Origin of the sequence: Salmonella sp. SAL04214 (assembly GCF_046550615.1) — a bacterium.
In the GTDB taxonomy this organism is placed as follows: domain Bacteria; phylum Pseudomonadota; class Gammaproteobacteria; order Enterobacterales; family Enterobacteriaceae; genus Salmonella; species Salmonella enterica.
In genome coordinates, this window is sequence record NZ_JBGDXT010000005.1 from 284,168 (window position 1) to 337,995 (window position 53,828).

The following is a 53,828-nucleotide window of genomic DNA, read 5'->3' on the forward strand; positions in this document are numbered from 1 at the left end:
TGCTGTTTTGCATTCTGGTTTCATTTTTTTGTGAATTCTTTCACAGAATACCCTTCTTTCAATGCTTAGGCTGGCGGTAGATTTTAGATCATTAAAACGCGTTATTTGCGTTTCGCCTTAATTTATTCAAGCATTAAGGAAGATTATATGCCGCAACAAAATTATCTGGATGAACTCACGCCTGGTTTTACGCCATTACTGGCAATAAAAGAGGCTTCACGTTGTTTATTATGTCACGATGCGCCCTGTAGTCAGGCTTGCCCGGCGCAAACCGATCCGGGGAAATTTATTCGTTCTATTTACTTTCGCAATTTTAAAGGCGCAGCGGAAACTATCCGGGAAAATAACGCGCTTGGCGCTGTCTGCGCCAGAGTCTGTCCGACGGAAAAATTATGCCAGCGCGGATGTACACGTTCCGGAATAGATAAACCTATTGATATTGCACGCCTGCAACGTTTTATTACCGATTTTGAACAGCAGACTGCCATGCAGATTTATCAGCCCGGGAGTAAAACACGCGGGAAAGTCGCGATTATTGGCGCGGGTCCGGCAGGTTTGCAGGCAAGCGTGACGCTCACGCATTTAGGCTATGACGTCACCATTTACGAAAAACAGCCGCAACCCGGCGGATGGCTGCGTCACGGCATCCCGGCATTTCGTCTGCCGCAAAGCGTACTCGATCAGGAAATTGCCCGCATTGTAGAAATGGGCGTCAATATTAAATGTAATTGTGAGGTGGGCGGGTCGCTATCGCTTGCGCAACTCAAAGCCGAATATCGCGCCGTGCTGATGACCGTCGGGATGTCCTGTGGCTCTGATTTACCGTTATTTGAGCAAGCCAGTCACGTAGAGATTGCCGTTGATTTTTTACAGCGCGCCCGTCAGGCCGACGGCGATATTAGCGTTCCGCGTAGCGCATTAATTATTGGCGGCGGCGACGTAGCGATGGATGTCGCCAGTACGTTAAAAATTCTCGGCTGTCCTTCCGTCACCTGCGTGGCGCGGGAAGAATTAGCCGAATTCCCCGCCAGCGAAAAAGAATTTACCAGCACACAGGCATTAGGCGTATCGATTATTGATGGTTTTACGCCTGTCGCCGTCAGCGGAAATAAAGTGATCTTCCACCATGTACGCCACTCAGGAGAACTGACGCTGGAAGCGGAAAATATTATTTTGGCCGTGGGGCAGCACGCGCGACTGGATAACTTTGCGGAGATAAAAGCGCAGCATAATATTATCGACACGCATAATTATCAAACCGACGACCCGGCGATCTTTGCCGCTGGCGATATTGTTAAAGGTGATAAGACCGTCGTTTATGCGGTAAAAACCGGAAAAGAAGCCGCTCAGGCTATTCATCATTATTTAGAGGAGGCCTGCTCATGTTAACAAAAGATTTGTCTGTTACCTTTTGCGGCGTTAAGTTTCCCAATCCGTTTTGCCTTTCTTCTTCTCCGGTAGGCAATTGTTATGAGATGTGCGCCAAAGCCTATGATACCGGCTGGGGCGGGATCGTTTTTAAAACCATTGGTTTTTTTATTGCCAACGAAGTCTCTCCACGTTTTGACCACCTGACGAAAGAAGATACCGGTTTTATTGGTTTCAAAAACATGGAGCAAATTGCTGAGCATCCGCTGGAAGAGAATCTGGCCGCCATTCGACGGCTAAAACAGGATTATCCGGATAAGGTGCTGATTGCTTCCATCATGGGGGAAAATGAGCAGCAGTGGCAGGAACTGGCGCGTCTGGTTGAAGAAGCCGGCGCGGATATGATTGAGTGTAACTTCTCTTGCCCGCAGATGACCTCGCACGCCATGGGAAGCGATGTAGGGCAAAGCCCGGAGCTGGTTGAAAAATACTGCCGCGCCGTAAAACGCGGTTCATCTTTGCCAATGCTGGCGAAAATGACGCCGAATATTGGCGATATGTGTGAAGTCGCGCTGGCCGCCAAACGCGGCGGAGCCGACGGTATCGCCACCATCAACACCGTGAAATCCATTACTAACATCGACCTGAACCGCAAAATCGGGATGCCGGTGGTTAACGGTAAATCCAGTATCTCCGGTTATTCAGGAAAAGCGGTGAAACCCATTGCGCTGCGTTTTATCCAGCAGTTGCGAATGCACCCTGAACTGCGCGATTTCCCGATTAGCGGTATCGGCGGCATTGAAACCTGGGAAGACGCTGCCGAATTTCTGCTGCTGGGCGCGGCGACCCTACAGGTGACGACAGGCATTATGCAATACGGTTACCGCATTGTAGAAGATATGGCGAGCGGCCTCAGCCACTATCTGGCCGATCAGGGATTTGCCTCATTACAGGAGATGATCGGGCTGGCGAATGGCAATATTATCCCGGCGGAAGATCTGGATCGCAGCTATATCGTCTATCCGCGGATTAATCAGGAGAAATGCGTCGGCTGCGGACGTTGCTATATCTCCTGCTATGACGGCGGTCATCAGGCGATGGAGTGGGATGAACACAGCCGCATGCCGCATTGCAATACGGAAAAATGCGTCGGTTGTCTGCTGTGCGGTCATGTCTGCCCGGTCGCCTGTATTGATTTAGGCGAGGTCAAATTTAAAAAAGGCGAAAAAGAACACGCGTTAACGCTGTAGCTCACGGTATGAAGCCCGGCGCGCAGTTTCGCTGCGCCGGGTTATCTGATAAGCAAAGTAATAGGTCTGGATAACTACTTCTTACGCGCGTATTTCAGCGAGTCCAGCGCCACGGCGAAAATGATAATGCCGCCTTTGATAATGTACTGCCAGTACGGGTTTACCCCTATATAGGTCAGGCCATAGTTGATGACGGTAAAGATAATGACGCCGGTCACCACGCCGAAGACCGTCCCCACTCCGCCGCTAAACGATACGCCCCCGACCACGCACGCGGCAATCGCATCCAGTTCATACATAAAGCCGAGGTTGTTGGTGGCAGAACCAATACGCCCTGCTTCCAGTAAGCCGCCGAAGGCATAAAACACGCCGGAGAGCGCATAAATCATCAGCAGGTTCAGCGCCACGTTTACGCCAGAAACTTTCGCCGCCTCCGGGTTGCCGCCAATAGCAAAAATGTTTTTACCAAAACGGGTCTTATTCCACAGCACCCAGACAAACGCTACCGCAATCAGAGCGTAAAAGGTGATGTATGAGAGCCGGAAACTGCCCATCGCCACAAAGCCCTGCGCAAAGGTGGAAAAGCCGCTGTCAAAGCCGGAAATGGGCGAAGCGCCGACAAAGTCATAGTAAAGGGAGTTGATCCCATAAACGATAATCATCGTGCCAAGCGTGGTAATAAACGGCGTCACGTTCAGGTAAGCAATGATGATGCCGTTCACCAGGCCAATCACCGCGCCAATCGCGCAGACAATCAGGATGACCAGCGCAATCGGCATGGTCGCCATTTCCGGAAACACTTTGTTGGCGTTTTCCATTGATTGCAGTAATGTTGCCGCCACAACCGCCGCCAGCCCTACCTGACGCCCCGCCGACAGGTCTGTCCCCTGGGTGACGATGAGTCCCGCCACGCCCAGCGCGATAATAATACGTACCGAAGATTGCGTCAGAATATTACTTAAATTCAGCAAACTTAAAAAAGTCGGGTCCTGGAAAATAATAATCGCCAGCAACACTAAAAGAACGACGTAAATTCCGCCCTCTTTCAGCCAGGTCAAAAAGCTTTTCTTGTTTAACGCACTCATAAGGAGCCCCTGATCTTAAAGGTGCAAAGAAGCAAGACGCAAAATTTCGTTTTGCGTTGTTGTTTTAGTATCGACAATGCCGGAAACGAGACCGTTACTCATCACCAGGATACGATCGGTAATCCCTAACAGCTCCGGCATTTCAGAAGAGATAATGATGATCCCCTTGCCTTTTTTCGCCAGTTCCGCAATAAGCTGATAAATTTCAAACTTTGCGCCGACATCAATGCCGCGGGTCGGTTCGTCCAGCATTAATATTTCCGGCTGCGTTAATAGCCAGCGACCAATGATCACCTTTTGCTGATTGCCGCCGGAAAGCGAACCAATTTGCGTGCGATGCCCCGGCGTTTTTACCCGCATGGAGTCAATGACCCATTGGGTGTCGCTTTTCATCCGGGAATTATCCAATAACCCCACTTTATTTTTATAATTACGGATATTCGAAATTAATGAGTTAAATCCGATATCCAGATAGGCGTAAATTCCGGTGGAACGACGTTCTTCCGTCACCAGCGCAAAACCGTGGTTAATCGCTTCGTTCGCAGTGTGATTATTAATTTTCTTGCCATGTAAAGTGATTGTCCCGGACGACTTCTCACGAATGCCAAACAGCGTTTCGACGATATCGGTACGCTTTGCCCCAACCAGACCGGCAATGCCCAGAATTTCGCCCTTGTGCAAATCAAAGGAGACATCGCGAATGGAAGGCTGGCGCAGCGAGGTCAGGTGACGGACCTCCAGAATCACATCGCCCGGCTTATTTTCTTTATCCGGGAAGCGCTGGTTCAGGGAACGCCCGACCATCATCGCAATGATCTTATCCATATCCAGCCCTTCCAGCGGCTGGGTGGCAATCCATTGACCGTCGCGCAAAATAGTAATTTCATCGCACAATTGAAAAATTTCTTCCATTTTATGCGAGATATAAACAATTCCGCAGCCGCGTTCTTTCAGCTTGCGGATAATGGTGAACAGATGATTAACCTCTTTCTCAGTTAACGATGAGGTCGGTTCATCCATAATAACGATCTTAGCGTTATAGGAAAACGCCTTCGCAATTTCAATCATCTGCATTTGCGAAACGGATAACGTTCCCACGCGCGCGCGCGGGTCAATATCGATATCCAGCTCATCAAATATCGCTTTGGTATCCTGGTACATTTTATCCTGGTCGACAAACATACCTTTGGTGGGATAACGCCCCAGCCACATGTTATCCATGACCGAACGTTGTAATACCAGGTTTAACTCCTGGTGTACCATCGAAATCCCATTCTCCAGCGCTTCTTTCGCCGAATGGAAGTCCACTTCTTTTCCCTGAAATACAATGCTGCCGGAGTCTTTTTGATAAATACCGAAAAGACATTTTAATAATGTTGATTTGCCTGCGCCGTTTTCGCCCATTAATGCATGAATAGAGTGCGGACGAACGTTTAAGTTGACATTATCAAGCGCTTTCACGCCGGGAAATGATTTGTTAATGCCACGCATTTCCAACAAATATTCACCCGACGGCGGAGAAATCGTGCTGCCCATAATGATACCCTGTCGGCCTTTTTAATTATGACTATCCGCGCCGGATGGCAAAAGAAATACGTTATCCGGTCTGCGGCGCGTCACCCTTCCACGGTTTCAGGGCGCAACAAAATTGCGCCCACAGACGGAAAAGTTATTTTTGGGTAAATTCGCTCAGATTGTCTTTGTCCACGCCGACATAAGGCACGCGCACGATTTTGTTCTCAATCTTCCAGTTGGTGCCGTCAGCCGCGCCCATGCCTTCGGCGAGGTTTTTCGCCAGATCGAATGTCGCTTTCGCCTGATTGTTGGCGTCATTCAGTACCGTACCGGCCATCGCGCCCGATTTCACCAACGCCAGAGCTTCCGGTAACGCATCGACGCCAAAGACCGGAATCGACGATTTATTATGCGCTTTCAGCGCCTCTACCGCGCCCATCGCCATCGCATCGTTATTCGCGATAACCACTTCAATCTTGTTAGCGTTCGGGCCAGACAGCCAGGCATCCATCTTATCTTTTGCCTGCGCGGTATCCCACATGGCGGTGTCTAACGCCAGTTGCTCGGTCTGAATACCTTTAGCATTTAACTCTTTCACCACATACGTCGTACGGGCTTCAGCATCCGGGTGCCCCGGCTCGCCTTTCAGCAGAACATACTGAATTTTACCGTCTTTATTCAGATCCCAACCCTGATTCGCCTGCCAGTGTTTGGCAATCAAGTCGCCCTGAATCACACCGGATTCTTTAGAATCAGTCCCGACATAATACGCCTTGTCATAGCTGTCCAGCGCTTTGCGGGAAGGCTCTTTGTTAAAGAACACCACCGGCACATTTTGCCCGCGCGCTTTCTCAATCACCGTACCGGCGGCTGCCGGGTCGACCAGGTTAATCGCCAGAGCTTTAACCCCTTTCGCCAATAAAACGTCAATTTGATCATTCTGTTTAGATTGATCGTTTTGCGAGTCATTCATCAGTAGCTGAACATCCGGCGCGGATTTGCCATCTTTTTCAATAGCCTTACGCACCACGGACATAAAGTTATCGTCATATTTATAAATCGTCACGCCAATACGAGTATCAGCCGCGTGCGCGTGCGCGCCGAATAACAGACTTGCCATCACGGCAGAAAGGGTCAGTACCTTCTTATTCATGGTAGCTCCGGTTTTATTATGTAGGGTATAGCGTAAAAAAATGCCAGGCTGTTCAGCACGTTAACGCGTGTTACTGAACGCCGAAGCGTATTTAGAGCCTATCCCACCAGGCGTTATTGGCGCAGCCAGTTTGGACACGGACAGCGCGCAAAAACCGGAGCGTACACGTAGTACGTGAGGTTTGACTCGCTACGCTCGCCCTTCGGGCCGCCGCTAGCGGCGTTCAAAACGCTAACGCGTTTTGGCGAGCACTGCCCAGGACCAAAATGGCAAGTAAAATAGCCCTAATGGGATAAGCTCTTATTCAACTCTTTATTTTTGTCCGGTAGTCGCGGGATATTGTGATAACGGTTTTTATAAGCGAAATACCCCAGCAAAACTGACAACTAACTGTTACACATTAGTTACAGTGCGACAAACGTTGTCATCATAGCTATCACAATGTTAATAAACTGTGAATTTACTCACAGATTGAAAACGGTTACATGCGGGGCGTAATCAGTTAGTGATCAGTACCGCATTCTGTCGCCACGCCACCGAATGGCGCCGTACCAGGGTCGGCATAAAGCAGTGCGTCGCCGTGATATCCAGCGTGCCTGCGGCCCCCTGTAACGCCAGCTCGGTCGCGATTTTCGCCATAGAAGCAATAGGATAGCGCACGGTAGTCAACTGAGGATCGGTATAACGAGCAATAGGGATATCATCGAAACCGATGACAGACAGATGCAAGGGAATGGCGATGCCGTTATCTTTTAACGCCGTCAGCGCGCCCGCCGCCATGTTATCGTTATAGGCAAATACCGCCGTCAGTTGCAGATTGCGTCCCAGCAACTCAACCATTGCCGACTCGCCGCCCTGCATATCCGGCGTGCCGGTGCCAATCCAGCTCTCCGACGCAGCAACCCCCTGCTCTTGCAGCGCGTGTAACCACCCTTCTCTGCGCATCGCGTCATCTTCAATACGGTGGCTGGAGGCCAGGTAGCCGATGCGTTGATGTCCATTATTCAGCAACATTCGGGTCGCCATTCTGGCGCCGCTCACATTGTCGAGACAGACACAACGATGCGCATAACCCGGCACGATACGGTTAATCAGCACCATACCGGGGATCTGATCCATAAAGTCGCTCAGCTCGCGATCGGTTAAGGCTTTTGAGTGAACAATCAATGCGTTACAACGCTGACGGATCAAGACTTCAATCGCATGGCGCTCTTTTTCCGCCTCATGATAACTGTTGCCAATGAGAACATATTTCTGGTGCTGCTGCGCGACCAGATCTACGGCTTTCACCAGAGCGCCGAAAAAGGCATCGGAAACATCCATGACCACGACGCCGATGGTATCGCTCACCTGAGTGGCCAGCGCTTGCGCATTCGCATTTGGCCGATACCCCAGCAGGGTGACGGCCTGCATAACGGCGTCACGGGTGTCGGGACTGACCAACGCGCTGTTATTCAGTACGCGGGAAACGGTCGCTACAGACACGCCAGCCTGGCGCGCTACATCACGAATGGTGATCATATTCACTGCCCTGTTTGAGTTCAAAAATGCTCACAAATGCCCCGTTAGCAGGCGGCTATTTTGTCAGCACCCTGCCCAGGGCTGCGTGAGAAACATCACAGGGATGGAAACGGTTACAGCCATTTTGTTAATGAATGTGATCCAGATCGTTATCTGAGCGATCCTGACGCGCGCAACGTGAGTTGACGCCATAACCACTCGACCGGTCCCTGTCGCCAGAAACGTAGCCAGATGACGGAAAAGAGAAGGTTTATTGCCCATACCGGAACGACAAAGAACAAGAGTTCCAGTCGATTGAATTTCATAAATAAGCCAAACTGATAAAACAGCGTGGTACAGATGATCGTCTGCAGCAGATAATTGGTCAGCGCCATTCGCCCTACGCAGGCAATGGCAAGCGTCAGTCTGCATCGGCTAAACTGCGGCCAGAAGCCAAACATCAGCGCGGCATAGCCCAGCGTTTGCAACGGCGCGCTCAGTTCGCGCGGCGCCTGCAATAAGAAGGCGCACCAGCGGTACGCCCAGTCCAGCCGCCATTGTAAAATGACCGCAGGCAGGTTGATCATTAGCCCTAACGCCACCAGCAGAGCCCCGGTACGGCGATAGTGCCGCAGACTGTACTGACCTTTCAGCCAGCCGCTACGCATTAGCGCGGCGCCCAGCAGCATCATACCCGCCAGTTGCCAGCCATACTGCGCGCCGAGCGCCAGTAAACTATTCGACAGCATCTCTGCCCGGTTGCTGATAGCCTCCATGCCGCCATTCAGCTTCCAGTATTTTTCATACAATATTGCCGACGCATCCGGCGTCCAGGCGCGGCTGGTTTCGCTACTCGATACCACGCCCAGTAGCAGTAGCACGCCAATCCCGACCAGATAAAGGAGTATGCCGGTATAGAACAGGCTTTTTACCGAAGGCGCATCGCGTATCAGTCGCCAGCAAATTAACCCGACCAGACCGTAGGCCAGCAGAATGTCGCCGTCCCAAAAGAATAACGCATGGATAAAACCTAACAGTACCAATAGCGTCAAGCGCGACTGAATCCACTGTTTACCACGCGGAAGCAGCATTTGTAGCCCCGCGCCAAACAACAACGCAAACAGCGTAAGAAATTTAGCCTGCGCCACAATATCGAGAATCGCCCAGGACCAGGCGTCTTCGGGAACGATCGCGCCGTACCAGGCGGGATTGAGATAAGCCGCCTTCGGCAATCCAAAGGCGCTAATGTTAAGAAGCAGGATACCGAGGATAGCGACGCCACGTACAAAATCCAGCGTGACATTACGCTCCATCGTCTCCGCCTTAATCATGGATGATGGCGAACGGCACGCAGAAACTCCTGGCGCGTATTCTGGCTGGACTTAAACAATCCGCCCAGCGACGTCGTCGTCGTGGCGCTGGTTGCGTCACGAATACCGCGCGCTTTCACGCAGTAATGCACCGCATCAATCGATACCGCTACATTATTGGTGCCGAGCAAGGTTTGCAGCGCCGTCAGAATTTGTTGGGTCAAACGTTCCTGAACCTGCGGACGCTGGGCGAAGAATTGCACGATGCGGTTAATTTTCGACAGGCCGATCACGGAATCTTTGGGGATATACGCGACGGTCGCTTTGCCATCAATGGTCACGAAGTGATGTTCACAGGTGCTGGTCAGCGTGATATCGCGGACGGTGACCATTTCATCCACCTTCATTTTATTTTCAATGAGGGTAATTTTCGGGAAATTGGCATAGTCGAGGCCAGCGAAAATCTCGTCAACGTACATCTTAGCGATACGATGCGGCGTTTCCATCAGACTGTCATCGCTTAAATCGAGATTCAGCAACTGCATAATCTCAGTCATATGCCCTGCGATAAGGCTTTTTCGCGTTTCATTATCCAGTTCATCCATAGGCGGGCGCAGCGGCGTTTCCAGCCCCCGGGCAACCAGCGCGTCATGAACCAGGGCCGCTTCTTTACTGAGTGATGGCATTAATCGTGTTCTCCTGCAGGTGTGGCGCCTCTGCCCTGCATGGGGCAAAGTTTGTCAATATTGTGACAGTGTGATTATTGTGCGTGAGGTAGCGCACATAATCCAGTATTCACGCCCATAATTGTTGAAATTGTCGCTGCCTTTCATGACATCTTTTCCGGTGCGAGAATGATGGCAGGACAAAGGGCATATTTGTTAACGCAACGTTATTTAAATGATGAAGCATGTTTATGTATTACGGAAGTGAAAGTTACTCACAACGCGGTGAATAATCTGTATTATGAAGAATCTGCATACCTTATCAGGTTCACCATAAAAGGAGCCCCCGCATGGAAATGCTCGAAGAGCACCGATGTTTTGGCGGCTGGCAGCAGCGCTGGCGTCATCATGCCGCCACGCTAAACTGCGCCATGACATTCAGCATTTTTCTTCCGCCGACTCAGGATAATGAACCGCCTCCGGTACTGTACTGGTTGTCCGGGTTGACCTGCAATGATGAGAATTTTACCACCAAAGCAGGCGCGCAGCGTATCGCAGCAGAACTGGGCATTGTATTGGTGATGCCGGATACCAGTCCACGCGGTGAACAAGTCGCCGACGATAGCGGATACGATTTAGGCCACGGCGCCGGGTTTTATCTCAATGCCACACAGCCGCCCTGGGCCAGCCATTATCGCATGTACGATTACCTGCGCGATGAGCTTCCGGCGCTTATCCAGACACAGTTTAACGTCAGCGACCGTTGCGCCATCAGCGGGCACTCGATGGGCGGCCACGGCGCATTAATCATGGCGCTGAAAAATCCGGGCAAATACACCAGCGTCTCTGCTTTTGCGCCTATCGTCAACCCCAGCCGCGTGCCGTGGGGAATCAAAGCGCTTACCGCTTATCTCGGCGAAGATGAATCAGCCTGGACTGAGTGGGATAGCTGCGAATTAATGCTGGCCAGCCAGCCGCAGGACGCCATTCCTGTGCTCATCGATCAGGGCGACAGCGATCAATTCCTCGCCGATCAGCTTCAGCCCGCCGTACTGGCGGAAGCCGCGCGGCAAACCGCCTGGCCGATGACGCTACGAATCCAGCCTGGCTACGATCATAGCTATTATTTTATTGCGTCCTTCATCGAGGACCATCTGCGCTTTCATGCCCGGTATTTACGGGACGATCGTGAGACGTCACCAACATAATGAATTTTCCAGCGCCGCGCTGTAGTTCACCTCTTCCGACTGCGGCGCGGAAGATTTATTATTTAAATCCGCGGCCTGCTGGCGTACCTGAAGGCGGCCGCTGCCCTCTCCGCCTTCATAACTTTCGTGAAAATTACGCAGCTCGGATTCAAACAGCACCGCATCAAGATTATGCAACTTATCCAGCGCCCGCAGGAGAGAAATTAACGTATCAAGATTGAGCCCTCCCCCCTTCTCGATACGCTTGATGGTGGCGATGCCAACGTGCGCGCGATCGGCAAGCTGCTGCTGGGTCATCGAAAGAGACAGACGCGTCTCCTTTAAGCGGGCGCACAACGACAGGATAATCTCGTCGTTATTCATCGTATTGTATTTCACGCTGTTACCCTCTCTTGCGCGGCTGAATTTTCCCCAGCGAACCATGATACGTTTCACGGTATTTAGCGCTCATGTCTTTACCGGTCTCGTACATCGCAGCAATGATCTCATCGAGCGAGATACAGGGTTCGCTTACGCGACTCATCGCCATCGTCGCCGCGTTTATCGCTTTCACGGCAGAGATGGCGTTTCTCTCTATGCAGGGAATTTGTACCTGCCCGCCCAGCGGATCGCAGGTCAATCCCAGATGATGTTCCATGGCAATTTCAGCGGCGCTCAGCGTTTGCTCCACGGATGCGCCCATCAGTTCAGCCAGGCCCGCCGCCGCCATTGAGCACGCCACGCCGATTTCCCCCTGACAGCCAACTTCAGATCCCAGAATAGAGGCGTTTTGTTTAAACAATATCGCGATAGCGGCGGCGGTCAGGAAGAAACGGGTCAGAGCACCGGGCTCCAGCGGCGTGACAAATTTATCATACCAGCAGAGCGCTGCCGGAATGATGCCGCACGCGCCATTGGTTGGCGCGGTAACAATCTGTCCGCCGCTGGCATTTTCTTCGCTTACCGCAATCGCGAAGGCATTGACCCAGTTCAGCGCGGTTAAAAAATCGCTGGCGGAGCGATTAGCCTGTAACATCTTATGTAACGCGCAGGCGCGCCGCGGTACCTGATAGGGGCCGGGTAATACCCCCTCAGTATGCAGGCCGCGATAAACCGCCTGCTGCATCACGTCCCATATTTGCGCCAGATAATTCTGCAACGTCTGTGGCGAGTGGCGGCACAGCTCATTTTTCATCATCAGCGCCGCCACGGACAGGCCGTTACGCCGACACAGCGCCAGCAACTGCGCGGCATGACTAAATTCAAAGGGCGACACTGTACGCAAAGGAAGCGATGGCGTCAGCGGCTCGCCATGTTTGCGAACCTGTCCGGCGCCGGTCGAAAACCAGGTCTCTTCATACACCGTGAAATAATCATCTCTGGCGCGAAACGTCATGGCATAAGGATGGCCTGGATGCGCCTGGTGATTGGCGATAATCTTGACTTTTATCGTGATTCCGCCCGCGTCGGAGAGCGGGAGTTCGATTTTGTTTTCATTTTCCGCACGCTTAATCACCGCCATATACGAACGGAGATCGACATTCTCCGGCTGGCAACCCAGCAGCCCAAGATAAAGGGCGGTATCCACATTGTGGCACTTGCGGCTTAACGATAACGCGCCATACAGCTCGATTTCAATTTCCCGAATTAGCGGTAACGTCTCTTGTTCTCTGAGCAATGAAATAAAGTGACAGGCGGCGCGCATCGGCCCTACGGTACGTGAGCTGGATGGACCTATTACTATTTTGAATATATCAAGGCAACTCTCCATCGTTATATCAATCCTTTCAGTGTCATTCGCGTTCAGTAATAAATAACATCCTCGCACAGTTGGCATATCAAAAGTGATACCTTTTGTGTCTGAACTTTACCTGGTATCAAAAACAACGCTTTTTTAGCCCTTTTCTGGCTGTGATATCTGTGATAGCACGAGATTCCACGCCGCAAAAGAGCCATTATAATACCCGTAAATTAAGGGAGTTATCATATGAGCATTATTTATTTTATTACTACACAGGATATCGATACGTTTCAGAAAAAATTACAGGAAACGTTATTTAATGCCGTCACCATGCCGTTTCCGCTATTATTTGATAAACGTTATGCCGCGCTTATCAATACCGCTTATTTAAAGCTTACGCTGCCAGCGGAATGTCTGACGCCTGAATTTTATCGCTATTTACGCGAACTCTCATTGCAATGGCAGTTTGATTTTTTTATTAAGCCGCAGCCACTGCCTGCTAACGGTATTATCGCGTTTGATATGGACTCGACATTTATTGCGGAAGAAGGCGTGGATGAAATTGCCCGCGAGCTTGGCATGTCGACGCAAATCACCGCCATTACCCAACAGGCGATGGAGGGCAAGCTTGATTTTAACGCCAGTTTTACCCGACGTATCGGAATGTTGAAAGGCACACCGAAAGCAGTGCTGAACGCCGTATGCGATCGCATGACCCTTTCGCCAGGCCTGTTAACTATTCTGCCAGTCATCAAGGCCAAAGGATTTAAAACCGCGATTATCTCCGGGGGACTGGATATATTCACCCAGCGTCTAAAAGCGCGATATCAACTGGATTATGCCTTTTCGAATACGGTTGAAATACGCGATAACGTTCTGACGGATAACATTACCTTACCGATTATGAACGCCGCAAACAAAAAACAGACTCTGGTTGACCTGGCTGCCCGGTTAAATATTGCCACGGAGAATATTATTGCCTGCGGCGATGGCGCCAACGATCTGCCGATGTTAGAACATGCTGGCACCGGTATTGCCTGGAAAGCGAAGCCGGTTGTACGGGAAAAAATCCACCATCAGATTAATTATCACGGTTTCGAATTGCTTCTTTTTCTTATTGAAGATGAATTATAACGCGACTCACCTCGCCGGAAGGGAATTTTAAAATGAGTATAAAAACATTTATTTTCAGCCAGCCCGATAAGCCGATTGTAAAAGAGAAAAAAGAGATAGACCAGACCTATAAAAAATTTCGTTTTGAGATTATCGCCTCGGTCTTTATCTCTTATGCCGTCTTTTATCTTACCCGTAAAAACTTCTCCGCCGCGATGCCGGCCATGCTGACGGAAACGTCGCTGACCGCAGAAGACTTCGCCATTATGTCTTCTATTTTTTACATTCTTTATGGCGCGATGAAGTTTGTCGGCGGGATGCTGGTCGATAAAATTAACCCGAAAGCCATGACCGGCCCGGTGCTGATTGGCGTGGGGATTGTAAATATTCTGTTCGGCTTTTCCGACAGCGTGGCGGCATTCTACGTGCTGTACAGTCTCAACGCGATCTTACAGGGCACCAGCTTTCCGCCGATGGCGAAAATTATGGCCTCGTGGTTTTCGAAAAACGAACGGGGACGCTGGTGGGCTATCGTTGAAGCGGCGCACAATATCGGCGGCAGCCTCGCGCCGCTGCTGACCAGTTTTGCTATCGCCTTTAGCGGTAGCTGGAAAATGGGATTTTATGTTCCCGGCGCCATTTCGCTGCTGATGGGGATAGTGGCGCTATTTACCATTAAAGATCGTCCCGGTACGTTAGGTTTGCCCAACGTGGGGCAGTGGCGTAACGACCCGACGGAACTGGCCCAGGTCAAGGCCAGCCCGGTCAACCTGAGCTTCTGGCAGATTTTTGTGAAATATATCCTGACCAATCCACTGGTATGGATCATTATTATCGGTGATATGTCGGTTTATATTGCGCGCACCATCCTTAACGACTGGCCGCAGATTTACTATTCGCAGGTTCACGGCTGGAGCCTGATAAAAGCGAACTCGATTATTTCCTGGTTTGAGGCGGGCGGACTGGCAGGTGGGTTGCTGGCAGGCTACTTGTCTGACTTTATGTTCAAAAGTAACCGCTGGATGACCGGATTAATCTTCGCGTTAGCGCTGTGCATATGCATCGTGCTGGTGCCGCTGGTTCAGGATACCTCTTACACCCTCACCGCGATTCTGTTCACCATCATGGGCTTCGCCTTATACGGACCGCATATGCTTTTTGCCGTCGGCTGTCTGGATGTGACCCATAAGGATGCGGCGGGATCGATTACCGGCTTTCGGGGATTGTTCAGCTATGTCGGCGCGGCAATGGCCGGTGTGCCGGTAATTATGGTGAAAAATAGCTGGGCGTGGTCGGGCGTTTATATCTATGCGGTGATCGCCATTCTGCTAACGACTCTGTCGCTGGCGCTGCTCTCCAGGCTGCATCGGTTATAACATTCTGGCGACAGCTGCAAAACGCGGCTGTCGCCAGTCTCTGTCAGAAACGGTAATCCACCGCCATAAAGTAACGACGTCCGTCTTCGGTATAACCGTAGTCGTCGCGTTTGAGATCTTTATCGCCCACGTTCAAAACGCCCGCACGCAGTTTAACGTTTTTCGTCGCCTGCCATGCCGCGCCGGTATCCCAGACCACGTACCCGCCCGGCGTTTTCGCCGTTGCGCTGTCGGCCCGCTTACGCCCGGTATAATTCCCTGATACGTAGAATGACCAGTCTTCGAGCTGCGCCGGTTTCCAGTCCAGCGTACCGTTCGCGGTGTGGAACGGCAGATCGGAAAGCGGCTTGTTCCCGCCATTACTGACGTCGCGTCCGTCGTTATAGGTGTAATTCAACGACAGTTTCCACGCCTCGTTAAACGGAACTTTCAACTCGGTTTCCACGCCCTGAATACGTGCTTTATTCACGTTGTAATAACGGAAGACCGGAACGCGCTGTCCCCGACTGTTGGTTTCGAAACCGACAAAGTTGGAATAGCCGGGCGCGGCGTTAACGTCAGGGGTACGACTAATGCTGATGCGATTGTCCACATCGTTACGGAACGTGGTAACGCTCGCTTCCACGCCCTCCAGTATGCCTTCTTCGCCACGGTAATAAAGGCCGAGCTCCCAGCTTTCACTGGTTTCAGGTTTCAGATCCGGGCTACCGATAATGCGGCATCCGCCACGGCAGGAGTTGGTCGCCCAGTCCGGACTTAATTGCAATAGCGACGGCGCTTTAAAGGCCGTGGCCCACCCACCTTTCACCGTCAGGGTATCCGTTGCGTTATAGACCAGATAAGCACGCGGGCTCCAGTGATCGCCATAGGTTTCATGGTCATCCATACGAATACCGGTGGTCAGCGCCAGCGGTTCGAAGATGCGCCACTCATCTTCAAGGAACAGAGCATACTGGCTGGCGGAGGTTTTAGTACTGGAACCGCCGGTCAGGTTCACCGCATCGCTCAGTTTATCGTGACGCCATTCGCCGCCGAAGGTGAGGAACTGGTTGACAGACGCTAACGGCAGAACGTATTTCCCGTCAATCGAATTGCTTTCTGACGTGATAGGGCTACTGTTGCCGGGGTTTTTGTTTTCCACTTTTTCGCCGTAGAACTTGAGCTCGCTGTTGCCGAGCTCCCAACGTCCGTTATGGCTCAACGCGTAGTTTTGCCGTTCCAGACGATTTTTATCCAGCGAGTCGGAGTCCCGATCCTGGCGATCAAAACCGTAGCCTGCGGTAACGTCATGATTTTCGTTTGGTGTCCAGGCAAACTCGACGTTTCCATCCCGGCTGGTAAATCCTTCAATGCGCGGCGTTTCACCCGTAGCGGTGGTGGCGGAACTCTGCTGCTCGTCTTTTTCGCGTTTCGCCAGGCTACCGTAGGCTTTCATTCCCAGCACGCCGTCGATCAGCGGACCGCTGGTAAAGAACTGACCGTTATAAGTATCGCCACGGTCGCGATGTTCCTGAATAGTGGAGTCAACCGTGACGCTGCCGTGCCATTTCTGACCAATTTTTTTGGTGATAATGTTGACCACGCCGCCCAGCGCATCGGAGCCATACAGCGAGGACATGGGGCCACGCACCACTTCAATACGTTCGATAGCGTCAACCGGTATCCAGTTCAGATCAAAATCATTATGGCGGAAGACCGCGTTACGGGAGTTAACGCGCTTACCGTCGATCAGGATCAGCGTATAACTGCTGTCCAGACCACGAATACTCACGCCTTTACGGTTATCCCCTTCGTTAGTGAGCTGTACGCCCGGCACCTCTTTCAGGACATCTTTCAGGTTTTGCACGGGCCTGCGCTGTAAATCTTGTTGGGTAATGACGCTGATACTTGCTGGCGCATCTTTCAGATTTTGTTCGATGGCGGACGCGGTAACGACCATGGTTTCACCATCATCCGTTGCCGCGGCAACCGGCCAGGCCAACGTAACTGCGGACATACAAAGCCCTACCCGAACGAAAGGGTTAAACCTAAACATTCCATTTCTCCATGAGGTAAATACGACAAAAAAAATCGGTTATCGCTCACAACGCATTACGTTTCGCCTGCGATAACGGTTATCACGGCGAACTCTTTTTATGCAGGCGAGTCGGGCTCATTAGTGACGGTCGCGCCCGAATCTTCATCCTTTCTGATTTCGAGCGTAACGATAAAGCAAACGATAATAATTATCAATTTAATTGTTAATAATTATGTCATTTGAACCAATCATAAAGAAAAAACAAAAAACCCTCTCGAATGAGAGGGTTAGAAGGGTCAGGTTCAGGCAGTCCGTGCCGGATAGCGGCATAAAGCCTATCCGGCCTATGACGAGAATACCGCGTTACTTTTTAACGCGTTCCGGGAAGTGCATTTCGCTATAGCGCACGAAATGCGTACCTTTTATCAGCTTGTAGCCGAACCAGATAAGCAGGAACAGCGGAATACCGATATAGGTCGCCGCGACGCCGCCCCAGTCGATGGTATCTTTCAGGAACGCTTCATAGTTCTGCCCCAACGTAATAATCAGGCACAGTACAAAGGCGAAAATCGGCCCCAGCGGGAAGAACCCGGAACGGTACGGCAAATCATTCACATCATACCCTTGTATCACGTAACCGCGACGGAAGCGATAATGGCTAATGGCAATCCCCAGCCAGGCGATGAAGCCCGTCATACCGGAGGTGTTCAACAGCCACAGATAGACCGTCTGGTTGCCGAACATTGAGGTCAAAAAGCAAAGACCGGCAATCACGGTGGTGGCATAAAGCGCATTGCGCGGTACGCCGCCGCGGGACAATTTCGCAAAAATACGCGGGGCCTTACCGTCACAGGCCAGGGTGTAGAGCATACGGGTCGAGGCATACATCCCGGAGTTACCCGCAGACAGTACTGCAGTCAGGATAACCGCATTCATTATCGCCGCCGCAGACAACAAGCCCGCATGCTGGAACACTAAGGTAAACGGACTGACGCTAATGTCTTTGACGTCGTTACGCAGCAGGTTTGGATCGGTATAAGGAATGATCAGGCTGATAATCAAAATCGCGAAAACATAAAACAGCAGAATACGCCAGAACACCTGACGCACCGCGCGCGGAATATTCTTCTCCGGGTTTTCAGATTCCCCGGCGGCAATACCAATCAGCTCAGTTCCCTGGAAAGAGAAGCCCACGATCATCGCGACGCCAATCATTGCCGCAAAACCGCCAGCAAAAGGCGCATCGCCCGTCGTCCAGTTGCTCCAGCCGACCGGCTCAACACCTTTAAAGATACCGATAATCATCGCTACGCCAACGATGATGAAGATAATAACGGTCGCGACTTTAATTAACGAGAACCAGTACTCCGCCTCGCCAAAACCGCGTACAGAAATGTAGTTCAGCAAGAAAATGACGCAGAGGAATAGCGCGCTCCAGATCCAGCCCGGCGTGTCCGGGAACCACCAGCCCATCACCAATTGTGCGGCAACCAGGTCAACAGCGATAGTCACCGCCCAGTTGTACCAGTAGTTCCAGCCCAGCGCGAAACCAAAGCCTTCTTCCACATAGTTCTGACCATATGTCGCAAACGAGCCAGATACCGGCATATAGGCCGCCAGCTCGCCAAGACTGGTCATCAGGAAGTAGACCATCAAACCAATCAGAATATAAGAAAACAGCGCGCCGCCTGGCCCCGCCTGAGAAATTGTCGCACCAGATGCAACGAAAAGACCTGTCCCGATGGAGCCGCCAATGGCAATCATCGTCAGGTGACGCGCCTTTAATTCGCGACGTAGCGCGGGCGCTTCTGTGGTTTTAGTTTTGGAACCCATGTGAAAATGCTATCCATCCAAAAAATGAGGCGCGATTGTAACAGACGAAATACTATCCTTCCGACACAAATGCGCGGTTATAAGAGACCTTCATGACCGGCCACGGATTATAAGTAAAGCAGAGAATAACGTATACGTAAGCGGATACTAAAAATGGCGATGCCGCCCGGGCAGCCCTCCTCTTCACCTTTATTCACAGTAACTCAAAAAACGCTGCAACGCGTTAGAAAGATGTTTCTGCCGATGATGAACACGCCACAACGTGCGCACCAGGCGCGGTAACGGCACCGCGACTTCGCCCAGGGTTCCCGCCTGGAGTTGTTCAGCAATCACCCGGCGCGATAAACAGCTTATCCCCAGTCCATGACGCACCGCATGTTTGATCGCTTCTGAATTCCCCAACTCCATCGCCATATGAAAGCGCGGCAAATGCGACAACAGCAAATAATCGACAATTTCCCGCGTACCGGAACCGCGCTCGCGTAAAATCCATGGGGATGCCGCAAGCTGTTCCAGCGTCACCGGCCCCTGCGTCAGCGGCGAGGACGGCGCGGCAAAGACCACCAGCTCATCTTCCAGCCACGGCTCAGAAATAATCTCTGTACTGTGACATGGTCCTTCAATCAGGCCGATATCAACCCGAAAATCCAGCACCGCGTTAATCACGTCCTGGCTGTTTCCCACGCTGAGTTCCAGCGGCAAGGCCGGATAATGCTGGCGATAGCGGGCAATCATGGCGGGTAAAATGTAATTGCCGATGGTGCTACTGGCATAAACCCGTATCGCGCCGTTATCCTCACGAAATAGCTGCTCAATTTCTACCGCTTGCTCCAGCAATGCCAGCGCGCGCGGGTATAACAAGCGCCCGTGTTCGTTGACCACCAGCCGTTTCCCCACCCGATCAAACAACTGTACGCCGAGCTGACCTTCCAGATCGGTGAGCGCGGCGCTAACGGCGGACTGCGATAATGACAGCATGACCGACGCCTGGGTTGTTGAACCGCTTTTCAGTACTTCAGCAAACACTTCAAGTTGTCGTAGCGTAATATGCATAGTCGTATCCCACCGATAGCGTTTCACTTACCACTTATAAAGATTAATTATAAATATATAATCAATTTTATTTTTAAACCAGATCACCGTAACCTTATTGTCCATATACAGGAGAAGGTTATGACAGAACTCACCTTGCAGAATCATCGTCGTACAATGTGGCATTTTATACCGGGGCTCGCTCTGAGCGCCGTCATTACAGGAGTCGCCCTGTGGGGCGGCGCTATCCCTGCCGTTGCAGGCGCGGGGTTCAGCGCCCTGACCCTGGCTATCCTGCTGGGTATGGTTATCGGGAATACCGTCTATCCACAAATATGGAAACAATGCGACGGCGGCGTGCTGTTTGCAAAACAACATCTGCTGCGTTTAGGGATTATCCTTTACGGCTTCCGCCTTACCTTTTCACAAATCGCCGACGTGGGCATTAGCGGCATTGTGATTGACGTATTAACGCTTTCCAGCACGTTCATGCTGGCCTGCTTCTTAGGCCAAAAAGTCTTTGGTCTGGACAGGCACACCAGCTGGCTGATTGGCGCCGGTAGCAGTATCTGCGGCGCGGCGGCGGTACTGGCGACAGAACCGGTGGTAAAAGCGGAAGCCAGTAAGGTTACTGTAGCCGTCGCGACTGTCGTTATTTTCGGCACCATCGCTATTTTCCTTTACCCGGCAATGTATCCGCTGCTGGCGCACTGGTTCAGCCCGGAAACTTACGGCATCTATATCGGCTCAACCATGCATGAAGTCGCGCAAGTGGTCGCAGCGGGTCATGCCGTTAGCCCGGATGCGGAAAATGCGGCAGTTATCGCTAAGATGCTGCGTGTCATGATGCTGGCGCCGTTCCTGATCATTCTGGCGGCACGCGTTAAACAGCTTTCACCGGCGACCGGCGCGGAAAAAAGCAAAATTACCATTCCGTGGTTTGCTATTTTCTTCATCGTAGTGGCGATCTTCAACTCTTTCCACCTGCTGCCGAAAGCCGTGGTGGATATGCTGGTGACGCTGGACACGGTGCTGCTGGCGATGGCGATGGCGGCGTTGGGTCTGACCACTCACGTTAGCGCATTGAAAAAAGCGGGGGCGAAACCGCTGCTGATGGCGCTGGCATTATTCGCCTGGCTGATTATTGGCGGTGGCGCCATTAACGTCCTAATCCATAGCCTTATCGCATAAATTATTACGTTTCACGCCTGTTAACCCGTTATCATAGCGTTCGTAATGAACCGTTAGCGGGTTTAACAGGAGTCTTTTATGAAATACATCGGAGCGCACGTCAGCGCTGCTGGCGGTCTGGCTAACGCCCCTGCCCGCGCGGCTGAAATTGGCGCAACGGCCTTTGCGCTTTTCACAAAAAACCAGCGTCAGTGGCGTGCCGCCCCCCTTACTCCCCAGGTCATTGATGACTTTAAAATCGCCTGTGAAAAGTATCATTTCTCGGCGGCGCAAATTCTTCCCCACGATAGTTACCTGATTAATCTGGGCCATCCGGTCAGTGAAGCGCTGGAAAAATCACGCGATGCCTTTCTCGATGAAATGCAGCGCTGTGAACAACTCGGCTTAACCTTGCTTAATTTTCATCCCGGTAGCCATCTGATGCAGATTGCACAGGAGGATTGCCTGGCGCGGATCGCGGAATCCATCAATATTGCCCTCGCGCAGACCGAGGGCGTTACGGCGGTTATCGAAAATACAGCCGGTCAGGGCAGTAATCTGGGGTTTGAGTTTGAACAGTTAGCCGCCATCATCGACGGCGTGGAAGATAAGTCGCGCGTTGGCGTCTGTATCGATACCTGCCATGCCTTTGCCGCCGGATACGATCTGCGTACGCCAGAGGCGTGCGAAAAAACGTTCGCCGAATTCGGGAAAATTGTCGGATTTCAGTATTTGCGCGGAATGCACCTGAACGACGCCAAAAGCGCCTTCGGTAGCCGCGTTGACCGCCATCACAGCCTGGGTGAAGGCAATATCGGCCACGATGCGTTTCGTTGGATTATGCAGGATGGGCGTTTTGACGGTATTCCGCTGATACTGGAGACCATCAATCCTGATATCTGGGCGGAAGAGATTGCGTGGTTAAAAGCCCAGCAAATTGCCGAAGCGGTGGCCTGACGCTCAATGTTCTTCAGGCAATAAAAAAGGCAGAGCGCGCTCTGCCTTTTTTAGCGTGTTTCTCTTACGCCGCTTTTGCCGCGACTTCCGTCTCCGGACGTTTCAGGACGGCATAAGCCAGCCCTGCCACCAGCGTACCGGCCACAATTGCCAGCAGATATCCCAATACCGGCGTAATTGCGCCTGGGATAAGCAGAACAAACAGACCGCCATGCGGCGCCATCAATTTTGCGCCTACCGCCATAGAAATGGCCCCGGTCAACGCGCCGCCAACGATACAGCACGGCAGTACACGCATCGGGTCGCGTGCCGCAAACGGAATAGCGCCTTCAGTGATAAAGCACAGCCCCAGCACCAACGCCGCTTTACCGCCTTCCTGCTGCGCTTTGTCGAACTTACGACGCGCCACCATCGTAGCCAGACCCAGCGCTAACGGCGGTACCATACCTGCGGCCATGATCGCCGCCATCGGCGCGTAAGTTTGCGTACTCAGCAGACCAACGCCAAACGCATACGCCGCTTTGTTCACCGGGCCGCCCATGTCGGTACACATCATCCCGCCGAGAATCGCGCCCAACAGCACTGCGTTTGCGGTTCCCATGGTTTGCAGCCAGTGAGTGAGCCCTTCCAGAATCCCGGCAACCGGTTTACCGATCAGGTAAATCATTGCCAGCCCCACCACCAGACTGGAAATTAACGGGATGATCAGGATTGGCTTCAGCGCTTCCATACTTTGCGGAAGTTTCAATTTGGTACTGATAAGCTTCGCCATATACCCGGCAAGGAAGCCGGCAATGATCCCGCCGATAAAACCGGAACCGGTGCTAACCGCCAGCATACCGCCAATCAGACCTGGCGTAAGGCCTGGGCGATCCGCGATGGAGAAAGCGATATAACCCGCCAGTACCGGCACCATCAGCGCAAACGCCGAACCGCCGCCAATCTGCATCAGCGCCGCCGCCAGCGTGTCCGGCACCTTAAAGGCTTCAATACCAAAGGCGAAGGAAAGCGCAATACACAGTCCCCCGGCAACTACCATAGGCAGCATGTAAGAAACGCCCGTCAACAGATGCCGGTATGCGCCAGCGCTCTCTTTCTTCCCTTCGGTCGCCGCTTGCGATGCCTTACCCGCCGGTTGATACGGCGTCGCTTCCGCTACGGCTTTATCCAGCTCCTGCGCCGTCTTTTTCAGCGCCAGGCCGGTCGACGTGCGGTACATCGGGAGACCGGCAAACTTCGCCAGATCCACTTCGATATCCGCCGCCACAATCACTAAATCCGCTTCCGCCACCTCTTCCGGGGTGATGGCATTGCCGGCCCCCACGGAGCCGCGCGTTTCGACTTTTACCCACCAGCCGCGTTTTTTCGCTTCTGTTTCAATGGCTTCAGCCGCCATAAAAGTATGAGCGACGCCGGTCGGGCAGGCCGTTACCGCGACCACGCGTTTCGGACCGCCGCTCGCCGCAGGAGCAGCCGCAGCAGGGGCGCTGTAAGGGGTCGCATGGCTTTTGGCTTCACTCAGAAACAGTTCCGGATGCGCGACGGCGCGACCAATATCCCCCAGCCAAACCTTTTTGCCGTTCAGAGCATTGTCGTTCGGCAGAGATTCGCCCAACACGATCGCCAGCTCAGCATCATTCGGATTGTCGATAATTTCCAGATTTGCTTTATGCGCCGCCGCTCCAAGCAGGGTTTTCGCCATGTAAGCGCGAGCCTGGCCGAGATTAGCGTCAATTATCAGCAGCGTTTTCATTATGCCTCTCCTGCTGTCAGTTAAACGGTTGTAAGTCGACACGCGCCATCATTGCGGCCAACTGAGGACGATCGGTAATACCCACATTGCTCTGGCTGACCGCCAGCGCGGCAACCGCCGTCGCCAGACGCAGCGTATGTTCGCTGGACTCGCGCATCAGCAGGCCGTAAATCAATCCGCCAACCATGGAATCGCCTGCGCCGACGGTACTTACCACGTCAACCGCCGGTGGTTTAGCGATCCATTCTCCTGAGGCGTTAACCCACAGCGCGCCTTCCGCCCCCAGCGAAATCACCACATGGGCGATACCCTGTTCGCGTAACGCGTGCGCCGCATCAATCACATCTTTCATTTCCGGGAGCTTACGACACGCCCAAATTTCCAGTTCGCGGCGATTCGGTTTCACCAGCCACGGCGCAGCTTTAAGACCGGCGACTAACGCTTCACGGCTACTATCAAAGATAATGCATGGACACTGGCTGCGCAGACGCGTCATCCAGTCGGTGAACGCTTCCGGACTCACGCCAGCCGGTAAGCTACCGCTGACGCAGACCATATCGAACTGACCCAGCCAGCTCAGGGAGTCGTTAACAAAGCGTTCCCAGTCTGCGGGGGTCACGTCAAAGCCGGAAAAGTTGAAGTCGGTCACTTCGCCATCTTTTTCCGTCAGCTTCACGTTGATGCGGGTCCGGCCCTGAACCACCTGAAAGCGGTTAGCGATGCCCAGTTCGCTGAACAATTGCTGAAAACCGTCCTGGTTATCTTTACCGAGAAAACCGCCGACGGTGACGTCGATGCCTAAGTCTTTCAGCACTTTGGCAACGTTAATGCCTTTGCCCGCCGCGTGCAGACCCGTGGTTTTCACCAGGTTCACTTCGCCGCGTTCGATTTCAGGGCAAAACCCAACCAGATCGTAAGCCGGATTAAGGGTAATGGTGGCAACACGCCTGCTCATTATGCGCCCTCCCCGAGACCGGCGGCGATCGCATCGCCAATCGCTTTCAGCGCCTGTTCAGCATCTTCACCCTGCGCGGTAAAGCGCAGACGATGGCCTTTCTTCACGCCTAATGCCACCACTTTCATCAGACTACGTCCGTTTGCCGGTTTGCCGGTTCCATCAAGGTTTGTCACGGTAATTTCACTGTTAAATTGTTTAATCGTATTCACCAGCATGGTGCCCGGACGGGCATGGAGACCATGCTCATTACGCACTACAAATTCCGCGCTCAGTACGTCATCCGTCAGCGCATCATCACTGGTCAGCAACGCCAGCAGCGTCGCGGCGTCAGCGCTCAGCAGACGATCGGCTTTATTGTTCAGCAACAGGTCGCCGAGGCGTTTTAGCACGGCAATCGGCTGCTCATCGTTCATCGCGACAGTGACTAATAAGGCTGCTTTTTCACCCTCTACGTCAAACGCCTGGGTCGCACGGCTTACCGCAACAGCGCTGCGCAAATTGCCTTCCGCGCTGTCGTTCAGCCAGATGCCTTGTCCCAGATTCATCGGACTATCGTTAATCGTTTTTGCGACGAACGCCGCATCAACCGCTCCCGCCTCTTTCAGACGCGCCGCATTTAGCGCCTGCAATGTGACCAGCGAGCTGGCGATGACATCCAGCGTCATCGTCTCGTTATCAAGTTTTAATTGTTCACTTTGCTTCTCGCCCATCAGCAATGCGCGCAGCTCTTCCGCCGTTGTCGCGGATTTCAGCTGTTCAGCCACGGAGTCATCGCTCAGCACATGCGTCAGCTGACGCAGCAGGCCGAGGTGTTCATCCGAACTGGCGGCAATACCAATCGCCACGTAGGCGACCTGGCCTTCTCCCCAGGTAACGCCCTGCGGAAATTGAAAGACCTGGACGCCGGTTTTCAGCACCTGATCGCGCGTGTCTGTTGTGCCATGGGGAATCGCAATACCATTGCCAAGAAAGGTCGAGGTTTGCTGTTCGCGCGCCAGCATACCGTCAACATAGCCGCCCGCCACATTCCCCGCCTGCGCTAACGCGGCGGCAATTTGCCGAATGGCCTCTTCTTTATTTCCGGCCTGCTCGCCCGGATGAATGTCCTGAACCGATAACTGGAACATGTGTCTCCTCTCCTGCTGAATTGAAACGATTCAGCCACTATGAGAAAAAAAGCGCCAATCTGAGTTATCAAAAAAACCAGATCGCGCTGAAACGTTTCAAGAAGTCTGGATCTTTCTGCTTCAGCACGCAAGAAAAGTTACCGGTTTTGTAGCAATTTTTTGAGGTGAAGCACATTTTTTCTCCAACAGACCCTCAATAGCTGACGCATAAAAGGCTTCAGCTTTTTTCTTTCAGCTTGCGTCAGCACGCCCTGGTAACAAACTGGAATGCTATTTTGATTTTTCGTGTCGATTTTGATTCAGACGCCTGTTTATTTTCTGATGGGCAGCGTAAACTCCGCCTCTCTTCACACCACTGATATAGAAACATGCACAACAGTCCCGCCGCCGCTGCGCCCAAATCGTTTGACCTGACGTCTACCGCCTTTTTAATCGTCGCTTTTCTCACCGGTATTGCCGGTGCGTTACAGACGCCGACGCTCAGTATTTTTCTGACGGATGAGGTGCACGCCCGTCCCGGCATGGTGGGTTTCTTTTTTACCGGCAGCGCGGTTATAGGCATTATCGTGAGCCAGTTTCTGGCGGGTCGCTCAGATAAAAAAGGCGATCGCAAAAAACTGATCGTTTTCTGTTGCGTGCTGGGCATGTTGGCCTGCGTGTTGTTTGCCTGGAACCGCAACTACTTTATTTTGCTGTTCATCGGCGTCTTTCTCAGTAGCTTCGGCTCTACCGCCAACCCGCAGATGTTTGCGCTAGCCCGAGAACATGCCGATCGTACAGGTCGTGAAGCGGTGATGTTCAGCTCAATCCTCCGCGCCCAGGTCTCGTTGGCCTGGGTCATTGGGCCGCCGCTGGCCTATGCGCTGGCGATGGGTTTTAGCTTTACGGTGATGTATTTGAGCGCGGCGGTAGCTTTTATCGTCTGCGGCGTCATGGTGTGGTTCTTTTTACCGTCAATGCGCAAAGATGCGCCGCTAGCGACCGGCACGCTGGAAGCACCGCGTCGTAATCGCCGTGATACGCTGTTGCTGTTTGTCATCTGTACGTTAATGTGGGGAACTAACAGCCTGTATATCATTAATATGCCGCTGTTTATCATCAATGAGCTGCATCTTCCGGAAAAACTTGCAGGCGTGATGATGGGCACCGCCGCCGGGCTGGAGATTCCCACAATGCTGATTGCAGGTTACTTCGCCAAACGGCTGGGAAAACGCCTGTTAATGTGCATCGCCGTTGTCGCCGGACTGTGCTTTTATGCGGGTATGTTGCTGGCGCACGCACCGGCAACATTGCTCGGCTTGCAGTTGCTGAACGCGATTTACATCGGCATTCTTGGCGGGATTGGCATGCTCTATTTTCAGGATCTCATGCCAGGCCAGGCGGGTTCAGCCACCACGCTGTATACCAATACCATTCGCGTCGGCTGGATCATTGCCGGTTCGTTGGCGGGAATCGCCGCAGAAATCTGGAATTATCATGCGGTCTTCTGGTTTGCGTTAGTTATGATTGTCGCCACCATGTTCTGCCTGTCGCGTATTAAAGATGTTTAACTTGCAAGCCTGATACTTTTACTCTTCGACACATTTCAGCGCAGAGTTTATCTCTGCGCAATGTTCATGCACGGTCATTCATTGTCTTTTTCTCAATACGATATTCTGTAAGCGCCCTCCTACATAAAAGACCGGTTATTGAGAAAATTACGCCCATCAGCCCGCAAAGGACCAACACCAGCCGCATCTTATATTTTGGTGTTACAGCAACATCTATCACTTCAATGTTAGCATTATTTTTAACCGCCTCCGACAACAATGATAGCTTGGCATATGTTTCCGTTTGTAACATATTTTTATGCACACTATAACGTTTAATGTCACCGTCATCGATATACCATGCTGCCATTTTATCGACACTATTTTTCAGGGTGGAAATAATATTATTGACACTTTCTTCCCTCCCCTGCGCCTTAAAAATGACAAGCTGTTTTTTCGCGTCAAAACTTATTTTATTTTTATATTCCGTAGGCAAGAAACGGCTAAACTGGTTAAGGATAACCGTTGTTTTACATTGAATATCATTAGTATAGCCACATAACGCATAGGTAGCAGGCGTATCCAGATTAGGTTTGATCGTAATACTCACAACCTTTGTATCATGCTGCACGCTCACAAAAACATAGCCAATGGCAACAAAAATAAAGGTAGCGATCATGATACTTAGCCATTTTCTTATAAGGAATAAGGAAACGTCGACTAAATCAATTTCACTATTTTCTCCCCGCATTTCACATCCCTTTTAAAACGCTAATAGTCAACCCGAATACTGAAATAACAAAAAGCAACACCAGCGTAAAAATAAACGCCCTGGCTGCGAACGTATATTTCTTCATAAGATAAAACCCACACATAAGAATTCGAGTATTTTAAAGGAAAATAACAACACATTCACACTGGTTATATCGATCGGTAAATACATCAATGATAGATATAAACTATCAAATTCATGATATCGATCGTTATAAATAATTAAAATCGATCAAAATCCCTCTTTTTAATAGATAAAAACTATCATATAAATAAAATTGATCGTTTTTGTTTTATGTATCGGTTTATTCGGTACACGTTCAGGCACCAACGGGGTTGAGCGGCGGCATCTACCGCTTCAGAAGCCACGAAATAAGGGAATCATGTATTACGCTATTTAATGGTAAAAGGAGGTAATTTGAGGCGCAGCTTTTGCAGACTATTTCGGGATATAACGTAAGCCCCTGCACATTTATCAAAAACGGCTTAGCTCATGGTAAGGTTTTCTGTTCGAGTTCCAGCAAATAAATAATGGCCTCTTCCCGGGTCGTTAAACACATGTCCCCTGCCGGTTGCAAACCAGAGCACACTTTTGGGCGTAAAGGCGAGCCAAAGATAAGACACAAGTTATCTTCCGAAAGCTGCACACATCTGGTATTCATCGGCTTGCCATTCGGCATTCCGGGTATCGGCGACGAAATTGAAGGCGCAATACAGCAAGCGCCACAACCGCTACGACAGTCCATGCTCAGCCCTCTATTTATAACCAAATGAAAGATAACAGAATTTGTCCAAAGAAAAATCCAGATTTAAAATGTGGACGTCATCATGATCAGGCCTGCCCTCAGACATTCCGAAGACAAGGCTGGAAACAGAAGGGACAACACAGCACACTTCCCCCCTCCGGGCGACATGCCATCGCCTATTCTCGTTGAACGCGGAGCGGAAAGCGGGCGAACAGTATCACCTTTTTTGCACCAGCAAAAGTGACAATTCCACTTGCCTGGACGGCCCGGCGCGAGTAGTTTTACGCGATATTTTAGATAATCTCTACAACAGGATCTCCTCGATGCCAAGAGCGAACGAAATCAAAAAGGGTATGGTACTGAACTACAACGGCAAATTGCTGATTGTGAAAGATATCGACATTCAGTCGCCTACCGCCCGTGGCGCCGCCACACTGTATAAAATGCGTTTTTCCGATGTCCGCACCGGTCTGAAAGTGGAAGAACGTTTCAAAGGCGACGATATCGTTGATACCGTCACCCTGAGCCGTCGCGGCGTTGACTTTTCTTATGTCGATGGCAACGAATATGTGTTCATGGATAAAGAAGACTATACGCCGTATACCTTCACCAAAGATCAGATTGAAGAAGAGTTGCTGTTTATGCCTGAAGGCGGAATGCCGGATATGCAGGTTCTGACCTGGGACGGCCAACTGCTGGCGCTAGAGCTTCCGCAGACTGTGGATCTGGAAATCGTCGAAACCGCGCCGGGTATTAAAGGAGCGTCCGCCAGCGCACGTAACAAACCCGCGACATTAAGCACCGGTCTGGTGATTCAGGTTCCCGAATACCTGAGCGCAGGTGAGAAAATCCGCATTCATATCGAAGAGCGCCGTTATATGGGGCGCGCGGATTAAGTTTCGCATTTTTCGGCTGCGCCCCAGGGCGCAGTCTGACCCTTTTCTTTATTGACTGTTCTGCGCCCGGAAAGAGAAACGTTAAAAATTTAACATTTTCTGCTCTTAAGATGGCAGAAGCACGACTTCGTCAACTCAGCGCTTCTCTTTTTCACGTTTATTCGCCAGGATTATTAAAGTTGTTATGTTGTATCAATATTCTGGAGCTGACGTGACCAAAACCAATCTTATTACTGGATTTCTCGGTAGCGGAAAAACCACCTCTATCCTTCATTTATTAGCCCATAAAGATCCGGCTGAAAAGTGGGCCGTCCTGGTCAATGAATTTGGCGAAGTGGGTATTGACGGCGCACTGCTTGCCGACAGCGGCGCACTGCTAAAAGAGATCCCCGGCGGCTGCATGTGCTGCGTCAATGGATTGCCTATGCAGGTGGGGCTCAACACGCTGCTGCGCCAGGGCAAACCTGACCGGTTGCTGATTGAACCAACCGGACTGGGACACCCAAAACAGATTCTGGATTTATTAACTGCGCCGGTTTATGAGCCGTGGATTGATTTACGCGCCACGCTCTGCATCCTGGACCCTCGCCTGCTACTGGACCAACAGAGCGTCGCCAATGAAAATTTCCGCGATCAGCTCGCCTCAGCCGATATTATCATCGCCAATAAAACCGATCGCGCCACGGCGCAGAGCGATGCCGCCCTGCAACAGTGGTGGCGACAGTACGGCGGCGATCGCCAACTGATTCATGCCGAACATGGACAGATAGACGGTAAGCTTCTTGATTTACCGCGACAAAATCTGGCGGAACTGCCGGCCAGCGCCGCGCATTCTCACACTCATACCAGTAAAAAAGGACTCGCCGCGCTAAATCTGCCCGCCCAGCAGCGCTGGCGACGCAGCCTCAATAGCGGACAGGGTCATCAGGCCTGCGGCTGGATTTTCGATGCCGATACCGTGTTTGACACCATTGGCCTCCTTGAATGGGCGCGTCTGGCGCCGGTGGGCCGGGTGAAAGGCGTTATGCGCATACAAGAGGGGCTGGTACGCATCAATCGCCAGGGCGATGACCTGCACATCGAAACACAGAGTGTCGCGCCGCCGGACAGCCGGGTTGAACTTATCTCAAACACAGAAACCGACTGGAATACGTTACAGACGGCCTTGTTGAAGCTTCGTTTAGCGACGCACGCGTAAGGTTGCCACCGTTTAAAAACTATGGCGAAATGACGATGAAAACCCGCTATTCCTTGATAATTCTGCTTAATGCCGCCGGTCTGGCGCTGTTTTTGTCATGGTATCTTCCCGTCAATCACGGTTTCTGGTTCACCATTGATTCCGGCATATTCCACTTCTTTAACCAGAAACTGGTGGAAAGCCACGCGTTCCTCTGGTGGGTCGCTATTACCAATAATCGGGCGTTTGACGGCTGTTCGCTGCTGGCGATGGGCGGACTGATGCTCAGTTTCTGGCTAAAAGAAGACGCGTCGGGTCGGCGGCGCATTGTGATAATCGGATTGGTCATGCTGCTAACAGCGGTGGTGCTTAACCAACTCGGTCAGGCGCTGATCCCCGTCAAGCGCGCCAGCCCAACGCTCTCTTTTGAGCATATTTATCGCGTCAGCGAGTTGCTGCACATCCCGACAAAAGACGCGTCAAAAGACAGTTTCCCAGGCGATCACGGTATGATGCTGCTGATATTTTCCGCCTTTATGCTGCGTTATTTCGGCAAAAAGGCGGGGATTATCGCCCTTATTATATTTGTGGTTTTCGCGTTTCCGCGCGTTATGATTGGCGCTCACTGGTTCACCGATATTGTGGTCGGGTCACTCACGGTTATTTTGATTGGCCTCCCCTGGTGGCTGATGACCCCGCTCAGCGACCGGGCGATAGCGCTTTTTGAGAATTATCTCCCGGGTGGAAATAAACAAATTTTAAACAAATAACCCATGCAATTAACATTACCTTCAGCGATAGTTTTACATCGTTGAAGGTAATTTATGATGATATTCCCCCAGCCCATCATTTTTCGGTCATATTATTCCTCTGCAAAATGAACAGGTTGCACGATTTTTAAACGATTTGCGCTTAATTTGACCCGTGCTGATAGTTCACTTTTCGTATCATAAATTCTTATAAAAAATCACGCGAAATCGCTCGCAATGACAGCAACAATCGGGTAATCTCAAACTCGTTTTGCCTCGCCAGATAATTATTCTCATTGCGAATAAATTTGTGCGTTCCGCCACAGATTTGTGCACAAAGAATTGTCTCAAGCTGTGCAGGTAATTAGTCTCATCACGTTTGGCATTTTTATAACGATATTTATCGTTAAGGACTTCAAGGGAAAACAAACAACATGGTCAAATCTCAACCGATTTTGAGATATATTTTGCGCGGGATTCCTGCGATTGCAGTTGCGGTTCTGCTTTCTGCTTGTAGCACAACCACCAATACCGCAAAGAATATGCATTCTGAGACGCATGCTGTGGGCAATAGCGATAGCTCTTCACTGCAAGCCTCTCAGGATGAATTTGAAAATATGGTGCGTAACCTCGACGTTAAGTCGCGGATTATGGATCAGTATGCTGACTGGAAAGGCGTGCGTTACCGCCTTGGCGGCAGCACTAAAAAAGGCGTCGACTGTTCCAGCTTTGTACAGCGCACCTTCCGTGAACAGTTTGGTTTAGAGCTTCCGCGTTCAACCTATGAACAGCAGGAAATGGGCAAAGCGGTTTCACGCAATAACCTGCGTACGGGCGATCTGGTTCTGTTCCGCGCCGGTTCCACTGGTCGTCATGTCGGTATTTATATCGGCAATAACCAGTTTGTCCATGCGTCTACCAGTAGCGGCGTCATTATCTCCAGTATGAACGAACCGTACTGGAAAAAACGCTACAATGAAGCGCGTCGAGTTCTGAGCCGCAGTTAATCTTCATCAGGCAGCACCTCCCTTGGCTTACCTGATGAGACGACATAAAAAGCACTGCTTCGGCAGTGCTTTTGCTTATTATCCCTTCTGAACCCGTTTTACCGAATAGCGACGTGTCGCCTCTTATCCAGCCTACAACACACGAACATAGGCCTGATAAACATAGCGCCATCAGACATTCAGGTCGTTTCCGCCAACGACTACTGCGACAATACGCTTTCCTGCGCATCACAGAAAAGCATGACTATCCGGGGTAATCTAGGCTATAGTCTTATAAATCAACCAGTTTAACCGGCATCCGCCTTTTCAGGTCACACCAGGAATTATGCTTACACGCGACTCCTCTTCCGGTCGGAAAATCCTGCTTACCTGTATCATTACGGGGATGGCGGCAGCATTACTTATTGGTAGCCTGCAATTTTTCCTGTCGTGGCATAAACGGGATGTTAAATACAATACGCTCCTTTCTGATGTACAACATTACCTGGCCAGCTATTTCGCCGACCTGAAAGCCACCACCGATATTCTTCAGCCGTTGACGATCAACACCTGTCAGCAGGTTGGCGCAGAACTCACCTCAAGAGCCGCTTTTAGCCTTAATGTCCGCGCCTTCTTATTGATTAAAGATAAAAAAGTGTTCTGCTCTTCCGCCACTGGCGCCATGAATATGCCGCTTCAGCAACTGGTACCGGATATAGATATCCGCAAAGACGTTGCTATGGCGATTCTGCCCGGCACGCCAATGATGCCCAACAAACCGACAATGGTGATTTGGTATCGAAACCCATTATTAAATGACAGCGGCGTATTCACATCGCTGAATATTAACCTGACGCCCTACTTACTCTATACCACGCGCCAGGACGATTTTAACGGCATCGCGCTGATTGTCGGCAATACCGCGCTGTCGACCTTTTCTTCGCGTCTGCTGACCGTCGCGGAGCTGCCGGGCACGCCATCACGACAGGCAACTATCAACGGCCTGCCGCTTAAAATACAGCTTTATGCCGATAGCTGGACCTACAATGACTTATGGTATGCGTTGATGCTGGGCTGCATTAGCGGCATCGTAGCGGGGTTTATCTGTTACTTTATCTATGCCCTCCGGACACGACCGGGCAAAGAGATTTTAACGGCGATCAAACACGAGCAGTTTTATGTGGTTTATCAGCCCGTCGTCGATACTCGTACGCTGAGCGTCACCGGGCTTGAAGTCTTACTGCGCTGGCGTCACCCTACGGCAGGCGAGATTCCGCCGGATGCCTTTATCCACTATGCCGAAGCGCAGCAACTTATCGTACCGTTAACGCAGCATCTGTTCGAGCTGATCGCCCGCGATGCACCCACGCTACAGAAGGTGATGCCCGTCGGTGCCAAATTTGGCATTAACATCGCGCCGGAACATCTGCACAGCGACAGTTTTAAAGAGGATATGCACCGGCTCAGGGACGCCCTGCCCGCGCACCATTTTCATATCGTGCTGGAAATCACTGAACGCGATATGCTCCAGCAGTATGAAGCGGCCAAACTGTTCGAATGGCTGCATTCCGCCGGGTTTGAAATCGCTATAGATGATTTCGGTACAGGCCATAGCGCCCTGATTTATCTGGAGCGATTTACTTTAGATTATCTGAAAATCGATCGCGGCTTTATCCAGGCGATCGGCACGGAAACCGTCACGTCTCCGGTTCTGGATACCGTGCTGACGCTCTCCAGACGCCTGAATATGCTGACGGTGGCCGAGGGCGTTGAAACGCCGGAGCAGGCCCGTTGGCTACGCGATCACGGTGTTAATTACTTGCAGGGGTACTGGATTAGTCGTCCTTTACCCCTAAAAGATTTCGTGCTGTGGATGTCGGCGCCTTCCGTGCCTGAATGGTAGTCCCCTTACGGTTTTAACGGATTCACATCAGACGCAACGTCACTTATTATTCAGCGAAACGCCTGCCGGTTTGCAGCGGGCAATACGATAAGGAAACCGCCTTCAGATGATTGCGCGCGTAATGCTTCTGCTTGTCGCACTGGTTAGCGCTGGCGCCCAGGCCCAGGAAATCAAAGAAAGCTACGCTTTCGCCGTACTCGGCGAACCTAAGTATGCTTTTAACTTTGATCACTTTGATTATGTGAATCCTGCTGCGCCGAAAGGCGGTCAGATGACGCTTTCCGCCATTGGTACGTTCGATAATTTCAATCGCTATTCGCTGCGCGGCAATCCCGGCGTACGTACCGAAGCCCTTTACGATACGCTTTTTACCACCTCGGATGATGAACCCGGAAGCTATTACCCGCTGATTGCCGACCATGCCCGCTATGCCGCCGACTATTCCTGGGTGGAAATCTCGATTAATCCCCGCGCTCGTTTTCACGATGGCACGCCCATTACCGCCCGCGATGTAGCCTTTACCTTTCATAAGTTTATGACCGAAGGCGTACCGCAGTTCCGTCTGGTCTATAAAGGTACTACCGTGAAGGCGATTGCGCCTTTAACCGTGCGAATTGAGCTGGCGAAGCCTGGTAAAGAAGACATGCTTAGTCTGTTTTCACTACCGATCATGCCCGAAAAATTCTGGAAAAATCACAAACTCAGCGATCCACTTTCAACGCCGCCCTTAGCCAGCGGGCCATACCGGACTACTCAGTGGAAAATGGGCCAGTACATTGTCTATTCACGCGTCAAAAACTACTGGGCGGCTAATCTGCCGGTCAATCGTGGACGTTTTAACCTCGACACTATCCGCTACGATTACTACCTTGATGACAATGTCGCTTTCGAGGCGTTTAAAGCGGGCGCATTTGATCTACGGCTGGAAAACGACGCTAAAAACTGGGCAACGCGCTATATCGGTAAAAATTTCGATAATCATTACATCATTAAAGAAGAGCAGAAAAACGAGTCGGCGCAGGACACACGCTGGCTGGCCTTTAATATTCAGCGCCCGGTATTTAAAGACCGGCGGGTACGTGAAGCTGTCACCCTGGCCTTCGATTTTGAGTGGATGAATAAAGCGCTGTTCTATAATGCCTGGAGCCGAACCAACAGTTACTTCCAGAATACCGAGTACGCCGCCAGAAATTACCCTGACGCCGATGAGCTGGTATTACTCGCGCCGATGAAAAAAGATCTTCCTCCTGAAGTCTTCACCCAGATCTATCAGCCGCCGGTCTCTAACGGCGACGGCTACGATCGCGAAAATCTTCTTAAAGCTGACGCCTTGTTGACGCAGGCCGGATGGGTGATCAACGGACAGCAACGGGTCAATAGCGTCACCGGTAAGCCTCTGACGTTTGAACTTCTCCTTCCTGCCAGCAGTAATAGCCAGTGGGTTCTGCCCTTCCAGCATAATCTTCAGCGTCTGGGCATTACGATGACTATCCGTCAGGTTGATAATTCTCAACTCACCAACCGGATGCGTAGCCGCGACTATGACATGATGCCGAGGCTATGGCGGGCGATGCCCTGGCCCAGCTCCGATCTACAAATCTCATGGGCGTCGGAATACATTGACTCCAGTTATAACGCTCCCGGCGTACAAAGCCCGGTGGTGGATAAACTGATCGCGCAAATTATCGCAGCGCAGGGTGATAAAGCGAAACTGGTGCCGCTGGGACGGGCGCTGGATCGCGTGCTGACCTGGAACTATTACATGCTGCCGATGTGGTATATGGCGCAAGACAGGCTCGCCTGGTGGGATAAATTCTCCCATCCGGCGATTCGCCCGGTATATACCATCGGGTTAGATACCTGGTGGTATGATGTCAACAAAGCCGCCAAACTACCGGCAGCCAGGAGGTAGTAAGAATCAATGGGCGCCTATCTTATCCGCCGTCTGTTACTGGTGATCCCCACGCTATGGGCCATTATTACCATTAACTTTTTTATCGTGCAGATCGCTCCCGGCGGCCCTGTCGATCAGGCGATTGCCGCGATTGAATTTGGCCAGGGCGGCGCGTTGCCCGGCGCCAGCGGCGAAGGCGTTCGCGCCAGTCATGCGCAAACCGGCGTCGGCAATATCAGCGACAGCCATTATCGCGGCGGCCGGGGACTCGATCCGGAGGTGATCGCGGAGATCACCCATCGCTACGGCTTCGACAAACCGCTGCATGAGCGTTATTTCAAGATGCTACGGGACTATCTCTCTTTTGACTTCGGCGACAGTCTGTTTCGCAGCGCATCCGTACTAACGCTGATCAAAGATAGCCTTCCCGTCTCCATTACCCTGGGATTATGGAGCACGCTGATTATTTATCTGGTGTCTATCCCGCTGGGGATCCGCAAAGCCGTCCATAACGGCAGTCGCTTTGATGTGTGGAGCAGCGCGTTTATCATTATCGGTTATGCGATCCCCGCCTTTCTGTTCGCTATTTTATTAATCGTCTTTTTTGCCGGCGGCAGCTACTACGATATCTTTCCGCTACGTGGCCTGGTCTCCGCCAACTTTGACACATTACCGTGGTACCAAAAAATCACCGATTATTTGTGGCATATTACGCTACCGGTGTTGGCGACCGTCATCGGCGGTTTTGCCGCCCTGACGATGCTGACGAAAAATTCGTTTCTCGACGAGGTGCGTAAACAGTATGTCGTTACCGCTCGCGCTAAAGGCGTGAGTGAAAAAAACATTCTCTGGAAACATGTTTTTCGTAACGCCATGCTGCTGGTGATCGCCGGGTTTCCCGCCACTTTTATCAGTATGTTTTTCACCGGCTCGTTGCTAATTGAAGTCATGTTCTCGCTCAACGGCCTGGGGCTGCTGGGTTATGAAGCAACTGTTTCGCGCGACTATCCGGTGATGTTCGGCACGCTTTATATCTTTACCCTGATTGGCTTATTACTGAATATCCTGAGCGATATCAGCTATACGCTGGTCGATCCACGCATTGATTTTGAGGGACGATAATGCCGCGATTAAGCCCGGTCAATCAGGCCCGCTGGGCGCGTTTCCGCCATAATCGCCGGGGCTATTGGTCACTATGGATTTTCCTGGTCATGTTCAGCCTGAGCTTATGTGCGGAACTGATTGCTAACGATAAGCCATTGCTGGTGCGCTATGAAGGCCAGTGGTATTTTCCGCTGGTAAAAAATTACAGCGAGCGCGATTTCGGCGGCCCGCTGGCGACAACGGCAGATTATCAGGACCCCTGGCTACAACGGCAGCTTGAGAATCGGGGCTGGGTGTTGTGGGCCCCCGTACGCTTTGGCGCCAATACCATTAATTTTGCCACCACGCAGCCTTTCCCCTCCCCGCCTTCGGCGAAAAACTGGCTGGGCACCGATGCGAATGGCGGCGACGTTTTCGCCCGCATCCTGTACGGCACCCGCATTTCTATTTTATTCGGTCTGATGTTAACGATTTGCTCCAGCGTCATGGGCGTACTGGCGGGCGCGCTACAGGGCTATTATGGCGGCAAAGTCGATTTATGGGGACAACGTCTCATCGAAGTCTGGTCGGGGATGCCGACCCTGTTTCTGATTATTTTACTTTCCAGCGTAGTGCAGCCTAACTTCTGGTGGCTGCTGGCCATAACCGTACTGTTTGGCTGGATGAGTCTGGTGGGCGTGGTGCGCGCCGAGTTTTTACGGACCCGCAATTTTGACTATATCCGCGCCGCGCAGGCGCTTGGCGTCAGCGATCGGGACATTATCCTGCGCCATATGTTGCCTAATGCGATGGTCGCTACCCTGACATTTTTACCGTTCATTTTATGTAGCTCCATCACCACCCTGACGTCGCTGGATTTTCTGGGATTTGGTCTACCGCTTGGCTCCCCTTCTCTCGGCGAACTTCTTTTACAGGGGAAAAACAACTTACAGGCTCCCTGGCTGGGGATCGCCGCCTTTCTGTCTGTCGCCATTCTGCTATCGCTGCTGATTTTTATCGGCGAAGCGGTACGCGACGCCTTTGATCCTGCTAAGGCGGTATAAGATGACATCTCCATTGCTTGCAATTGAAAATTTATCGGTAGGTTTCCGTCAGCAACAGCACGTACGCCCTGTCGTTAACGCCATTTCGTTACAGGTGAACGCCGGGGAAACGCTGGCGCTGGTCGGCGAGTCCGGGTCAGGAAAAAGCGTGACGGCGCTTTCCATTCTGCGTCTTTTGCCTACCCCTCCCGCCGTCTACCTCTCCGGCGATATTCGCTTTCACGGCGAATCATTGCTTCATGCCAGCGAGCAGACGCTACGCGGCGTACGCGGCAATAAAATCGCCATGATTTTTCAGGAACCGATGGTTTCACTTAACCCACTACATACGCTGGAAAAACAGCTCTATGAAGTGCTGTCGCTCCATCGGGGAATGCGTCGGGAGGCGGCAAGAGCGGAGATGATCGGTTGTCTGGATCGAGTCGGTATCCGCCAGGCGAGCCAGCGTCTGCGCGATTATCCGCATCAGCTTTCCGGCGGCGAACGCCAGCGCGTCATGATAGCCATGGCGCTGTTAACACGGCCGGAATTACTGATCGCCGATGAGCCGACCACCGCCCTCGACGTCTCCGTACAGGCGCAGATTTTATCTCTACTTCGGGAACTCCAGCGCGAGCTCAATATGGGATTGCTGTTTATCACCCATAACCTCAGCATTGTAAAAAAACTGGCGGATTCAGTGGCGGTAATGCAACACGGCAAGTGCGTAGAGAACCAACGCGCCGACACGCTGCTCTCCGCGCCGACCCATCCGTACACGCAAAAACTACTCAACAGCGAACCCACAGGCGATCCGGTTCCGCTCCCCGCCGGGCAGACGCCGTTGCTGGAAGTGGACAGGCTGCGCGTCGCCTTCCCGATCCGCAAAGGCATTCTGAAGCGCGTCGTGGATCATAATGTGGTGGTTAACAATATCAGTTTCACCCTGCATCCAGGCGAAACGCTGGGTCTGGTCGGCGAGTCAGGATCGGGAAAAAGCACCACCGGTCTGGCGCTGTTACGGCTTATCCGCTCCGAAGGCCGCATCGTATTTGACGGTCAATCGCTGGATACGTTAAACCGCCGCCAGCTTTTACCTGTTCGCCACCGTATCCAGGTCGTATTCCAGGACCCGAACTCATCGCTAAACCCGCGTTTAAACGTATTGCAAATTATCGAAGAAGGCCTGCGCGTCCACCAGCCTACGCTTTCAGGCGCGCAGCGCGAACAGCAGGTGAAAGCGGTCATGATGGAAGTCGGCCTGGACCCGGAAACGCGGCATCGTTACCCCGCTGAGTTTTCCGGCGGCCAGCGTCAACGTATCGCCGTCGCCAGGGCGCTGATTTTAAAACCGTCGCTTATTATTCTGGATGAACCGACCTCATCGCTGGATAAAACCGTTCAGGCGCAGATTCTTGCCCTCCTGAAATCGCTCCAGCAAAAGCACCGTCTGGCCTATATCTTCATTAGCCACGATCTGCATGTAGTACGCGCGCTGTGCCATCAGGTTATCGTGCTGCGACAGGGGGAGGTGGTTGAACAGGGGCAATGCGAGCGCGTGTTTACCGCACCGCAACAGGCCTATACGCGTCAGCTACTCGCGTTAAGCTGACGCCTAAAAAGGATTATTGTTAGAAAAAGGTTCCGCTATCGCCACGCCGAAATTTTTCAGCCGACAGGTGGCGGCAAACTCATCCTGACGATTAACGAACAGGCACGGTTCCCCTTCGCACTCCAGCACGGAGCAAGGAACTTCAATATCGCTTAGCGCCTGGCTGAGCTTATGCATCACTGACCACGCGCTATCGCCTGCCGGACTCAACAGTTTAAGCGCCACCAGACTATTCTCGGTGCTCTGCCCGTTTTGCGGAATCGGTTCAACCTTTGACCCCGCAAAACCCGCCGACCAGCGATAGTTTTGCGGCAGACGGTGAACAATTGAGAGCTGTAATGTATTCACTTTCTTTCCCCGGAAGCACAATTACTTCACAATTTACTTACATTTATATTAACACATCATTGACAACCCGTCCTTAAACAGATTGCTAACGCCCTTCTCTCCGTCAGTGGCTCTACAGCAAGCGGGAGTTAAAATAGTTTTACCGACGCGGAGATAGCGGCGGGCTATATGTACCCGTTTCTGCGATCTAACTCAACCTTTTTAACTACAATGATGTGACTTTTTACATAAATGGATTTTACATAAAATAAACATAAAGAAGGAAAATGATGAATTGGTAATTGATATACATCAACTATGAAAGCCGTTTGGCTTTGCCATCGTGTAGCGGATAGCGTCCCCCAACGCCGCCTGCGCATTCTTCGGCGCCATTGAGGGACAGCGCGCCCGTCACCGTTTTTTGGGACGGCTGGCGTAGAGATAAAACAGAATGGAACAGGCGGCGCAAAGCGCAATCGACCAAATCATCGGCCACGCACTGGTAAAGGTAGCCAGCGACAGCAACGCGCCGACGATAGCGCCAATACCAAAGCGGAAAGTGCCCGCCAACGAAGACGCCGTTCCGGCCATATGCGGAAACTCATCCAAAATGACCGCCATCGCATTGGACGAAACCATCGACACACAGCCGACAAACGCCGCAACGCCGACCACCAGCGCCCAGAATCCAATGCCCATCAGCGCGCTGAAAACCATCCACACCGCCATCGCAAACTGAATCCATAGCCCGGCCCGAAACATGTTTAGCGCCCCTACCCGTCTGACAAAACGGCTGTTGATAATCGTCATCACAAACAGAAATACGATGTTCAACGCGAAGTAGTAGCCGAAATCCTGCGGCGGAACATGATTAATTTCGATATAGACAAACGGCCCCGCGCTCAAAAAAGAGAACATACCGGCAAAACTAAACCCGCTCGCCAGCATATAGCTCAGTACGCGTTTGTGGCGAAACAACGCAGCAAAGTTACCTATTGTGGTACGAATATGAAAAGGCTGACGCCGCTCAACGGGCAGCGTCTCTTTAATCAGAGCAAAGATCATGACTGACGCCAGAATCGCCGCAATGGCCAGTATCCAGAAGATATAGTGCCAGCTTAACCATACCAACACCCAGCCGCCAACAATGGGCGCCATTAACGGCGCTATCGTAGTGACCAGCATGACAAATGACATCATGCGCGAAAACTCTTCCTTTGGATAAATATCCCGCATCAGCGCATTGATGACGACGCTTGCCGCCGCAGCCGCCAAACCGTGAAAGAAACGCATCACGATCAGTTGATCGATAGTCTGCGCCAACGCACAGGCGACCGCCGCAGCGGCAAATACCAGCGTCCCGCCCAGGATGACCGGCTTACGCCCGAGGCTATCCGCCATCGGTCCATAGATAAGCTGACCCAGCGCAAACCCCAGAATATAGGTGCTGAGCGTCATCTGCGCGCTACCGGCAGGCACGCCGAATTGCGCAGAAATCACCGGCAGCGCTGGAAGATACATATCAATCGACAGCGGCATTAACATGGCCAACAGGCCAAGGATAAAGACAATGGCAAAGGAAGAGTGCTGCCGGGTGGTCACATCGAACTCCTGAATTTAACGAGATAGTTAGCCGACGCTGGCGATTTCTTCTTCAGTCAACGGGCGGTACTCGCCGGGAGCCAGATTCTCATCCAGCGTAATGGCGCCAATCCGTTCGCGGTGCAGTTCCACAACGCGATTGCCTACTGCGGCAAACATCCGCTTCACCTGATGATAACGGCCTTCGCTGATGGTCAAACGGACCTGCACAGGCGTTATCACCTCCAGCGTAGCGGGTTTAGTGAGATCTTTTTCATTATGCAACTGCACGCCTTTCGCAAATTGCGCTGCCGTATCGTCGGCCACCGGCGACTCCAGGGTCACCAGATAGGTTTTTTCACAGTGATGGCGCGGCGACGTAATGCGGTGCGACCACTGACCGTCATCTGTCATTAACACCAGACCGGTAGTATCGATATCCAGACGTCCTGCGGCATGCAGCTTATACGCCACCGGCTCATCCAGGAAATACAGCACCGTTGGATGATCGGGATCATCGGTTGAACAAACGTATCCCTGCGGCTTGTTAAGCATAAAATAGCGTGGCCCGTGTTGCTGCGCTAAGGGATTGCCATCATACGCAACCGCATGTTCCGGGAGCAGTTTGAAGGCCGCATTTTTAATGATGTCGCCATCGACGGTAACGCGGTTACCACGAATTTCACGCCCGGCAATAGCGCGGCTGACGCCAAGCTGCTGAGCGATAAATTTATCAAGTCGCATGTGTGTGATTTAGCCTGTAATAATACGGAAATCGGGCATTCTACCCGAAAAAAGGGAATTGCTATCCGCTCAGTATAGCGGGCTAACTATATCCCTCAAGGGAAATGATTCATGGCATACTATTCCCGGAACCGTTTAACGTAGTGAGACCATGATTTTTACACTCCGCCCCTACCAGCAAGAAGCCGTAGACGCCACGCTCAGCCACTTTCGCCGCCACCGTACGCCCGCCGTGATTGTTCTGCCGACCGGCGCAGGTAAAAGCCTGGTGATCGCCGAACTGGCGCGCGTCGCCCGCGGACGGGTACTGGTGCTGGCGCATGTGAAAGAGCTGGTCGCGCAGAACCACGCCAAATATTGCGCGCTGGGGCTGGAAGCGGATATTTTCGCCGCCGGACTCAAACGTAAAGAGAATCAGGGCAAAGTCGTGTTCGGCAGCGTACAGTCGGTGGCGCGTAATCTTGACGCCTTCCAGGAGGAGTTTTCGCTGTTGATTGTCGATGAATGCCACCGCATCGGTGACGATGAAGACAGTCAGTATCAGCAAATCCTCACTCACCTGAGTAAAGTTAATCCTCACTTACGTCTGCTTGGGCTCACCGCCACGCCTTTTCGCCTCGGAAAAGGCTGGATTTATCAATTTCATTATCACGGTATGGTGCGCGGCAACGACAACGCTCTGTTTCGCGACTGTATTTATGAACTGCCGCTGCGCTATATGATTAAACACGGCTATCTGACGCCGCCTGAGCGGCTTGATATGCCAGTGGTCCAATACGATTTCAGCCGCCTGCAGGCCCAAAGCAATGGGCTGTTCAGCGAAGCCGACCTGAACCGCGAGCTGAAAAAGCAGCAGCGGATTACGCCGCACATCATCAGCCAGATTATGGAATTTGCGCAAACGCGCAAAGGCGTGATGATTTTCGCCGCCACGGTCGAACATGCGAAAGAGATTGTCGGTCTACTTCCGGCGGACGACGCGGCGCTGATTACCGGTGATACGCCAGGGCCCGAGCGCGACGCGCTGATTGATAATTTCAAGGCGCAGCGTTTTCGCTATCTGGTTAACGTCTCGGTGCTGACCACCGGCTTTGACGCCCCACACGTTGATCTCATCGCGATTCTACGTCCCACCGAGTCAGTTAGTCTTTACCAACAAATTGTCGGGCGTGGTCTGCGCCTTGCGCCGGGAAAGACCGATTGCCTGATTCTTGATTACGCAGGCAACCCGCACGACCTGTATGCCCCCGAGGTCGGTAGCCCGAAGGGAAAAAGCGATAACGTCCCTGTCCAGGTATTTTGCCCGGCCTGCGGCTTTGCCAACACCTTCTGGGGGAAAACCACTGCCGACGGCACGCTGATTGAACACTTTGGCCGTCGCTGCCAGGGCTGGTTTGAGGATGACGACGGCCATCGCGAGCAGTGCGATTTTCGCTTTCGCTTCAAAAACTGCCCGCAGTGTAATGCCGAAAACGATATTGCCGCCCGACGCTGCCGGGAATGTGACGCCATTCTGGTCGACCCGGACGATATGTTAAAAGCGGCGCTCAGGCTCAAGGATGCGTTAGTCCTGCGCTGTAGCGGAATGACGATGCAGCATGGGCAGGATGAGAAAGGCGAATGGCTGAAAATCACTTACTATGACGAGGACGGCGCGGATGTCAGTGAGCGCTTCCGCTTGTACACGCCCGCCCAGCGTACCGCTTTCGAACAGCTATTTATTCGCCCGCATACGCGCACGCCCGGCGTTCCTTTACGCTGGATCACGGCGGCGGATATTGTCGCGCAGCAGGCGCTGTTGCGGCATCCCGATTTTGTGGTCGCGCGGATGAAAGGCCAGTACTGGCAGGTGCGTGAAAAAGTGTTCGACTATGAAGGCCGCTTCCGCCGGGCGCACGAATTACGTGGTTAATTGTACTTTTCATTGATGTAACGGCGATTTGAGTATAGAATCCCGCCCGCCTTTGCATACGCAAAGCAGATCACTTACCTGTTGCTGGGTCGCCTGTAGCAGGAATTATTAAAGAGAGATTTAAATGTTTACTATCAACGCAGAAGTACGTAAAGAGCAGGGTAAGGGTGCGAGCCGCCGCCTGCGCGCCGCTAACAAGTTCCCGGCAATCATCTACGGCGGTTCTGAAGCCCCGATTGCTATCGAACTGGACCACGACCAGGTGATGAACATGCAAGCTAAAGCTGAATTCTACAGCGAAGTTCTGACCCTCGTTGTTGACGGTAAAGAAGTAAAAGTTAAAGCTCAGGCTGTACAGCGTCACGCTTACAAACCGAAGCTGACTCACATCGACTTCGTTCGCGCGTAATCGCCTGGAAGTTGAAGAAAAACCCCGCCCCGGCGGGGTTTTTTTATGCGTTTAATTGAATTTGACGACATGCAGAGCAACGAGAACCCACTTTGCTTTTCTGCTTTCTTACACCTCGCCACATTCAATTAGCGCCTCCCCTAATCGAGGATCTGTAGTTTCCGCCGCGGTATTCATACCTTTAAGCCGATTGAATAATGCCCGTTGACGAACGCTGGCACTTTCCGGTTTCCATGGCAAAATTCGTATTGGTATAGTTTGCCCGTCATTCAACGCATCAAATACCTTTTCATTGGTCAGTAAGTCGCCGCAGCTCCATGTCTTGCTATCAAACTGAAAATCAAATAAGACATGGAGCTCCAGTTCATCTACACGCACTTGACGCTTTGCATTATCGATGCGTATTTCCACCTTCTCTTTATGCGTCAAAGTTGCATCAAGATTGAGTCCATACCGTTTCAACTGCCCCTTGTCGTAATAGTAACGTATGCTGGACCAGGTTGATTTAAAAGCAAATCCAGTAATGAATAAACCACTTAACAAGAACAGTGGGCATATGAACAAGCTCAGTAACCAGTTGGCACCATAAGTATAAAACAGTACCAACGAGAGAACGGTGAACACCATGCCGAGCACCAACATCATCAAAAATGCGACAATGTGCGCATACAAAACCTGCCGAAATAAACTGAAATTAACAGGCGGCTTCTGTCGTATTCCTTTACTCACTACGGCGTCCTTTTATGTCGTATGCCTTTATTTCCCGCCCGACGTGCGTCGCTGCAACTGGTCGCGCAGATTCGGCGGCGTCCCTTTGATAGTCAGGGTATCGGTCGCCGGGTCCCAGAAAATCCGCTCGCCCAGCAGCATCGCATCAAAGTTAATCGTTAACCCGCCGCCGCTGCCGGCATATTTGGTTAGCTGGCGCAGCGTACTGCGATCCGCCGGAAAGCTCTCTTCCAGCTCATAGCCTTTTTCGGCGGTAAATTCGCTGAAGCTGACTTCACTGACGCCGGAAAGCTCTTTAGATAGGGACTCCAGCTCAATCTCTTCCCCGGCTTGTAATTGCTCGTTGCAGTAGCTGTACACCTGCTGGCGCACGTTCTGACGTTCTGCTTTATCCAACTGCGCTTCTGCGGTGAAATCATCCACTGCCTGCAACAGGCCGCGATTCTGCGCTTTGGCGTTCAACCCTTCGCTGGCGCCGAGGAAATCCATAAAGAAGTCAGCGACCTTGCGCCCTACCCGACCTTTCAGGAACGTCAGATAGCGGGTCGATTGCGGATTAGTTTCCCACTCGGTAAGATCGATACGCGCCACGATATCCGCATGGTTGATATCAAGATAATGCGTCGGGTTAATGTCCAGATTTTCATTGACCCGCATACTGCTCAGGTTGTTCAGTACCGTAACCAGCAGATACTCCACCGCCAGGTAACGATAATGGCAGAACAATACAATGCCGCCGTCCGCAAAGGGATATTTCGCCAGTTCGTCACGCAGGCGTCCGGTCGCCGCCCGGCTAAAGGCAAGAAAATCTTCTTCCCCCTGACGTTGCAACCGCAGCGCTTGCGCCAGTTCACTCTCTTCATTAAACAGGCCATACGCCTTATTCTTGGCGCTATAGACCCGATGCAGTTCAGCCACCATCTCGACAACGGTGGTTGTCGGCTCCAGCAATGAATCGCGCAAGACCAGCTCAAGATTTTGCTCATCGCGCTTGATAAGCTGGTGCAGGGCAATCTGGTTGATATCCAGACTCATGATAAACTCTCCTTTAAGACCGGGCGGTATTCAACCACCGCCTGCCGGAAGACGCAAGCAATCGCCCTGTCATTTCAGGCGTTATCCGTAACGCGAATGATTTAGGGGATAAAAATGCAGAAAAAAAACTGTTGCTACGGTAATATGTTGCCCTTTCATGAACAAACAGATTTTGATTTATGCCACAACTCTCCCGCTATAGTGATGAACATGTTGAACAACTGCTGAGCGAACTGCTCAGTGTACTGGAAAAACATAAGGCGCCGACCGATCTTTCCCTGATGGTGCTGGGAAATATGGTCACCAACCTTATCAACACCAGCGTTGCGCCGGCTCAACGCCAGGCGATTGCGAACTCTTTTGCCCGCGCCTTGCAGTCTTCGATTAGCGAAGACAACGCGCACTAAAAAGCCGACTCCGGAGAAACAAGCGACAGGTATGGTAACTCATCGTCAGCGCTACCGTGAAAAAGTCTCCCAGATGGTTAGCTGGGGGCACTGGTTCGCTCTGTTCAATATACTGTTGGCTACGTTGCTCGGCAGCCGTTACCTGTTTGTCGCCGACTGGCCGACAACGCTTGCGGGTCGCATATACTCCTACCTGAGCATTGTCGGGCACTTTAGCTTTCTGGTGTTCGCCACCTATTTGCTTATTCTTTTTCCGCTCACGTTTATCGTGATGTCCCAGCGGCTGATGCGGTTTTTATCAGCCATTCTGGCGACCGCGGGTATGACGTTGTTGCTTATCGACAGCGAAGTCTTTACCCGTTTTCACCTGCATCTTAATCCCATTGTCTGGGAGCTGGTCATCAACCCTGACCAGAACGAAATGGCGCGCGACTGGCAGCTTATGTTTATTAGCGTGCCGGTTATCTTATTGATTGAGATGCTATTTGCGACATGGAGTTGGCAAAAGCTGCGCAGTCTCACGCGCCGTCGCCATTTCGCAAGGCCGCTTGCGGCATTCTTTTTCGTCTCCTTTATCGCATCGCATCTTATCTACATCTGGGCAGACGCTAATTTTTACCGGCCGATTACCATGCAGCGGGCAAACCTGCCGCTCTCTTATCCGATGACGGCGCGACGTTTTCTTGAAAAACACGGTCTGCTGGATGCGCAGGAATATCAGCGCCGTCTGGTAGAGCAAGGCAATCCGGAAGCGGTCTCCGTACAGTACCCGCTCAGCAATTTGCACTATCGCGATATGGGCACCGGTCAGAATGTGCTGCTCATTACCGTAGACGGCCTTAACTATTCTCGCTTTGAGAAGCAGATGCCGGAGCTGGCTACATTTGCCGAGCAAAACATCGACTTCACCCGTCATATGAGTTCAGGGAATACCACTGATAACGGTATTTTCGGCCTGTTCTATGGCATATCGCCAGGCTATATGGATGGCGTGTTATCCACCAGAACCCCTGCGGCGCTCATTACCGCGTTGAATCAGCAAGGCTACCAACTGGGACTGTTTTCTTCGGATGGCTTCGCCAGCCCGCTTTACCGTCAGGCATTACTGTCCGATTTCTCGATGCCGACAGCGCAGACGCAGTCTGATGCGCAAACGGCCAGCCAGTGGATAGACTGGCTTGGACGCTACGCACAGGAAGATAACCGCTGGTTCTCATGGGTATCGTTTAACGGTACTAACATTGATGACAGTAATCAGAAGAATTTTGTTAAGCGTTACGCTAGCGCCGCCAGCGACGTGGATGCGCAAATCAATCGGGTTCTGAACGCGCTGCGAGAGGCCGGTAAATTCGACAATACCGTCGTGATCATTACCGCAGGACGCGGAATACCGTTGACGCCGGAAGAAAATCGCTTCGACTGGTCGCAAGGTCATCTGCAAGTACCGCTGGTGATCCACTGGCCGGGGACGCCTGCGCAGCGTATTAATGTGCTTACCGATCATACCGATGTGATGACCACGTTGATGCAACGCCTGTTACATGTCAGCACGCCAGCGAACGAATATTCACAGGGCCAGGACATCTTTACCGTTCCACGTCGTCATAACTGGGTAACGGCGGCAGACGGCAGTACGCTGGCAATCACGACGCCGCAAATGACCCTGGTGCTCAATAATAACGGTCATTATCAGACCTATGACTTACACGGCGAGAAGATCAAAGATCAGAAGCCGCAGCTCAGTCTGCTGCTGCAAGTGCTAACAGAAGAGAAACGTTTTATCGCTAACTGATTAATTATAAATCAGTTAGCACCGTTTCCCCTTGCATTCGCGTTGGAAAGAGGTAGTATTAGCACCCACAAGTCGGCACGTAGCGCAGCCTGGTAGCGCACCGTCATGGGGTGTCGGGGGTCGGAGGTTCAAATCCTCTCGTGCCGACCAAAATTCCCCTTAAAAACCAGCCTCTCAGGGCTGGTTTTTTTATGCCTACAATTAAAAAGTTAGCTGATGCCAGAGACGTTATTTTACATGAACTGATCGGACACCTTTCTTGTGCAGTGGTCAACGTAAAGTCAATGCAGGCAAATAACGTAAACCATGTTTGTACTAAAACAGAAAAAGCGCATCTACACCCTATGCTGGAAGAAATGTTTGTAGTGGCAGGTAAATGAGTAAGCAATCTGTCGCAGCAATAATAAAACGTTCTGGTAAGGTAAACGGCCTACCACTTCTTTGTCACTAACAATTAGCCTCCCTGTCGCCATAGGGCCGATAATGATCGGCTAGTCACAACACGTTTTTGTAGACAACGTACGGTGATGAATTACTCCTTCAGCCAGCAACTCGCTAATTGTTATTCAACTTCAGAAATTATAACTAATTGAAGCACCTACAAAATTATGCCCTGAATTTTTATCCGTGAGTGATCCATTCGAGAAATGCCGGATATAAGCTTCTGTAGAAAAGGCCCCAAAGTTCCAGCCAAGAAACGCTTTTTCTCCAAAGGTAAATGCAGAATTAACACGCATATCATCTCGCGACTTAGATTTTATATAAGCCCCCAGACCAATACCGGTATAGATACCAGCGAAATGAACCAGCGCCACATCCTTCGAGATACCCAATACGCCCTGGTTATATTTATTGCAGGGAACGCTGCCAGAATGTTTACTGCAATCATCGCTACCCTTAGCCTTAAATCCTCCTAACTCCAGATTATTTCTTGCCTGTAAAAAGAAAAAATCGCTGGGTTCACTGTATGTCAGAAAAGCCGTATATAAGTGCTCAACCCCTCCTCTTCTTATACTTTCTCCCGCAGCAAAAGAGATCTGATGCTTGTTGCCCTTGCCAAAAAAAACATTATCATTAGCAGAACATGCGAATGTACAAAGTAATAATATATATATAAATATTCTCTTCATATACACTCCACCACTATTTCAATGTCAATAGTTATTTTTAACTGGCTAACATATTTAAAATTTTCTACGCCACGCTTACGCTCACAGAAACGGCTGATATAGCATCCACACTACGCTCTCCCCTTGAGTCGCCCCAACGGGTGCTCAAAACGCCGCGAGAGTTGTTCAGGCACATCCAGGATAAGTTATAAGTGAATGACTCTCATTCCTGACCACATTTTCATTTATGATAAGAATATCGTCAGAATCTCTTTATCGCATAAAAATACCTCTGCTATTGACTTAATATTTAATTTAACAGATGTCGCGGTTTATTCGTTCTGCTCAGATGTATTTCATTAACATTAATAAAACCATAAATAAATTCAATTAAAATAATTTGTTAATAATGAAAAGCTTTAGACGCTATGACTTTTAATAAGGAATTTCCTGCCAGTAAAGATAGTCTGGACTTACGGGGGCAAGGGCGCAGCTACATATGCCACACTTCTGTTATGTCACATTGTCCGAAAAAAGCGTCCAGACCAGTATTCAACTTCAGGGAGTATTCTGTTTTCTCTCACAACGGGTTGTTTTATCCTTTCTATCGTTCAGCTAATTACTAGCCTGTCACAGGTTTTACTACTTACCCATGCACTAATTAGGGTAAAATTTACGCGCTTGACAATGTGGCAAATCTGGACGATTTCCGCGCTGAAAACAATAATCATTCTAATAAAACTCAGGAGATATAGCATGCCTGAAGTAACACCTTTTCAGGTGCTTATTGTGGACGACCATCCACTTATGCGGCGAGGTATTCGTCAATTACTGGAACTGGACCCGGCTTTTTATGTCGTTGCCGAAGCGGGTGACGGGGCGAGTGCGATCGATCTGGCGAATCGCATTGAGCCCGATCTGATCCTGCTGGATCTGAATATGAAAGGTCTGAGCGGGTTAGATACCCTGAACGCGCTACGCCGGGATGGTGTGACGGCGCAAATTATTATTCTTACCGTCTCGGATTCCGCCAGCGACATCTACGCGCTGATCGACGCCGGCGCCGACGGTTATCTGCTCAAAGATAGCGATCCGGAAGTGCTGCTGGAGGCCATTCGCAAAGGCGCTAACGGCGGTAAAGTCTTTAGCGATCGGGTCAATGAATATCTGCGTGAGCGCGAACGGTTTGGCGCGCAGGAAGATCCCTTTAGTATCCTGACCGAACGAGAGTTAGATGTCTTGCATGAGCTGGCGCAGGGGCTTTCTAACAAACAGATTGCGTCAGTACTGAATATTTCTGAGCAGACGGTTAAGGTGCACATTCGTAATCTACTTCGCAAACTAAACGTGCGCTCGCGCGTCGCGGCGACCATTCTATTTTTACAAACACGCGGAATGCAGTAACAAGCCAGGCCCGGTGGCGCCACGCCACCGGGCCGTCAGGGTCTTATTTCTCCTGCGCCAGCCGGATACTGCGCTCTATCACCGCCCGCCGGGCGTCACCCGCCGGCAGCAGCTTCAGCATCATCTCCCAGGCCGCCACCGCCTCGCCGAAACGCTGCTGCTCAAAGGCGTTAAACGCATACAGGCTTAACACCCGGATATCCGTGTGGTCACGGCTCACCAGCCGGCGCAGCAGCTCCCCGCCGCGGCGGTTATCCTCCGGGTCGGACGAGCGCGTCAGCGCCTCCGCGTAGCCCAGCGCCGCATCGCGGTTTTTCGGGTCCAGACGGTAAGCATTCGCATAGGCCCCGGTGGCGGTACCGGCATTACCCAGTACCATACCGGTGCGCCCCAGCATGAGCCAGCCCTCAACATTGCCGGCATCATTCTGCAGGCGGGTGCGCAGCCCCAGCGCCAGCCGCGCCATCTCCTCCTCATTCAGCGGCTGCGCCGTCGGGTCCAGCGCCCGCGCCAGCAGTCCCGGCGTCTGCGCCGTTGCCTGCTGCCAGGCCCTCACCTGCGGATAGCTGCCGGTCAGGGCGTAGCTGCCGGCACCGACCGCCAGCGCAATGACGGCCCCCGGCACGTAAACGCCCCACCCGGCGCGCGCGCCGCAAACCGGGGTGTCCGCCGGCAGCGGCTCCCGGCGCAGGCGCACCCGCCGGCGCGTGCGGGCGACGATTATCCACCCGCCCGCCACGATGGCAGCCAGCGGCAGCACCCACAGCAGCACCGTCAGCGGGGTCAGCGGCGGGTCGTAGGTGACGAAGTTGCCGTAGCGCGCCACCATGTAATCGATGATTTCCTGGCGGCTCTTCCCCTCCTGCATCAGGTCATACACCCTGCGGCGCATGTCGGTGGCTATCATCGCGTTCGAGTCCGCAATGCTGTTGTTCTGGCATTTCGGGCAGCGCAGCTGCTCCGTGAGCTGGCGGAACTGCTGCTCCTGCGCTTCATCTTTAAACGGCATCACGTCGGTGGTTGCCCGCGCTGACCCGGCGATAACCAGCGCCAGCATCAGCATCACCATGCCCGGTAACAGTCTCATTGCGCCGCCTCCCGGCTGTATCTGTCCCACAGCGGTTTCAGTTCACTTTCCCATACCCGGGCATTCAAATCGCCCGCATGGCGGTAACGGATAATCCCCCTGCCGTCGATGAGGAAGGTTTCCGGCGCGCCGTACACGCCCAGGTCCAGCCCCAGCATCCCGTCGCTGTCCGATAAACTCAGCGCATACGGGTTGCCCAGTTCCTTTAACCAGGCCACCGCCTTCGCCCGGTCGTCCTTATAGTTCAGCCCCACCACCCGGATACCCTGCGCAGAAAGCTGGTTCAGGTACTGATGCTCGGCGCGGCAGGTCGGGCACCAGGTGGCCCAGACGTTAAGCAGCACCGGTTTCCCCTGCGTCAGCACCTCCGCCTCATAGTACTGACCCGGTGTCTCCAGCGATTCCAGGCGGAACGCCGGCACCGGCTTTCCGGTCAGCGCCGATTCGAGATTCGTCGGGTCATCGCCCTCAGCGTTGCGCGCCAGCTGCCACAGCAGCGCCGCGGCAATCAGCAGAAAAATCAGCAGCGGTAATAACAGTACGTTGCGTTTCATCCGGCCTCCGGCAATGGTTTACGGCGGCGGTAGCGCGGGTCCGCCAGGCACAGCAGTCCGCCCAGCGCCATCAGCAGCCCCCCGGCCCATATCCAGCGGACAAACGGTTTGTAGTACAGGCGCACGGCCCACGCGCCGTTGTCCAGCTCCTCCCCGAGCGCGGCGTACAGGTCTCGGGTCAGCCCGCCGTCAATCGCCGCCTCGGTCATCACCATCCGGCTGGTGTTGTAGAGCCGTTT

49 protein-coding genes, 1 tRNA gene and 1 pseudogene are annotated in these 53,828 nt (G+C 52.0%); 25 read left to right on the forward strand and 26 right to left on the reverse strand.

Annotated elements, in window-relative coordinates:
• Nucleotides 1–147 precede the first annotated feature (147 nt).
• Together ACLJQD_RS11530 and preA are read left to right on the forward strand one after the other, a co-directional pair.
• A complete protein-coding gene (locus ACLJQD_RS11530) occupies nucleotides 148–1,389 on the forward strand; it encodes an NAD(P)-dependent oxidoreductase (protein WP_017442001.1) in 1,242 nt (413 codons plus the stop codon).
• Nucleotides 1,383–2,618 carry an NAD-dependent dihydropyrimidine dehydrogenase subunit PreA gene (gene preA, locus ACLJQD_RS11535; protein WP_017442002.1) on the forward strand — a complete coding sequence of 412 codons (1,236 nt, stop codon included), beginning with the start codon at nucleotides 1,383–1,385 and terminating at the stop codon, nucleotides 2,616–2,618. Before ACLJQD_RS11530 ends, preA begins: the two co-directional genes overlap by 7 nt.
• A gap of 74 nt (nucleotides 2,619–2,692) precedes the next feature.
• On the opposite strand, the gene mglC is transcribed toward preA, so the two are convergent.
• From mglC to folE, 6 genes are all read right to left on the reverse strand, one after another.
• Entirely contained in the window at nucleotides 2,693–3,703 is a 1,011-nt protein-coding gene (gene mglC / locus ACLJQD_RS11540) for a galactose/methyl galactoside ABC transporter permease MglC (RefSeq protein ID WP_001275101.1), read from the reverse strand.
• Between the two features lie 15 nt (nucleotides 3,704–3,718).
• Nucleotides 3,719–5,239, reverse strand: a complete 1,521-nt coding sequence (gene mglA / locus ACLJQD_RS11545) for a galactose/methyl galactoside ABC transporter ATP-binding protein MglA (protein WP_000535907.1) — start codon at nucleotides 5,237–5,239, stop codon at nucleotides 3,719–3,721.
• 133 nt (nucleotides 5,240–5,372) lie between these two features.
• Nucleotides 5,373–6,371: a galactose/glucose ABC transporter substrate-binding protein MglB gene (gene mglB, locus ACLJQD_RS11550; RefSeq protein WP_017442003.1), complete on the reverse strand. Its 999-nt coding sequence runs from the start codon at nucleotides 6,369–6,371 to the stop codon at nucleotides 5,373–5,375.
• 498 nt (nucleotides 6,372–6,869) lie between these two features.
• The gene (gene galS / locus ACLJQD_RS11555; protein ID WP_000628634.1) at nucleotides 6,870–7,892 is read right to left on the reverse strand and encodes an HTH-type transcriptional regulator GalS; all 1,023 of its coding nucleotides are present in this window, start codon (nucleotides 7,890–7,892) and stop codon (nucleotides 6,870–6,872) included.
• 149 nt (nucleotides 7,893–8,041) lie between these two features.
• Complete coding sequence (yeiB, locus tag ACLJQD_RS11560) at nucleotides 8,042–9,184, reverse strand: DUF418 domain-containing protein YeiB (protein WP_023242743.1); 1,143 nt, start codon at nucleotides 9,182–9,184, stop codon at nucleotides 8,042–8,044.
• Between the two features lie 14 nt (nucleotides 9,185–9,198).
• Nucleotides 9,199–9,867, reverse strand: coding sequence for a GTP cyclohydrolase I FolE (gene folE, locus ACLJQD_RS11565; protein WP_001139611.1), 669 nt, complete (start codon nucleotides 9,865–9,867; stop codon nucleotides 9,199–9,201).
• A 329-nt stretch (nucleotides 9,868–10,196) separates the two neighbouring features.
• On the opposite strand from folE, the gene fghA reads away from it, so the two are divergent.
• On the forward strand, nucleotides 10,197–11,054 hold the full coding sequence (fghA, locus tag ACLJQD_RS11570) for an S-formylglutathione hydrolase (protein WP_023242742.1): 858 nt from the start codon (nucleotides 10,197–10,199) through the stop codon (nucleotides 11,052–11,054).
• Here fghA and ACLJQD_RS11575 read toward each other — a convergent pair.
• The gene (locus ACLJQD_RS11575) at nucleotides 11,043–11,432 is read right to left on the reverse strand and encodes a helix-turn-helix domain-containing protein (protein WP_000876817.1); all 390 of its coding nucleotides are present in this window, start codon (nucleotides 11,430–11,432) and stop codon (nucleotides 11,043–11,045) included. The genes fghA and ACLJQD_RS11575 overlap by 12 nt on opposite strands.
• A gap of 4 nt (nucleotides 11,433–11,436) precedes the next feature.
• Nucleotides 11,437–12,804 carry an L-serine ammonia-lyase gene (locus tag ACLJQD_RS11580; RefSeq protein WP_017442005.1) on the reverse strand — a complete coding sequence of 456 codons (1,368 nt, stop codon included), beginning with the start codon at nucleotides 12,802–12,804 and terminating at the stop codon, nucleotides 11,437–11,439.
• A 216-nt stretch (nucleotides 12,805–13,020) separates the two neighbouring features.
• Between ACLJQD_RS11580 and serB the strand changes: the two genes are divergently transcribed.
• Both serB and ACLJQD_RS11590 read left to right on the forward strand, forming a co-directional pair.
• Nucleotides 13,021–13,908: a phosphoserine phosphatase SerB gene (gene serB / locus ACLJQD_RS11585; RefSeq protein ID WP_000022911.1), complete on the forward strand. Its 888-nt coding sequence runs from the start codon at nucleotides 13,021–13,023 to the stop codon at nucleotides 13,906–13,908.
• A gap of 32 nt (nucleotides 13,909–13,940) precedes the next feature.
• Nucleotides 13,941–15,263 carry an MFS transporter gene (locus tag ACLJQD_RS11590; protein WP_000023807.1) on the forward strand — a complete coding sequence of 441 codons (1,323 nt, stop codon included), beginning with the start codon at nucleotides 13,941–13,943 and terminating at the stop codon, nucleotides 15,261–15,263.
• A 43-nt stretch (nucleotides 15,264–15,306) separates the two neighbouring features.
• On the opposite strand, the gene cirA is transcribed toward ACLJQD_RS11590, so the two are convergent.
• From cirA to yieE, 3 genes are all read right to left on the reverse strand, one after another.
• Nucleotides 15,307–17,298 (reverse strand): catecholate siderophore receptor CirA, encoded by a 1,992-nt coding sequence (gene cirA, locus ACLJQD_RS11595; protein ID WP_017442006.1) that lies wholly within the window; start codon nucleotides 17,296–17,298, stop codon nucleotides 15,307–15,309.
• Nucleotides 17,299–17,643: 345 nt separating this feature from the next.
• Nucleotides 17,644–19,113: a lysine-specific permease gene (gene lysP / locus ACLJQD_RS11600; protein ID WP_000534999.1), complete on the reverse strand. Its 1,470-nt coding sequence runs from the start codon at nucleotides 19,111–19,113 to the stop codon at nucleotides 17,644–17,646.
• 189 nt (nucleotides 19,114–19,302) lie between these two features.
• Nucleotides 19,303–20,166 carry a DNA-binding transcriptional regulator YeiE gene (gene yieE, locus ACLJQD_RS11605; protein WP_000548316.1) on the reverse strand — a complete coding sequence of 288 codons (864 nt, stop codon included), beginning with the start codon at nucleotides 20,164–20,166 and terminating at the stop codon, nucleotides 19,303–19,305.
• 120 nt (nucleotides 20,167–20,286) lie between these two features.
• On the opposite strand from yieE, the gene ACLJQD_RS11610 reads away from it, so the two are divergent.
• Entirely contained in the window at nucleotides 20,287–21,336 is a 1,050-nt protein-coding gene (locus ACLJQD_RS11610) for a YeiH family protein (protein WP_000137966.1), read from the forward strand.
• 78 nt (nucleotides 21,337–21,414) lie between these two features.
• Nucleotides 21,415–22,272: a deoxyribonuclease IV gene (gene nfo / locus ACLJQD_RS11615; RefSeq protein ID WP_000873910.1), complete on the forward strand. Its 858-nt coding sequence runs from the start codon at nucleotides 21,415–21,417 to the stop codon at nucleotides 22,270–22,272.
• 64 nt (nucleotides 22,273–22,336) lie between these two features.
• On the opposite strand, the gene fruA is transcribed toward nfo, so the two are convergent.
• Genes fruA through fruB form a run of 3 tightly spaced genes read right to left on the reverse strand, consistent with a single transcriptional unit; the run spans nucleotide 22,337 to nucleotide 26,110 of the window.
• Nucleotides 22,337–24,025 carry a PTS fructose transporter subunit IIBC gene (gene fruA / locus ACLJQD_RS11620; RefSeq protein WP_000854408.1) on the reverse strand — a complete coding sequence of 563 codons (1,689 nt, stop codon included), beginning with the start codon at nucleotides 24,023–24,025 and terminating at the stop codon, nucleotides 22,337–22,339.
• 16 nt (nucleotides 24,026–24,041) lie between these two features.
• Nucleotides 24,042–24,980 (reverse strand): 1-phosphofructokinase, encoded by a 939-nt coding sequence (gene fruK, locus ACLJQD_RS11625; protein WP_017442007.1) that lies wholly within the window; start codon nucleotides 24,978–24,980, stop codon nucleotides 24,042–24,044.
• The gene (fruB, locus tag ACLJQD_RS11630) at nucleotides 24,980–26,110 is read right to left on the reverse strand and encodes a fused PTS fructose transporter subunit IIA/HPr protein (protein ID WP_000487287.1); all 1,131 of its coding nucleotides are present in this window, start codon (nucleotides 26,108–26,110) and stop codon (nucleotides 24,980–24,982) included. Before fruB ends, fruK begins: the two co-directional genes overlap by 1 nt.
• Before the next feature lie 368 nt (nucleotides 26,111–26,478).
• Between fruB and setB the strand changes: the two genes are divergently transcribed.
• A complete protein-coding gene (gene setB, locus ACLJQD_RS11635; protein WP_017442008.1) occupies nucleotides 26,479–27,660 on the forward strand; it encodes a sugar efflux transporter SetB in 1,182 nt (393 codons plus the stop codon).
• Between the two features lie 64 nt (nucleotides 27,661–27,724).
• Here setB and ACLJQD_RS11640 read toward each other — a convergent pair whose 3' ends face one another.
• From ACLJQD_RS11640 to ACLJQD_RS11650, 3 genes are all read right to left on the reverse strand, one after another.
• Nucleotides 27,725–28,390 (reverse strand): GNVR domain-containing protein, encoded by a 666-nt coding sequence (locus ACLJQD_RS11640; RefSeq protein WP_017442009.1) that lies wholly within the window; start codon nucleotides 28,388–28,390, stop codon nucleotides 27,725–27,727.
• Between the two features lies 1 nt (nucleotide 28,391).
• Nucleotides 28,392–28,514, reverse strand: coding sequence for a membrane protein (locus ACLJQD_RS11645; protein WP_001519564.1), 123 nt, complete (start codon nucleotides 28,512–28,514; stop codon nucleotides 28,392–28,394).
• A gap of 387 nt (nucleotides 28,515–28,901) precedes the next feature.
• Nucleotides 28,902–29,156 (reverse strand): zinc/iron-chelating domain-containing protein, encoded by a 255-nt coding sequence (locus ACLJQD_RS11650; RefSeq protein ID WP_023209193.1) that lies wholly within the window; start codon nucleotides 29,154–29,156, stop codon nucleotides 28,902–28,904.
• A 323-nt stretch (nucleotides 29,157–29,479) separates the two neighbouring features.
• On the opposite strand from ACLJQD_RS11650, the gene yeiP reads away from it, so the two are divergent.
• The 9 genes from yeiP (at nucleotide 29,480) to yejF (ending at nucleotide 40,499) form a co-directional block, all read left to right on the forward strand.
• Entirely contained in the window at nucleotides 29,480–30,052 is a 573-nt protein-coding gene (gene yeiP / locus ACLJQD_RS11655; protein ID WP_001136822.1) for an elongation factor P-like protein YeiP, read from the forward strand.
• Between the two features lie 211 nt (nucleotides 30,053–30,263).
• Entirely contained in the window at nucleotides 30,264–31,250 is a 987-nt protein-coding gene (locus ACLJQD_RS11660) for a CobW family GTP-binding protein (protein ID WP_000169353.1), read from the forward strand.
• Between the two features lie 29 nt (nucleotides 31,251–31,279).
• Entirely contained in the window at nucleotides 31,280–31,999 is a 720-nt protein-coding gene (locus tag ACLJQD_RS11665) for a phosphatase PAP2 family protein (protein WP_017442010.1), read from the forward strand.
• Nucleotides 32,000–32,412: 413 nt separating this feature from the next.
• Nucleotides 32,413–32,985, forward strand: a complete 573-nt coding sequence (gene mepS, locus ACLJQD_RS11670; protein ID WP_000241015.1) for a bifunctional murein DD-endopeptidase/murein LD-carboxypeptidase — start codon at nucleotides 32,413–32,415, stop codon at nucleotides 32,983–32,985.
• Nucleotides 32,986–33,310: 325 nt separating this feature from the next.
• Nucleotides 33,311–34,867, forward strand: coding sequence for a cyclic di-GMP phosphodiesterase (locus tag ACLJQD_RS11675; RefSeq protein ID WP_000957763.1), 1,557 nt, complete (start codon nucleotides 33,311–33,313; stop codon nucleotides 34,865–34,867).
• Between the two features lie 106 nt (nucleotides 34,868–34,973).
• Complete coding sequence (locus ACLJQD_RS11680) at nucleotides 34,974–36,779, forward strand: extracellular solute-binding protein (protein ID WP_410967615.1); 1,806 nt, start codon at nucleotides 34,974–34,976, stop codon at nucleotides 36,777–36,779.
• Between the two features lie 9 nt (nucleotides 36,780–36,788).
• Nucleotides 36,789–37,883: a microcin C ABC transporter permease YejB gene (locus tag ACLJQD_RS11685; RefSeq protein ID WP_000501623.1), complete on the forward strand. Its 1,095-nt coding sequence runs from the start codon at nucleotides 36,789–36,791 to the stop codon at nucleotides 37,881–37,883.
• Entirely contained in the window at nucleotides 37,883–38,908 is a 1,026-nt protein-coding gene (locus ACLJQD_RS11690) for an ABC transporter permease (RefSeq protein ID WP_001137753.1), read from the forward strand. Before ACLJQD_RS11685 ends, ACLJQD_RS11690 begins: the two co-directional genes overlap by 1 nt.
• Nucleotide 38,909: 1 nt before the next feature.
• Nucleotides 38,910–40,499, forward strand: coding sequence for a microcin C ABC transporter ATP-binding protein YejF (yejF, locus tag ACLJQD_RS11695; RefSeq protein WP_000203619.1), 1,590 nt, complete (start codon nucleotides 38,910–38,912; stop codon nucleotides 40,497–40,499).
• Between the two features lie 3 nt (nucleotides 40,500–40,502).
• On the opposite strand, the gene ACLJQD_RS11700 is transcribed toward yejF, so the two are convergent.
• The 3 genes from ACLJQD_RS11700 to rsuA form a co-directional block, all read right to left on the reverse strand.
• Nucleotides 40,503–40,847, reverse strand: a complete 345-nt coding sequence (locus tag ACLJQD_RS11700) for a YejG family protein (RefSeq protein ID WP_001094639.1) — start codon at nucleotides 40,845–40,847, stop codon at nucleotides 40,503–40,505.
• Between the two features lie 390 nt (nucleotides 40,848–41,237).
• The gene (locus ACLJQD_RS11705; protein ID WP_000213349.1) at nucleotides 41,238–42,428 is read right to left on the reverse strand and encodes a Bcr/CflA family multidrug efflux MFS transporter; all 1,191 of its coding nucleotides are present in this window, start codon (nucleotides 42,426–42,428) and stop codon (nucleotides 41,238–41,240) included.
• A 27-nt stretch (nucleotides 42,429–42,455) separates the two neighbouring features.
• Nucleotides 42,456–43,151, reverse strand: a complete 696-nt coding sequence (gene rsuA / locus ACLJQD_RS11710) for a 16S rRNA pseudouridine(516) synthase RsuA (RefSeq protein ID WP_001234836.1) — start codon at nucleotides 43,149–43,151, stop codon at nucleotides 42,456–42,458.
• A gap of 151 nt (nucleotides 43,152–43,302) precedes the next feature.
• Between rsuA and ACLJQD_RS11715 the strand changes: the two genes are divergently transcribed.
• Both ACLJQD_RS11715 and rplY read left to right on the forward strand, forming a co-directional pair.
• A complete protein-coding gene (locus tag ACLJQD_RS11715; protein ID WP_017442011.1) occupies nucleotides 43,303–45,063 on the forward strand; it encodes a DEAD/DEAH box helicase in 1,761 nt (586 codons plus the stop codon).
• A 124-nt stretch (nucleotides 45,064–45,187) separates the two neighbouring features.
• Nucleotides 45,188–45,472, forward strand: coding sequence for a 50S ribosomal protein L25 (rplY, locus tag ACLJQD_RS11720; RefSeq protein ID WP_000494192.1), 285 nt, complete (start codon nucleotides 45,188–45,190; stop codon nucleotides 45,470–45,472).
• 108 nt (nucleotides 45,473–45,580) lie between these two features.
• On the opposite strand, the gene ACLJQD_RS11725 is transcribed toward rplY, so the two are convergent.
• Together ACLJQD_RS11725 and yejK are read right to left on the reverse strand one after the other, a co-directional pair.
• The gene (locus ACLJQD_RS11725) at nucleotides 45,581–46,201 is read right to left on the reverse strand and encodes a hypothetical protein (protein ID WP_000033429.1); all 621 of its coding nucleotides are present in this window, start codon (nucleotides 46,199–46,201) and stop codon (nucleotides 45,581–45,583) included.
• 27 nt (nucleotides 46,202–46,228) lie between these two features.
• The gene (gene yejK, locus ACLJQD_RS11730; protein ID WP_000050806.1) at nucleotides 46,229–47,236 is read right to left on the reverse strand and encodes a nucleoid-associated protein YejK; all 1,008 of its coding nucleotides are present in this window, start codon (nucleotides 47,234–47,236) and stop codon (nucleotides 46,229–46,231) included.
• Nucleotides 47,237–47,415: 179 nt separating this feature from the next.
• Here yejK and ACLJQD_RS11735 point away from each other — a divergent pair, with 179 nt between their 5' ends.
• The 5 genes and pseudogenes from ACLJQD_RS11735 (at nucleotide 47,416) to ACLJQD_RS11755 (ending at nucleotide 49,815) form a co-directional block, all read left to right on the forward strand.
• Nucleotides 47,416–47,643 carry a YejL family protein gene (locus ACLJQD_RS11735; RefSeq protein ID WP_001135904.1) on the forward strand — a complete coding sequence of 76 codons (228 nt, stop codon included), beginning with the start codon at nucleotides 47,416–47,418 and terminating at the stop codon, nucleotides 47,641–47,643.
• Nucleotides 47,644–47,674: 31 nt separating this feature from the next.
• Entirely contained in the window at nucleotides 47,675–49,435 is a 1,761-nt protein-coding gene (yejM, locus tag ACLJQD_RS11740; protein WP_000256155.1) for an LPS biosynthesis-modulating metalloenzyme YejM, read from the forward strand.
• A gap of 73 nt (nucleotides 49,436–49,508) precedes the next feature.
• Nucleotides 49,509–49,585, forward strand: a tRNA-Pro gene (locus ACLJQD_RS11745).
• Nucleotides 49,541–49,633 (forward strand): annotated as a pseudogene (locus tag ACLJQD_RS11750) (hypothetical protein); the annotation flags it as partial. The gene ACLJQD_RS11745 and the pseudogene ACLJQD_RS11750, both read left to right, overlap by 45 nt.
• Nucleotides 49,627–49,815, forward strand: coding sequence for a virulence protein (locus ACLJQD_RS11755; RefSeq protein ID WP_023242741.1), 189 nt, complete (start codon nucleotides 49,627–49,629; stop codon nucleotides 49,813–49,815). The pseudogene ACLJQD_RS11750 and the gene ACLJQD_RS11755, both read left to right, overlap by 7 nt.
• Before the next feature lie 192 nt (nucleotides 49,816–50,007).
• Here ACLJQD_RS11755 and pagL read toward each other — a convergent pair whose 3' ends face one another.
• Nucleotides 50,008–50,571 (reverse strand): lipid A 3-O-deacylase PagL, encoded by a 564-nt coding sequence (pagL, locus tag ACLJQD_RS11760; RefSeq protein WP_077907253.1) that lies wholly within the window; start codon nucleotides 50,569–50,571, stop codon nucleotides 50,008–50,010.
• A 729-nt stretch (nucleotides 50,572–51,300) separates the two neighbouring features.
• On the opposite strand from pagL, the gene narP reads away from it, so the two are divergent.
• Nucleotides 51,301–51,948: a nitrate/nitrite response regulator protein NarP gene (gene narP, locus ACLJQD_RS11765; protein ID WP_001115500.1), complete on the forward strand. Its 648-nt coding sequence runs from the start codon at nucleotides 51,301–51,303 to the stop codon at nucleotides 51,946–51,948.
• A gap of 43 nt (nucleotides 51,949–51,991) precedes the next feature.
• Here narP and ACLJQD_RS11770 read toward each other — a convergent pair whose 3' ends face one another.
• From ACLJQD_RS11770 to ACLJQD_RS11780, 3 genes are all read right to left on the reverse strand, one after another.
• Nucleotides 51,992–53,035 (reverse strand): cytochrome c-type biogenesis protein CcmH, encoded by a 1,044-nt coding sequence (locus tag ACLJQD_RS11770; RefSeq protein WP_043856274.1) that lies wholly within the window; start codon nucleotides 53,033–53,035, stop codon nucleotides 51,992–51,994.
• Nucleotides 53,032–53,589 (reverse strand): thiol:disulfide interchange protein DsbE, encoded by a 558-nt coding sequence (gene dsbE / locus ACLJQD_RS11775; RefSeq protein WP_000828285.1) that lies wholly within the window; start codon nucleotides 53,587–53,589, stop codon nucleotides 53,032–53,034. Before dsbE ends, ACLJQD_RS11770 begins: the two co-directional genes overlap by 4 nt.
• A partial coding sequence (locus ACLJQD_RS11780) for a cytochrome c-type biogenesis CcmF C-terminal domain-containing protein (RefSeq protein ID WP_272897646.1) occupies nucleotides 53,586–53,828 on the reverse strand: 243 nt, incomplete at its 5' end. The genes ACLJQD_RS11780 and dsbE, both read right to left, overlap by 4 nt.

What these genes read in the sequence shown, in the direction of transcription:
- ACLJQD_RS11530 (WP_017442001.1), top strand. Translation starts at nt 148, where the DNA reads ATGCCGCAACAAAATTATCTGGATGAACTCACGCCTGGTTTTACGCCA.
- preA (WP_017442002.1), top strand. Translation starts at nt 1,383, where the DNA reads ATGTTAACAAAAGATTTGTCTGTTACCTTTTGCGGCGTTAAGTTTCCC.
- mglC (WP_001275101.1), bottom strand. Translation starts at nt 3,703, where the DNA reads ATGAGTGCGTTAAACAAGAAAAGCTTTTTGACCTGGCTGAAAGAGGGC.
- mglA (WP_000535907.1), bottom strand. Translation starts at nt 5,239, where the DNA reads ATGGGCAGCACGATTTCTCCGCCGTCGGGTGAATATTTGTTGGAAATG.
- mglB (WP_017442003.1), bottom strand. Translation starts at nt 6,371, where the DNA reads ATGAATAAGAAGGTACTGACCCTTTCTGCCGTGATGGCAAGTCTGTTA.
- galS (WP_000628634.1), bottom strand. Translation starts at nt 7,892, where the DNA reads ATGATCACCATTCGTGATGTAGCGCGCCAGGCTGGCGTGTCTGTAGCG.
- yeiB (WP_023242743.1), bottom strand. Translation starts at nt 9,184, where the DNA reads ATGGAGCGTAATGTCACGCTGGATTTTGTACGTGGCGTCGCTATCCTC.
- folE (WP_001139611.1), bottom strand. Translation starts at nt 9,867, where the DNA reads ATGCCATCACTCAGTAAAGAAGCGGCCCTGGTTCATGACGCGCTGGTT.
- fghA (WP_023242742.1), top strand. Translation starts at nt 10,197, where the DNA reads ATGGAAATGCTCGAAGAGCACCGATGTTTTGGCGGCTGGCAGCAGCGC.
- ACLJQD_RS11580 (WP_017442005.1), bottom strand. Translation starts at nt 12,804, where the DNA reads ATGGAGAGTTGCCTTGATATATTCAAAATAGTAATAGGTCCATCCAGC.
- serB (WP_000022911.1), top strand. Translation starts at nt 13,021, where the DNA reads ATGAGCATTATTTATTTTATTACTACACAGGATATCGATACGTTTCAG.
- ACLJQD_RS11590 (WP_000023807.1), top strand. Translation starts at nt 13,941, where the DNA reads ATGAGTATAAAAACATTTATTTTCAGCCAGCCCGATAAGCCGATTGTA.
- cirA (WP_017442006.1), bottom strand. Translation starts at nt 17,298, where the DNA reads ATGTTTAGGTTTAACCCTTTCGTTCGGGTAGGGCTTTGTATGTCCGCA.
- lysP (WP_000534999.1), bottom strand. Translation starts at nt 19,113, where the DNA reads ATGGGTTCCAAAACTAAAACCACAGAAGCGCCCGCGCTACGTCGCGAA.
- yieE (WP_000548316.1), bottom strand. Translation starts at nt 20,166, where the DNA reads ATGCATATTACGCTACGACAACTTGAAGTGTTTGCTGAAGTACTGAAA.
- ACLJQD_RS11610 (WP_000137966.1), top strand. Translation starts at nt 20,287, where the DNA reads ATGACAGAACTCACCTTGCAGAATCATCGTCGTACAATGTGGCATTTT.
- nfo (WP_000873910.1), top strand. Translation starts at nt 21,415, where the DNA reads ATGAAATACATCGGAGCGCACGTCAGCGCTGCTGGCGGTCTGGCTAAC.
- fruA (WP_000854408.1), bottom strand. Translation starts at nt 24,025, where the DNA reads ATGAAAACGCTGCTGATAATTGACGCTAATCTCGGCCAGGCTCGCGCT.
- fruK (WP_017442007.1), bottom strand. Translation starts at nt 24,980, where the DNA reads ATGAGCAGGCGTGTTGCCACCATTACCCTTAATCCGGCTTACGATCTG.
- fruB (WP_000487287.1), bottom strand. Translation starts at nt 26,110, where the DNA reads ATGTTCCAGTTATCGGTTCAGGACATTCATCCGGGCGAGCAGGCCGGA.
- setB (WP_017442008.1), top strand. Translation starts at nt 26,479, where the DNA reads ATGCACAACAGTCCCGCCGCCGCTGCGCCCAAATCGTTTGACCTGACG.
- ACLJQD_RS11640 (WP_017442009.1), bottom strand. Translation starts at nt 28,390, where the DNA reads ATGCGGGGAGAAAATAGTGAAATTGATTTAGTCGACGTTTCCTTATTC.
- ACLJQD_RS11645 (WP_001519564.1), bottom strand. Translation starts at nt 28,514, where the DNA reads ATGTGTGGGTTTTATCTTATGAAGAAATATACGTTCGCAGCCAGGGCG.
- ACLJQD_RS11650 (WP_023209193.1), bottom strand. Translation starts at nt 29,156, where the DNA reads ATGGACTGTCGTAGCGGTTGTGGCGCTTGCTGTATTGCGCCTTCAATT.
- yeiP (WP_001136822.1), top strand. Translation starts at nt 29,480, where the DNA reads ATGCCAAGAGCGAACGAAATCAAAAAGGGTATGGTACTGAACTACAAC.
- ACLJQD_RS11665 (WP_017442010.1), top strand. Translation starts at nt 31,280, where the DNA reads ATGACGATGAAAACCCGCTATTCCTTGATAATTCTGCTTAATGCCGCC.
- mepS (WP_000241015.1), top strand. Translation starts at nt 32,413, where the DNA reads ATGGTCAAATCTCAACCGATTTTGAGATATATTTTGCGCGGGATTCCT.
- ACLJQD_RS11675 (WP_000957763.1), top strand. Translation starts at nt 33,311, where the DNA reads ATGCTTACACGCGACTCCTCTTCCGGTCGGAAAATCCTGCTTACCTGT.
- ACLJQD_RS11680 (WP_410967615.1), top strand. Translation starts at nt 34,974, where the DNA reads ATGATTGCGCGCGTAATGCTTCTGCTTGTCGCACTGGTTAGCGCTGGC.
- ACLJQD_RS11685 (WP_000501623.1), top strand. Translation starts at nt 36,789, where the DNA reads ATGGGCGCCTATCTTATCCGCCGTCTGTTACTGGTGATCCCCACGCTA.
- ACLJQD_RS11690 (WP_001137753.1), top strand. Translation starts at nt 37,883, where the DNA reads ATGCCGCGATTAAGCCCGGTCAATCAGGCCCGCTGGGCGCGTTTCCGC.
- yejF (WP_000203619.1), top strand. Translation starts at nt 38,910, where the DNA reads ATGACATCTCCATTGCTTGCAATTGAAAATTTATCGGTAGGTTTCCGT.
- rsuA (WP_001234836.1), bottom strand. Translation starts at nt 43,151, where the DNA reads ATGCGACTTGATAAATTTATCGCTCAGCAGCTTGGCGTCAGCCGCGCT.
- ACLJQD_RS11715 (WP_017442011.1), top strand. Translation starts at nt 43,303, where the DNA reads ATGATTTTTACACTCCGCCCCTACCAGCAAGAAGCCGTAGACGCCACG.
- rplY (WP_000494192.1), top strand. Translation starts at nt 45,188, where the DNA reads ATGTTTACTATCAACGCAGAAGTACGTAAAGAGCAGGGTAAGGGTGCG.
- yejK (WP_000050806.1), bottom strand. Translation starts at nt 47,236, where the DNA reads ATGAGTCTGGATATCAACCAGATTGCCCTGCACCAGCTTATCAAGCGC.
- ACLJQD_RS11735 (WP_001135904.1), top strand. Translation starts at nt 47,416, where the DNA reads ATGCCACAACTCTCCCGCTATAGTGATGAACATGTTGAACAACTGCTG.
- yejM (WP_000256155.1), top strand. Translation starts at nt 47,675, where the DNA reads ATGGTAACTCATCGTCAGCGCTACCGTGAAAAAGTCTCCCAGATGGTT.
- ACLJQD_RS11755 (WP_023242741.1), top strand. Translation starts at nt 49,627, where the DNA reads ATGCCTACAATTAAAAAGTTAGCTGATGCCAGAGACGTTATTTTACAT.
- narP (WP_001115500.1), top strand. Translation starts at nt 51,301, where the DNA reads ATGCCTGAAGTAACACCTTTTCAGGTGCTTATTGTGGACGACCATCCA.
- ACLJQD_RS11770 (WP_043856274.1), bottom strand. Translation starts at nt 53,035, where the DNA reads ATGAGACTGTTACCGGGCATGGTGATGCTGATGCTGGCGCTGGTTATC.
- dsbE (WP_000828285.1), bottom strand. Translation starts at nt 53,589, where the DNA reads ATGAAACGCAACGTACTGTTATTACCGCTGCTGATTTTTCTGCTGATT.